Here is a 57671-nt window from a genome sequence, read left to right as displayed (position 1 = left end):
CCTTCTAAGACAACTGGCAAGAGAAAAAACCACTTCTGATTACAAGGCAGCGTTAAAAAATGAAGAAATTTATGAAGATTTCGGTTTGTGGCTTCATCAAATCAAAACGCCTCTAGCGGCGCTGGATCTTTTGGTCCAAAGCGATTCGTTGTCACCGACTGAGGTCAAAGCGGAATTATTTAAGGTGAATGATTATTTGCAAATGATGTTGAATTATTTGCGACAAAATTTAGCGAATGAAGATTTTGTCTTTGAGTCGATTGCTTTAGCGCCCCTTGTTCGTCAAACGATCAAAAAGTATGCCTTGTTTTTCTCGAAAAAGAATCTGCAACTGGACATGGCGGTGGATTTGACGGTGACATCTGATCGAAAGTGGCTCGTTTTTATTTTTGAACAGGTTCTTTTCAACAGCTTGAAGTATACCGAAACCGGTAGCATCAACGTTTTCACTAAAGACAATGCCTTGTTGATTCAAGACAGCGGCATTGGTATTCGCAAGGAAGACTTGCCAAGGGTTTTTGAGAAAGGATATACGGGACAAAATGGTCGCTTTCAGCAACGAGCGAGCGGGCTAGGCTTATATATGAGTCAACAAGCGGCTGAAAAAATCGGCTGCCGTTTATCAATTGATTCTGAAGTAGGACAGGGAACCATTGTCACGCTTCGTTTTCCCACCACAAATAACGGATAGCCGCAAACTTTCAACACTGTAAGTTTGCGGTTTTTATTGTAAGTCGCTTTTTTCTGCCAGTCAGCTTATTCTAAAAAGGAAGGAGGGAACAAGATGACACTTTTAAACATTCAACAAGTAAAAAAAATCTATCAAAGCCAGCTGAACGGACAACCCGTTGAAGCGTTGAAAAATATTACCTTTATGGTAGAAGAAGGGGAATATGTCGCTATCATGGGGGAATCAGGTTCGGGAAAGAGTACGTTGCTGAACTTGATGGCGACGTTAGACCAACCAACAGCGGGTGAAATGCAGCTGAATGGCATTGATTTGACCACGATCAAAGAAAAAGACGCAGCGAGTTTTCGACGGGATCACTTAGGCTTTGTTTTTCAAGACTTTAATTTGTTAGACACCTTTTCGGTGAAAGACAATATTTTATTGCCATTAGTTTTATCAAAAGTTTCCGTCAAACAAATGGAAAAGCAGCTTCAGCCCATCGTACAAACTTTAGGGATCGCCGATTTATTGCAGCACTATCCGTATGAATTGTCTGGCGGACAAAAACAACGAGTTGCTGTCGCACGAGCGATCATCACAAAACCAGAACTGTTATTAGCAGATGAGCCAACCGGAGCGCTGGATTCGAAAACCTCTGATCAACTGCTGACATTATTTCAACAGATCAACCAAAATGGACAGACGATCGTGATGGTCACTCACAGTACGATCGCAGCCAGTCGCGCACAACGCGTCTTGTTTATCAAAGACGGATATGTGTTTCACCAGCTGTACCGAGGGGATCGCAGCAATACCGCTTTTCTAGAAGCAATAGCCGAAACAATGACTGCTGTCTTTGCAAAGGAGGAGTAACGAATGTTCTTTCAAAAAATCGCCTTCTCCAATTTGCGTAAAAATGCCAAAGCTTACACACCCTTTTTATTATCTATGAGCTTCTTGGTGGCTGTTTTGATGATGACGCAAATCATCGTGAACAATCCGGGAATGAAAGAACTTCCTAGTAGTCAAAGCGCCATCTTCATGTTTCATTTAGGAAATATCATCCTCATGATTTTTGCGGCGATCTTTTCCTTTTACACCAATAACTTTTTGATCAAGCAGCGAAAAAAAGAATTTGGTCTCTACAATGTTTTGGGGCTAGGAAAACGCGAGATAGCCTTCGTGGTCTTTTGGGAACTCTTTTACAGTTTTCTCATTAGTCTTGCGGCCGGATTGATCAGTGGCTTATTGTTTGCACGATTAGGATTTTTGATACTGAAGAAAATCTTGGCTGTAGGCGAATTCTTTGTCTTTAAACTGTCATTTGAGAGTATTGGCTTGGTGATCCTGTATTTTATGTTCGTCTTTGGTTGTTTATTTTTATTTGACCTGTTGCAAGTACGCAAAACCAATCCACTTCAACTGTTACAGGGAAGCAAGCGTAATGAAAAAGAGCCCCGCGCGAAAGGCATTTTAGCACTTTGGGGTGTCCTTTGTTTAGTAGCCGGCTATACGATCTCTGTGACGATCAAGTCTCCCATCAGTGCCTTAGGCCTGTTCTTTGTTGCAGTTATCCTAGTGATCGTGGCTACCTACCTGTTGTTTATTGCTGGTAGTATCAAAGCATTGCAGTTTTTAAGAAAACGAACGACCTATTATTATCAAACGACCCATTTTATCAATGTCTCTACCATGTTGTATCGGATGAAGCAAAATGCGGCTGGTTTAGCAAGTATCTGTATCTTATCAACGATGGTGTTAGTGACAGTTGCTACGACCGCCAGTCTTTATTTTGGACAAAGGAATGTGATCGAAACCCGTTTTCCTTACGATTTTGAAATTGATTCAGCGGCTGATTCCCAGCAAATCAACACAGTGATTGATGGACTTGAAGAGAAGCTAACGATCAAAAAGCGTCAGCAAGTCACTACAACAAGACCGTTGCTTTTTACCTTTGAGGAACCAAACTTTGTTCCCTCAACTTCTTTTGAAGAAAATTTCGGTAGTTTTGATAAAGCTGTTTACCTTACTTTTCTTACCAGTTCTGAATACCATGAAATCACCGGGAAAACAGGACCCACACAAGATGAACTCTTCGTTTTTCCTGAAACGTGGACTCATCAAGTATTACCAGAAATGACGACGATCGATGAACGTCAATTTCGATTGCAGGAATTGAAAGAACTGCCAACATTCACGAAAACAGAAAACCCGGTTCAGCATCTTGTTCTCGTGGCAGATGATCAGTGGCTTACCGAAAAGCTAAGCTCTTGGTATCAAAACGAAGAGTTTCAACTTTACCAGCAACCTGTGACAACAACAGTCTTTAATTTTCAAACAGCAGAAGCAAGCGATCGTGAAACCATCGCAAAAGAGATTCGCAGTGAACTCCTATCAGCAGATGCCAATGCGAGCGTTGAGTCAAAAGATCTTTTTGAAGTTGAGACCAAAACATTTACCGGCGGCTTCTTCTTCTTAGGCTTGATTTTTGGTGTGATCTTTATTTTAGCTGCCGCATTGATCATTTATTATAAACAAGTTTCCGAAGGGATGGAGGACAAAGAACGTTTCGAGATCTTACAAAAAGTTGGGTTAAGCCATAAGGAAGTCAAACAAGTGATCCAGCAGCAAGTCTTGATGATCTTCTCATTTCCTTTGGTTGCAGCGATTATCCATCTAACGTTTGCTTTTCCGATGATTCAGAAGTTGTTGCTTCTTTTTGGTCTGTCAGATCGCAACTTATTGATTACGGTATCGATTATTTCTGTCCTATTGTTTACAATGATTTATCTGCTGGTGTATTCCATCACCGCAAGGGTCTACTATCGATTGGTGGAGCGCAAACAGTAGAGGATGGACAGACGCTATTTTGTCAGACGATAGCTGGATGGATTAGCCGTCACCGACAGGAGCTACAAATATAAAATGTAAGAACACCTCATTCATAAAGCGACGCTCAAAAGTTAGAATTTTTGGTCTAACAGTTTGGAATCACTACATGATTGAGGTGTTTTTTTGATAGGCACGCCCGTTAGCCCACTTTTTTAGAGTTGAAAAAAAGCCTTAGGTGACCTATAGTGAAAAGGAGTAAAGCACGGGTATAGAGTGAGAGTGCCGCACGATTGATAGTCATTTCAAAATAAAAGAGATCATATGATCCAAAAAGGAGAAAGCCTTATGAATGAGCAGCCGGTAACCATTGGTTTCCCCTTAAGAGGTGAGTGGCTTGCGCCGACTACACCAGCAAAGAAGATTCCTAGCCATGGTACCGATCGAATGGGGTTGCGTTATGCCTTTGATTTTTTACAAGTTAATTTTGAGGGGAAAACCAAAGCTTTTCATGATCGAAGCTTTTTGCGCTATTTCTTCTTAGGGGTCCCGCTGGAGAGCTGTTATTGTTGGGGCGAAAAAATCTATGCGCCTTGTGATGGCGAAGTAATTGTTGCAAGAGATGGCTATCGGGAACGGAGAATCGTTTACTGGATCAGGGATTTTTCGATCGCTGTAAAAAATGGTTTGTTTTTTAATGAACACAAAGATGATTATCAACAAATAGCTGGCAACTATATTGTGATAAAAGCTTCTGAGGGCGTTTATATGGCATTTGTCCATCTGCAAAAAGGATCTGTCACTGTTTCCGTAGGACAAAACATCACCAAAGGGATGGTGATCGGAAACGTCGGCCATTCAGGAAATTCGACTTCGCCTCATCTGCATTTTCAAGTGATGGACAGTAACGATATCGCCCATGCAAAAGGGCTTCCTTGCTGCTTTGAAGAATACGAGGTTTACCGAGCAGGTCGATGGATAAAGGTTCGAAATCAGATACCAGATAGTACAGAACGGATACGATTTTTATAAGAGCATTAGGGACAAGCTGTGAAACATTAATAGGGGGCATCGCCGAAATGATTAGAAGAAAGAACATTTAAACGTTTCTGAGCTTCTTTAAAAAATTTGCAACAATCTTAGGTATTCAGAAAATGTATCTCTGGGGGAAACAAATGAAGCAATTACCCAATATTCTTACCACTTCTCGACTAATTCTAGCACCATTTTTACTATTCCTTCAGCCAATGTCTGGCTGTTTTTGGCTGCTTTATTCTTATTATTTTTTAAGTGACCTCGTCGATGGGCTACTTGCAAGAAGGATGAATCTTACGAGTGAGGTGGGTGCCTTACTAGACAGTTTCGCAGATGTAAGCTTTTTTCTCGCAGTTTTTCTTTCTTTTCTACCACAGCTGTTGGCGGTACATACGCTTTGGGTCTGGATACTAGTGATTGCTATGATTCGTTTTGACAGTTATCTGATTGGCTATGTAAAATATCGGTCTTTTAGTAGTCTGCATACATGGCTCAACAAAGCAGTCGGTTTTCTTTTAGGTAGTTTCCCATTGCTGCTCATGGTGAGTCATGCAAAAATTGTTGTCTTGATTTTGGGGACCATCGCCACTGTTTCCGCATTAGAAGAATTGCTGATAACGATTCTCTCAAAAAATCTGGATAGAAATCAAAAATCGATATTCGAAAGTTTTAAGTAAGGCGCCTCTATCATTGAGGGCCTTTTTTTGCGTATTCATCGCTAATAGACTTTTAAAAGACCCTTCAAAAACAATTTTAAAAATAACATTGAAAACCATTTTTAATGGCCTTATGCTTATCTTTGAAGGAGGCTTACAAATGAATAGACAAGAACTGCATGAATGTATCAGTAAAAACCAGCCCAATATTTGCCAAATTTCTGCCTACCAAAATGGAAAGGAAGCTTACTCGGATGAATGGCATGAGTATAAGCCAGAGGATACTTGCCACCTTATGTCCGCTACGAAAAGTATCGTTTCTCTACTAGTCGGGATAGCGATCGATCAAGGTGTCATCAGGAGTGTCAATGACAAAGTACTTGATTATTTTCCAGACTATCAAGTAAAACGGGGCGAAAAAACGATTGAGGATATTACGATCAAACACCTATTAACGATGCGAGCCCCGTATAAATGCAAAGGTGATCCATGGACAAAGGTTTGTTCGAGTGACGACTGGACCAGCGCCTCGCTTGATTTATTGGGAGGAAGAAAAGGAGTGACAAATGAATTCAATTATCAAACCGTTTGTCTGCAGATCCTCACTGGTTTATTAGCGAAAGCTTCTGGAATGACGACCGTTGATTATGCGAACCATTATTTATTTCGACCTCTTGGTGTAGCCGAACTGACCAATTATTATGCGGAAACGGCACAAGAGCATAAGCACTTTACGATGAGCAAGGCACCAAAAAAACCGGTTTGGTTTTGCGATCCTTTAAATATTGGCACTGCAGGTTACGGGCTTTGTCTTTCAGCAAAAGATTTAGCCAAAATCGGTGAGCTATGCTTGAACCAAGGCATCCATCAAGGACAACAAGTGATTTCTTCACAATGGCTCACTGAAATGGTCAATCCGCTAGAGACAAACATAGAGAAATTTCAAAATATGAGTTATGGGTATTTATGGTGGATCTTGGATGCTGAGAAAAGCACCTATGCCGCCATCGGCAATAGTGGAAATGTCCTTTATATTGATCCCGAATCAGAGACTGTTATCGCCATTACGGCGTATTTTAAGCCAACTGTCTTTGATCGCATCGACTTTATCGAGACAGAGCTAAAACCGTTCCTTTTGCACTAATGAGCGTTAAGAAAAAGCAGTCTGCTGTCAAAAGTTGATTGCTTTTTTTGTAGGCGAAAGCTTAATGATCCCTTTTGTGACTATGGCAGGCAGGTGACCTACTGATAAAGCTCGGCTGCTAGCCTTTTTATGAAATTATAATTTATCAATTTGATCCCGCAGGTAGGAGGCTAAATCAATAATAAACGGAAGATAAATGAGAAATGAATAAAATGACCAAACTATCAACGACGTAAACTTGGTATACTATAATTGAGAAGAAAATCACAAGTGAAAGGAGCGGTCGGGGTGTTTTCAGAAATCAGTATCTATCAAGTGAAACCCAGTAGTGTTGAGACCTTTGAAGCAGTCATGCAGGAAGCAACAGAGGCAATGAAGGCCATGGAGGGGGCTTTGTTCTTTCGATTAATGAAACGAACCCATTACATCAAAGAAATGAGGACCATCAAGGAAGGTCGCCTGCCAGATCCATTGACGAGAGTCATAAAATGTGTGAAATATGCTCACTATTGGGAGTTTGATAGCGAAGAAAATTATGGCAAAGCTCAAAAAAAGTTGTATGAAAGTTACTGGAAAGCAATGGAGAAATGTTTGATCGTTCCCCACGACAAACTATTGGGGGAAGTTCTTGAGTGCTCGCTTTAGTACCAAATGCTCTCCTGCTGAACGGACTTTTTGTTGCAACTGTTAAGAAAGGACAGGGTAGAAATACAACGGACGTTAAAAAAGTCATTTGAACGGTTGAATGGAGAACTGTTAGTTTTTTTTAAAACGCTCTATTACTTGATGGAATCTAAAAGGAGGAAGCCCCGATGGCACAGGTTGCTTTTCATAATTCGTACAAATTAAAAAAAGGCGTTTCAACACCGGAATTTGTTCGTGTCGTTGAACAATTAAACCGAGAATACACTTCCAAACAAAGAGGATACCTTTCTTTTGAATTATTAGTAGATGGAGAAACTTGGGCGGACATCACCAAGTTCGAAACGAAAGAAGATGCGGAAACATTTGCCCGATGCGGCACGCCTAATGCCTTTGCACAAAAGTTTTATTCATTCATCAATCTAAACAGTTGCAGCTCTCACCTATACACCATTGAAAAAACATTCCAATAACTAGCCATCATGGAAAAAACAGCGCAAAAAACAATTCATATGAAAAGAGGAACTTCTTATGACAAAGACAGCAGAATGGTATCAAGGAAAAGCGGGTCGGGCAGAACATTTGGTCTATTTAAATAAGGAAGCCAAAGAGCTTGAGAAACTGATTCAAGGTGACAAAACAATGATCATTCGGGGGGCAGCCGGCAGAAAATCACCTTTAGGAGGAAGAGCCAAAATCAACGATCTTGTGTATTTTGTGGAGACCGGCGGCGATTTGACCATCACTCATCGGGGCATCATTGCCAACGTGATTGAATCTGAAAAGATGACGAAAGAAGAATCCATAGATTTTGTAAAACGCTATGAAAAAGAGTTGAATTTATCGAAAAAACAAGTCGATCGATGGGCAGGGAAAAAGTATCTAGCGGTCTATGAAATCGCTGAATTAGAAGAAATAACACCATTTCAGTACAATCGTGAAAAAAATATGGATGATTGGGTCATCACAGATGATATCAACAAAATCAAATTGTAACGTAGCGAAAACCTTAAAAAACGAAGCGCAAAGGAGTTGAGTGGAAGGATGGAAGGCAAAAAGCAATTGTTTCGAGACAAAAACGTGAAACCAACAGAGCAGCTGATTGCAGAATCTTTGGGTGAAGGATATGTCATTTATCAACGTTTTATCGAAACCCTTGAAAACGAGGGCATCTCTCTTATGGATTGGCGCTATTACCAAGATGGAAAAGCGTGGTTGTCCAAAGGCGAATACAAATGGACAACGACTCGTGGAACGAATAAAGTGAAACCAATTTTTTGGCTCTCGATGTGGGAGGACTTCTTCAAAGTCTCTTTTCACTTTAGCGAGAAAGTCCGAACACAGTTATTGTCTTTACCAATCAGTGAAGAGACAAAGGAAACCATTCATAAGGCGCCAACTAATGGCACGAAAATGAAGTTTTTTTCTGTGATTTTTGATGTCGCTAATCCATCACTCTTTGAAGATATCACCGAATTGATCGTGTTCAAAAAAAGTAAATAAAGTAAGAGTATGTTTATTTAACTTGGATAGTCTGATTTTATTACATCTATCAAAAAGGAATCTTTGTTATAGTTTACCCATTTTTTAGGTTAAGAAAAGTAAAAGTCAATCAGAAGACTCTAAGTTTATCGCCTTTCCTCTGATTGGGTTTTAATATAAGTAACTCTTGGGAAAACCAACGCTAATTTTGATTAGATTATCGGATAAAATTCACAATGAAATAAATTTTACTCGCTAAATATGCTATTATGGGTAAAATATGCTTTAATTACTTTTGAATTGATGGAAGACACATTGGAAAAGGAGAAAAGACAAATGACTATTCAACGAATCACAGCTTGCGTTCAAGTCAAAGGAGACTATCAGAAGTGTTATCATTTTTATACGGAAAAAGTTGGTTTGGTACCAACTTATGGCGATGAGTCAGGTCCTTATACAAGCTTTGCATCGAAGAAAGAGGAGGCGCCTTTTTTTGGTATGTTCCAAGTGGATGCCGTGATCGATCAAATGGAGGGCTATCCGATTTCGGATAATCGGATTTCATCTGATACGCTTTCGGCAACGTTTCACACCACGGATTTTGAAGAAGATTATACGAGAATGAACAATGCTGGTGTAGTGTTTGAAGTGAGTAAAACCGTTTTGGGGGAAGGGGACCAAGCTTTTCATATTGCCTATTTCCGCGATCCAGAAGGAAATTTGCTAAGCTTGGAGGATGGCGGTGTCTAAAGAGTTCACATTCAAAAAGAATCAGAAAAAAACGTAAAGAAAGATTTATCTCATAATTGTTTTGAGATAAATCTTTTTTTATTTGAAATCATTCCTCTATAAAGCGTTCCTTCATCCGCTCCAAGAAAAGTCCAGAGGCTTTTGAAAAAACTTGGGTGTTCTTCCAAATGACTGCAAGATCTGATTCAAGAGTGGGACTCAATTTTCTAAAGCATAAAGGACTGTCAGGGGTGAAGTTGATTAATTTGTCGAGGGTCAATGCATAGCCGACGCCTTCTTCAACCAACTTTGACGCATTGTACACGAGATTATACGTGGCAACGACAGTCAATTTGTTCATGTCTTTTTTCAACCATTTAGAAAGCTCACTGCTGACCAGACTTTGTCGTGAAGCAATCAAGGGAACCTCCCAGAGATCCTTTGGTGTGATAACTTCTTTACCAGCAAGGGGACTGTCTTTTCGCATCAAGACGCCCCAGGTGTCTCTGGCAGGTAAGCGCAAGGAATGGTATTTTTTGACGTCGACGGGGCTAATCACGACGCCAAAATCCAACAATCCTTTGTCCAACCGTTCTTTGACCTCGTCAGCATTGCCGCTAAATAAATGAAATTTGACGTTAGGGTACTCAACTTGAATCTCCTTGATGATTTTTCCCAACAGCTGGATCACGTAGGTTTCTCCAGCACCGATCGACACGTTACCGGTAATCGTATCTCGAGGCGACAAAAATTCAGAACGGGTCTTTTCTAACAATTCTACAATTTCTTCCGCCCGCTTACGAAACAAGAGGCCATCTTCCGTCAGCGTAATTTTGCGATTGCCTCTGGTGAACAGCGTGACACCTAATTCTTTTTCTAACTCCATTAACTGTCGTGACAGGGATGGTTGCGAGAGATGCAGATGTTTTGCGGCAGCTGAAATCGTTTCTTTTTCTGCAACTGTTAGAAAGGTGGTTAAACTTTTTAATTCCATAGGTCTATACTCCTTTTTCTATGCTATATATGAATAGTTGGGTATTTGATATTAGTATTTTACATAGAAAGATGCGGCAAGTACAATAGGTTTATCCAAAAATAGCTCAAGCGATCAAGAAAAAACGATCATCCAGACCTTGATCATTTGAGAAAAATTGGAGAATCGCCCTAAGGTACAGGATAGTTGACCGAGAAAGAAGGCGAATGAAATGAAAAAATGGCAAAAGAAGGCCCTTGTGTCTTTAGTTGTGCTGGCACCGTTGGTTTTAGGTGCTTGTAGCAGCAATAATGAGGAGACGAATGAAGAGCCGCAAGCCAGCTCAGGAGGAGAAACGATGACAGAAAATGTTTCATTGACAGATGAATGGGATAAAGTCTTCCCAGAAAGTGACACGGTGAATCACCGAAAAGTGACTTTTCAGAATCGTTACGGGATCACTTTAGTTGCTGATCTTTATGAATCAATTGATGCGCAAGGACCACTTCCAGCAATCGCCGTTAGCGGACCTTTTGGAGCAGTCAAAGAGCAGACATCTGGTCTATATGCTCAAACGATGGCAGAGCGTGGTTTTGTTACGATCGCTTTTGATCCGTCCTATACAGGTGAAAGCGGTGGCGAACCACGCTATGTGGCTTCACCAGACATTAATACAGAAGATTTTCAAGCAGCCGTCGATTTTCTATCTGTCCAAGAAAACGTAGATGAAGAAAGAATCGGTTTGATCGGGATTTGTGGCTGGGGTGGTCTAGCTTTGAATGCCGCAGCCATCGATACCCGTGTGAAAGCGACTGTTTCTGCCACCATGTATGACATGTCGCGAGTCAATGCTCAAGGGTATTTTGATGAAATGGGGGCTGAAGGACGCCATGAATTGCGCCAGCAGCTGAACGCCCAACGTACAGTTGATTTTGCCAATGGCAGCTACGAACGAGCAGGTGGGGTACCAGATACACTGCCAGAAGATGCCCCTGTCTTTATGCAGGATTATTTTGATTATTACAAAACAGAACGAGGCTACCACGAACGTTCCTTGAACTCTAATGATGGTTGGAATGTCACGTCTTCGCTGTCATTCTTAAATATGCCACTTTTGTCTTACATTGATGAGATCCAAAGCGCCGTTTTATTGCTTCATGGAGAAGAAGCCCACTCACTTTACTTCAGTCAAGACGCCTTTGAGCAATTGCAAGGCGATAACAAAGAGCTGACAGTCATTCCTAATGCTTCGCATGTTGATCTATACGACCAAACAGAGGTGATTCCTTTTGACCAAATGACCGAATTCTTCCAAGAGCATTTGAATTAAACAGCAACAACCAGCTGCACGACTGTTCAGTCCCATATCTTCTGCTGAGCAGTCGTGTTTTAGAAAATAAGCATTCCGTTGCCCGCCGCTACATCGAATCATCAGCAGAAAGGAGCGAAGCCATGTTGATAAAACTCATCCCTGCTGTCTTGCTGTTCCTACTAAGTGCCTGTGGGACAAGTGGAACAGAGGAGAGGCATGCGCTGTCTGCCAGCGAAACTTCCTCTGAAGCAAGTCAGGATCATGATCAACCGACGATTGAATCAGCAACAGATGTGGTCATTACGGTTGGTCAACAGGATTTTATAGCAAAGTTTTATGAAAATGAGGCGTCTGAATACCTAATGAATCAAATGCCCTTCACGTTGACAATGAGTGACTTGAACAACAACGAGAAATATTATCGTTTTTCTGAGAATTTGCCAGAAATGACTACAGAACGGCCGGAGATCATTCACGAAGGAGAAATCATGAGCTGGAATAGTCATACGTTGGTGCTGTTTTATCAGACCTTTACCAATTCTTATGGTGGCTATAGTCGTATCGGCGTTATTGAAGATCCGGCAGGATTAAGAGAAGCAATGGGGGAAGAGGACGTGGAGGTTGTCTTTTCGCTAGAAAATACTCGTGAGTAACGAATGATTAGGAGAAAAACAAATGACGATCGATCAATTAAACAAACTTATGGCAAGTGGTGAACCCTTACTTGCCGGTTCGCAAGCTTCAAAACAAATGATGGCTTTGAGTGCTGAGGCGAGAAAATTGACCATGAAAATCAATACGGTTTATCATGAACCTCATGAATTACAAGAACTTTTTGCTCAATTGACTGGGAAAGCAGTTGAACCGACATTTTCGCTTTTTCCGCCTTTTTATACAGATTACGGCAAAAACATCCAAATTGGCAAAGGGGTGTTTCTTAACGCCGGTTGTCATTTTCAAGACCAAGGAGGGATCACGATCGGTGATGGTACCCTAATAGGGCACAACGTAGTTCTAGCTACCTTGAATCATGGCCTTCACCCTGAAGATCGTAGTACGCTTTATCCAGCACCCATTACGATTGGGAAGAATGTCTTGATTGGCTCAAATGCAACGATCGTTGCTGGTGTGACCGTCGGTGACCATGCAATCATTGCTGCTGGGGCAGTGGTGACCAAAGATGTCGCTGAGCGCACGATCGTGGCTGGTGTACCTGCAAACTATGTCAAAGAGGTCACTGAGTAAGCACAATAGCAATGAGTAAGAAAAAAACTGCTGTTCGCCTTGTCGCTTTTGAAGCGATGAAGACGAACAGCGGTTTTCTTATTCTTGAGGCGGCTCGCTCGTATTGGAACCGGCGAAGTTTTCGATCAACGATTTCACATCCAGACCGAGGGTTTCTTTCAAAGTTTCTTGTGTGGTCGATAAGAGATTGGTGGCGTAATTGGTGACACGATTGGCACCGCCGCCTTCACCTGATCCTGTATCAACGACCGAAATTTTATCGATATTGCCTAATGGGGCGGCAGCCTCTTTGACTAATTGCGGCATGATCTCAACGATCATGCTAAGGATCGCTGCTTCATCATATTTCTTGAAGGCTTCGGCGATTTTTTCCTTCGTTTCAGCTTCCGCCGTTCCTTTCGCCAAGGTCGTCTCGGCTTCTGCCAAACCAATCAGACGAATTTTATCGGCTTCAGCTTTTGCCAACGACTCTGTTCGAAACTGCTCAGCTTCAGTGGTTGCTAACGCAGACGCTTTTTTCGCTAATGCTTCTTGTTCAAGCGCATAACGATCGGCATCGGCTTTTTTCTTGATCTCAGAATCAAATTGGCGTTCACGACGCAAGATTTCTTTTTCTTCCAATTCGATTTGTTTTTGTCGTTCAACGACTTCAACTTCAATCTCTTGTTCTCGAACTTTTTGTTTCATGATGGCACTTTGCAGATGATAGGCTTGATCGGCATCGGCTTTGGCGATGTCTTGTTCTTTCTTATAAAGCGCCAACTTCAATTCTTTTTCCTTTAATGCTTCAGCGATTTCGGTCATGCGTTTTGATTCCGCTGTTTGCGATTCTTGTTCCGATTGGGCTTTTTTGATGCGGGTTTCTTTCAGCGCTTCGGCTTCTGCAATTTCAGCATCCCGTTTGACTTGGGCGATTCTAGGTTTTCCAAGAGAATCTAAATAGCCATTTTTGTCTCGTACTTCTTTGATCGTAAAGGAGACAATGATCAAGCCCATTTTCGCTAGATCGACAGAGGCCACTTCTTGCACGCTTTGGCTGAATTTGTCGCGATTTTGATAGATTTCTTCGACGGTCATCGAACCAAGGATCGAACGCAGGTGACCTTCCAAGACTTCTCGTGCCTCATTTTCTAATTCTTCACGGGTTTTTCCTAGAAACTGTTCCGCTGCCGTTGCGATTTCTTCTACGGATGAGCCAATCTTGATAATGGAAGTTCCATCACACATAACGGGAACTCCTTGTTCCGTATATACTTCTGGTGTTGAAACATCCAGCTTGCTGGAAAGTAAGCTGATTCGGTTTGATCGTTGGAACACTGGCAAAACAAAGGCTCCGCCACCACGCACGATTTTGATTTTGTTATTGCTCTCATCCGCATGAACATTTTTGTTGCCAAGGTAACTTCCGCTGATAATCAACGCTTCATCGGGCTTGGCTGTTTGATATTTCGTGACAAAGATGATCAAAAGCATCAGTAAAATGAACGCCACGATTGCGATCGGAAAGACAATTGGTGATAAGAAAATATCCATAGATGCACCTCTTTAGTGATTTATTTTAGTTGTCCAAAAAATTTTTCTGTATAGGGAACGACGTAGCAAATACGCTCTTTGACTTCAATAATCAACACTTTTGATCCTGCTGCTAATGGTTCATCGATAGGTTGAAAAGCCGAGGCTGGACGATTACTTGAACCAGTGACACTTGTGAGTTGAATTTCACCCATTCCTTCACAAGGAATCGGCGTCAGCACCGTTGCGATTCGACCTTCAAAGTCTTTCTCGGAACTCGAAAGCGTCGCTTCAGCATTCCTCATGGGAATCAGCACGTAAAAATTCAAGAGAAAAACGAGCCCTGTAGAAAGACAACCGCTACCAATGAAAAGCATCATCGAATAGCCTGGGAAAATAGTTTCCCCTAAGTAACCGAAAAGACTCGTAAAGGCAAACCAGGGGATGATCAACATCGGATCAATTGGACCATCAAAATCGAAGATATCGCCAAACAGAAGCAGCAAAAAGGCTAAAATGGCACAGCCAATCAATACATACAAATAAATCTGATCAGGTGCGTAAGTGTGCAGCACGTATCCACCTCCTTGTATATTAGAGTTAGGGTTTTAACCTTCCGGTTTTGATTGGATAACCCTATGAACCATCGTTATTTTAATTTGGTATTAACTCATTCATTTTGAGATAATATATTTATTGGATTGAGAGGCTATGCCGTTGCCACCTTGAGTTTTGAAGCTCGTAATCGAAAGACTGGCACCTCTCTCTGATAAGTGGATTACGTATGAGTTAGATGTTGAAAGTTTTTGCTTTACTCCGTATCTCGTACAAGGTAGTGACGCTTTTCAGTTGAGCGGGTTTCAATCCAAAATATTTTTTTAGAAAGGTCAAATGTATGTACTTCTTAGGAATTGATATCGGCAAGCGAACTCACGTGGCTTCTTTAATGAGTGAAGAAGGTAAAGTGATCCTAAAAGGTTTTTCTTTCCCTAACACTACTGAAGGAGCTGATTCCCTGATTGAGCGGCTTTCAAAATATTCAGAGACTCCCGCTGACTTTATTGTCGGAATGGAAGCTACGGGTCATTATTGGCTCTCCATCTTTTCATACCTCCACGAATCAGACTTTTTGATTCACGTTGTGAATCCTCTTCAAACCGATGGCTGGCGCAAAGGAACAGAAATCAGAAAACGAAAAAATGATATTATTGATTCTGTTTTGATTGCTGACTTGATGCGTTATGGTTCCTTTGTAGAAACAGTATTGTCTGATGAAAATGTTTTTTCGTTAAAACAACTTTCACGTTACCGAACCTATTTAGTAGGTACCGCAAGCGACTTCAAACGAAAAATCATAGCTGTACTAGATCAAGTGTTTCCTGAATATGCATCAATTTTTTCTAAACAAGGTATTTTCGGAAAAGCGTCTAAAGAGTTATTGCTTGAGTTTAGTTCTCCTATAGAGCTAGAAGAAATTTCGGCAGAAACGTTGGCTCAATACTTAGCTGAGTTAAGCAGGAACCGAATAAAGCCAGAGAAAGCAGATCAATTGAAGCAAGCAGCTTCTAACTCCTTTGGAGTGAAATTTGCTCAAGAAGCTTTTACATTTCAATTACGCTCCATGATTGAACAATTGAAATTCATCGAAAGCCAAGTAAAAGAAACTGAAAAAGAAATTAAGCGCATAATGAGTAATTTAGACTCTGTTATTCTCACAATCCCTGGAATCGGCCCTATAAATGGCGCGACAATTCTTGGTGAAATTGGAGACATTCGCAAATTTTCTAATCCGAAAAAACTGGTTGCTTATGCTGGCATAGACGCGTCTGTGTCCCAATCTGGGCAATACGAAGCAACACATAATGTTATGAGCAAGCGTGGATCTCCATACTTACGAAAAGCCTTGTTTTCAGCTGCTCTAGTTGCTTCTCGATGTGATCCTGTTTTTCGCGCGTTTTATCAGAAAAAAATTTCTGAGGGAAAGCATCATCTGACGGCCTTAGGTGCTGTTTCTCGTAAGCTTTGTTATGTGATTCATGCTATTTTAACTAAAAATGAACCTTATAAGATTGTTTCCGATTAGCTATTGAACAATCAAAAAAATCTAATAGTGAAAGGTCTATTTGTTGTACTCATTTTTTGGACTTAACTGTTATAAAATATTTTTTTGATTTAGCTAATTTTCACTTGACTCTATATAGTTAGTCTTTCAAATAGAGTGATTTGTAAGAACAATGAAAGCTAAGAAACAATCGAAAGAAGAACGAGGGAAGGAAAAGAACGGAATAGGTGTTCTGTTATAATTATACCAATAAATAATAAAAAAATTTAAATAAAATAGTAAAATTGAACAAATAGTACAACAAAGGGAGGTTTGTTTTTCTTGAAAGAGCCGATCAAAAATCAGCTTTTTTTCATCAGCCATTGACAAACCAGGAAAATCCAAGTAGATTAAATCAGGGTACTAGAAAAAGACAAAATCAGCTGCAGATGATTTGAATCGTAAGAGGCAGCTTTTATTTTCTATTACCATAGATCGAAGGTAGTTGTTCGCAAACATAAAAGAAGTCAGGAACACTTCTTTTCAACCGACAGTATTGCTAAGAAATAGAGGTGGAATCGATGGATCAAAAAGAAAAAATGTTAGAGCTAATCAAGAAAAAACAAGGCGGCGGCCGTTCAAAAAAAATGGAATCCCCAAAAAATGATCGAAAAAACATGCGTAAAGGCCCGAAAATTTATAATAAGTAAGGCGATACATTAGAAACACGAAATGGTTAATGAAAAAAAAGAGAGAAGGACAGGATTTCTGTCTTTCTCTCTTTTTTATTTACTCTTGAGAATCCACGTACAACTCACTCAAAGCTGGCAGATCATGAACTTGGTATTTTGCTTTAAAAGATGCGATTTCTTCAGCGCTGAAGCGGTTCGGATCAAGTTTCAGTTCTTCGACAGGAAGAGGTCGTTCGTTAGCGATCTTGACATCGATCACCACAGGTCCGTTGATTTCTTTAGCTTGTGTAAAGACGGATGCTAATTCTTCTTCCTTCGTTACCGTGAAGCCTTTTGCACCTAATGCTTCCCCAACTTTACCAAAATCAGCACCGGCTAGTTGGACACCGAACTTGGTTTGCTCGGTATCTTCTTGCTCCGCTTCGATGAAGCCGAATGAGTCATTGGAAAAGACCACGTTGATGATTGGCAAATCATATTTCACTTGGGTGATGATGTCTTGCATTTGCATCGCAAAACCGCCATCCCCACTAAAGGTAAATACTTGGCGATTCGGATAGCTCAATTGAGCTGCGATCCCACCAGGTACACCATTGCCCATTGTCGCAAACCAGCCAGACGTTGTGAAACGCTGTTCACCCGTCATTTCTAAATGACGGATACTGTGAATCGTCACATTACCGACATCCGTGACAAACAGGGCATCAGGAGCTGCAATTCGGTTGATTTCTCGATAGACAGGTTCGGGACGCAAAGGCTCTTGCGAATCATGGTCAAAACGATGGCGCCATTCATGCCAATTGCGACAGTTTTCTTGATTGGCTTTTAACCAAGCATCTGCAGGACGAGGGGCTGCCATCTCTGTCCATTTTCTAAGAGCGGTCGCACCATCTCCTAAAACGGAGACATCCGTCTGATGACGACGACCAAATTTCGAGGCGTCAATATCAACTTGGACAAAGTTGGCACCAGGATTGAAAAAGCGGCGGCCAAAAGGGAAGTCACTGCCGACAAAAACGATGAGATCGGCTTCTGCCAAAGCTTCATTGGCAGGTTTTGTCGCAACCCGTCCAGCAAATCCAAGAAAGTTTTCATAAAGATCAGGCACGATGCCTTTGGCTAAGACAGAAGCTGCGATAGGCATCGAGAAATGCTTAGAAAAAGCATCGATGGCATCAAAATGACCAAAGAGACCTTGTCCGATATAAAGGACGGGTTTTTTTGCTTGTTCAAAATAAGGAAGGGCAGCCTGTAAATCCTCTTCATCAGGCTGGAGAACACCTGTCTTATGATTTTTTGCGGTTGCAATCTCCTGTTCGTCGATTTCTGCAAACCCGTAATCGACTGGGATCGTTACCACAGCGACTCCTTTAAATTTGTAGGCTGCTTTAATGGCTTCGTCCACCACGTGGGGCAAACTTTCAGGGGACATGACCGTGCGATTGTAGATACTGACATCAGCGAACATCGGATTTTCATTCATTTCTTGAAAATCATTGTAGTTCATCGAGCTCGAAGCTACTTGTCCTAACAAGGCAACGACGGGCACATTATCCATTTGAGCATCGTATAAGCCAATTGATCAAATGGGTGGCACCCGGACCAGCAGAACCAAAAACCGCACCGACTTTTCCCGTTAGCTTGGCATCAGCCGCTGCTGCCAGCGCACCTGCTTCTTCATGACGTACTTGAATATACTTGACCGATTGCCGTTCATGGTACAAAGCATCCATCGTTGAGTTGAAAGATCCACCGGGGATTCCATAGATATGGTCGATGCCCCAAGCTTCAAAAACCTTGATCATTGCTGTACCAGCATTGATTTTTGTCATTTTCTTCACTCGCTTTCTCTGTTGTCATTCGTTCTCTTTTAAGTATAAACGTTTCTCAAAAAGACAACAAAGAATGCGCCTTCTGTCACAAGGCGCAGTGAAAGACTTATTTTAGGAAATGAACGACTCAGTTGCGCAGCTCTTGCACGAATCGGCTGGCGATCTCTTTTGGTCGGGTGATGGCACCACCAACCACGATACCCGTCACACCAATATCTTGGATTTTCTTTGCTTGTTTCGGGGTGTGGATCTTGCCTTCGGCTATCACTGGAACCTTTGCTGCAACCAATTGCTGGATCAATTGATAATCTGGTTCGTCATTGGTGGGACTATTCGCCGTATAGCCGGACAAAGTTGTACCAACAAAATCGACGCCCGCTTCAAAGGCATTGATGCCTTCCTCATAGGTGGCGATATCTGCCATGAGTAGTTGATGGGGATAAAGAGTTTTGATTTGTTTGATAAAGGCATTGACCGTCAAGCCATCGTGACGTTTGCGCAAGGTGCAGTCCAAAGCGATCACCGCAATCTGTAAAGCTGCTAATTCGTGCACCTCTTTGATGGTCGCTGTGATAAATGGTTCTTCAGGTGGATAGTCTTTTTTGATGATTCCGATGATCGGCAGATCAACAGCGGCTTGGATTTCGCGAATATCGCGAACGGAATTGGCACGGATGCCAACAGCTCCAGCTTCTTGAGCTGCTTTTGCCAATAGGGGCATGACACCGCCTTTTTCGGTATACAAGGGTTCTCCAGGCAATGCTTGACAAGAAACAATCAACCCGCCCTTGATTTGTTGGGTAAAGACTTCTTTTTCCATTTATATGACACTTCCCATTCTGATAAAGGTTCGTTTCTCCCTTCGACTATATCATGAGGTTTTTTGCTTGTAAATGAATCAACACCTCTTTGAATCAAAGGCAAGACATTCAAAAAACGTGCAGCAAGCATCACTGTCATGGATACTTGCTGCACGTAACGAATAGGCTAGGCAGATTTTTTATTCTGCTTGTTTTGACGTGCATTGCTTGAACTTTTCAAAATCGATCGTTTGATTAGCAGGCAGCACTTCGTATTGCAATCGTTCTGTTTCTTCATCGTGAATGATATGGAGGATTTTTCCTTCGTCATCTACTGGTCCCAGACTGATGATCGTAAAGCGTTCATTGATGACTTCTAAATTTTGTAAAACCCCAGAAAACACTTTGCGAATATGATGGGCGGTTTTGATTTTTTTGTCCGCTTTTTCAACAGCCTTGGCCAACGTAAAGCCTTCATCTAAAAACGTTTTGATCATTTCCACTTTGACGACCGTGGGCAGTCGGTATTTTCGTGGGGCATTTTCTTCTTGTGGGACCGATTGAATAAATCCTTTTTGTTCCCAATAACGCAATTGGCGAGGGGAGATATCACACATTTGGCTAAGTTCGCTGATGCCGACCAACAAGTTTTCATTATCAACGAGTTTTCGAAAAAGATGAGACATACGGACTCCATTCTTGTAAAGGTATTTGTTAATATTGTAACTTGTTTTACTTTTATGTCAAGTAGGTTGACAAATTTCAGGGAAAGATTTAAAGTAAAGAAGGTTTTATGAAAAATATACTGAAAAGAGTGTGAAATATGTCAACGAGTCGTCCTTTAGATATCTACGGCAAACCTTACAACCGTTCCTTACTGGTCATGGTTTTGCTGATCGGTACGTTTTGTACTGTTTTGAACCAAACATTGTTAACAACGGCTTTTCCAACTTTGATGGATGCCTTTGACATCTCAGCATCTGATGTTCAATGGCTGACCACTGGTTTCTTGCTGGTCAATGGGATCATGATCCCGATCACCGCATGGCTGATCAACAAGTTCAGCTCGAGAAGTCTTTACTTAACGGCAATGAGCATCTTCCTTGCAGGAACGATCGCTTGTTTTGCTGCACCGAACTTTTCTACATTATTGATTGGCCGCTTAGTGCAAGCTGCCGGTGTAGGGATCTCGATGCCGCTTTTGCAAAATATCATGTTGTCGATCTTCCCACCAGAAAAACGCGGTTCAGCCATGGGCATGTCAGGAATCGTTATTGGGTTAGCACCAGCCTTAGGCCCAACGTTATCTGGTTGGATCATTGATCATTATGACTGGCGCTATTTGTTCGGAATGGTCATTCCGATCGTCGTTTTAGTCTTAGTCTTAGCGCTCTTTCTAATGAAGAGTGTGATTGAATTGTCGCATCCGAAAATTGATCTGTTCTCAGCGATTTTATCAACCCTTGGTTTTGGTACATTGCTCTATGGCTTTTCAAGCGTCGGCGACAAAGGGTGGGGCAGTATTGAAGTAATCGGTTTTCTAGCAGCCGGTGTCTTTTTCATTGCTTTCTTTGCATGGCGTCAATTGCACATTGGGCATCCGTTCTTAGAGTTGCGCGTGTTCAAATCAACGACCTTTACCTTGGCGTCGATCCTTTCAGGGGTCACGAATATGGCGATGATCGGTGCTGAAATGGTTCTCCCGTTGTATATCCAAAACATTCGTGGTGAGTCAGCGTTTCATTCAGGATTGATGTTATTGCCAGGTGCGTTGATCATGGGGATCATGATGCCGATCACTGGTGCGATCTTTGATAAGTATGGTGCAAAACGTTTAGCTATCACCGGGATGTTTATCTTGACTGCCGCAACTTTACCATTTGCTTTCTTAACAAAAGATACACCGATTTTGCATATCATCATTCTTTATGGGATTCGGATGTTCGGGATCTCAATGGTGATGATGCCAGTAACGACTTCAGGAATGAATGCCTTACCTGGTCATTTGATCAGTCACGGTACCGCAGTAAACAATACGTTCCGTCAAGTAGCCAGCTCAATTGGTACGGCTATCTTGATCAGTGTCTTGACAAACGTCACCAAGGGCAACTTGCCAAGTGATTCTTTGCTGGATGCAACGCCTTTGGCATACAAAGAAAAAGCAATCGAAGCGACTTTATCTGGCTACCATGCCGCCTTTTATGTGGCAGCGGTCTTTAGCTTCTTAGGATTCTTGATCGCCTTCTCCTTAAAGAAAAAAGAACCACGATTGACGGTTCTTGAAGGAGGTGCGGACAAATGATCTTGCTTTTGATCGTTCTTAGCGTGTTAGGGTTTGCAGTACTGAATGTCTTTGCCAAAAACAAGCTGCAAACAGGTTTATCATTGGTCTTAGGTCTAGTCTTCGTGGCAAGTGTCGTCGCATTGATGGCCAATTTGACCTATCATTTTGGAATGGAAAAAGAAACGACTGCTAAAACAACCCCACTGATTTCTAGTGCCGATAACGAGAATTTTGATTTGCTATTGTATCAGCCATTAGGAGATGGTACGGAAAAAATCTACCTGTATAAAACGGATGCTGATCAAGAGGAACCCAAACAAACCGGTACTGATAAAGTGACCAATGTCGTGGAAACAGGGGCTGATTCAGCTCAATTAGAAACAAAAACGACGCGCTGGGTTTATAAAAGTGACCTGTCACGCTTCTTGTTCGGGATCGCTGATAACGATGGCCAATATGTCAGCCGTACCAATACGTTCTCATTGCCAGATTCATGGGAAGTCTTGAGTGTGGATCAAGCAAAAAAACTGGCTTCTTTAGCGAAAGAACAAGCGGACACCATGAAAACACAAGGACAAGCGTATGTCCAAGAAAAAATGCAAGCTGCATTAATGGCTGATCCAACTATGGATGAGGCAGCCCAAAAAGCAAAAATCGCTGAATTGACAGAAGCTTATCAAAAAGAAGCGATGGCAAAATTGCTAGAAGAAGCAAAAAAGTAAAAACGAGCAGATAGTCAGGGGATGGAAGAATCAAATCGGATTCTTCTGTCCCTTTTTATATGGAACGTGATACTTTTGAAAAACGGCTACCACAAAAAAAAATCCCACACACTAGAAGTGAGTGGGATTTTCTTTAGTCAAATGAGCACGCGGCAATGCGGTCGAAAGCTTCTTTTAACAAGTCCAACGATTGGGTGGCAGCTAAGCGAACATAGCCATCGCCGGTCGTTTCTCCAAAGGCTTTCCCAGGGATCATCAGCACACTGGTTTCCTTTAATAATTTCTCGACAAAGCTGACAGAGTCCAACCCCGTTTGTTTAATGTTGATGAAGGCATACATGCTTCCTTTGACTGGGGATAAGGAAAGGAAGGGGATCTCAGCAACCCGTTGTTCAATGTAGGTCAGTCGTTCCTTAAAGACAGCAACCACTTGCGGCACGAGGGTATCATAGTGATTCAATGCGTAAATACCTGCCCGTTGTGAAGGAGTTGGTGCCGAATAGGCGATCGCCTCATTGATCAGTTTTGCCGTAAGATTGATCGATTCAGGTGCGATCATGTAACCGATCCGCCAGCCTGTCATGGCAAAGGCTTTTGAGAAACTGCTGAATGTGATGGTGTTCTCAGGTGCGAAGGCTGCCATCGGTACAAAGGTGTCATCAAAGCAAAAGGCTTCATAGACTTCATCTGAGAGGATTAGTAAGTCATGGTCAATGGCAACTGCTGCGATTTTTTCAAAAGTTTCTGGAGAAAAAACAGCACCAGTAGGATTGTTGGGTGAATTGATAATGATTGCACGGGTTTTCTCAGTGATAGCGGCCTTTAAAACCTCGACGTCGATTTGAAAGCCATCTTTTTCAAAGGTCGGAATAAAGACTGGCACACCACCGACTAGTTCGACTTGTTGTTTGTAAGGCGAAAAGTACGGTTCGTGAATAATCACTTCATCACCGAGATCAATGATGGCAGCCAAAGCTAAGTACATGCCATGCAATGCACCGACAGTTCCTCGTACTTGGCTAGGAGAAAAAGTAAGCTGGTATTGCTTTTGATAAAAATCAACGACGGTTTGGATAAAATCAGCACTGCCGTCTGAAGCGGTGTATTTTGTATGACCCGCTTTGACGTCAGCAAAAGCTGCATCAATGATTGTCGCATCTGTAATCAAATCAGGATCACCAATCGACAAATCAATCAAATTTGGGGTTTTCTTCGCAAGAGTGGCGATCTCCATTAAAAGATTTTCTTCTGGTTGTAAAAAACGTTCTGCAATCAACGGACGGTTCATTTTGTCATCTCCAATTTCTATAAAACTTTGCTTAAAAAATCCTGTGTCCGCGCATTTTGCGGATGCTCAAAGATTTGTTCTGGTGTTCCTTGTTCTTGAATGATACCGTCAGCCATAAAGATGACACGATCGGCAACTTCTTTAGCGAAGCCCATTTCGTGGGTAACGACGACCATCGTCATGCCTTTTTCTGCCAAAGCTTGCATGACCGTCAACACTTCTCCAACCATTTCTGGGTCCAATGCTGAGGTTGGTTCGTCAAAGAGCATTACATCAGGATCCATTGCCAATGCTCTAGCAATAGCGACCCGTTGCTGCTGCCCGCCAGAAAGGCTAGAGGGGTAACTATCCGCTTTTTCAGCTAAGCCAACTTGCTCCAGCAATCCTTTCGCTGTCTCTTCGGCAGCAGCTTGCTCTTGCTGTTTGACTTTGATCGGGCTGATAGTCAGATTTTCTAACACCGTTTTATGAGGGAATAAATTGAAGCTTTGAAAGACCATTCCCATTTTTTGACGAATCTGATCGATTTTCACCCCTTTTGCCAATAAATCATTGCCTTCGAAGGTGATTTTCCCACCAGTCGGCTGTTCAAGTAGATTCAAGCAGCGTAAGAAAGTACTTTTCCCACTTCCTGAGGGTCCGATGATCACAACGACTTCACCAGGTGTCACTTCAAGATCGATTTCTTTTAAGACGGTATTCTCGCCAAATGTTTTCACTAATTTTTCAACTTTAATCACTAGTTTTCATTCTCCTTTCAGCAACACCCAATAGACGTGAGAGGGCGAAGGTCAATACAAAGTAGATCAATGATACGATAACGTATGGTAAAAATGGTTTGAAGCTGGCCCCTTGAACGACGCCTGTTTGGAAAATCAGTTCAGACACACCGATTACCGATACGACCGAAGACTCTTTGATGACCGTGACAAATTCATTTCCTAAAGCAGGCAAGATGTTTTTGATGGCTTGCGGGAAAATGATGAAGCGCATCGCTTGGATCTGATTCATGCCTAATGAACGAGCGGCTTCCAGCTGTCCTTTATTGACGGCATTGATCCCAGCACGAATGATTTCTGCCACATAGGCGGCACTGTTTAGTGCTAAGGCAATACAGCCAGCAGCTAACTTCGAAAGCTCTAAGCCTAACACGCCTGTTCCAAAGTATACAATAAATATTTGTACTAACAAAGGTGTTCCCCGTACATATTCAATATAGACAGCGGCAATGACTTTCAATGCTTTTGACTTAGAAAGCTTCATAAAGGCTAACAAGCTGCCACCGATAGAGCCGAATAATACCCCAACCAAGGCTAGGAAGATCGTATAGCCAGTTCCAGTGATGTAAAAAGGCAGATATTTTTCCCAAAAGCTTTGCTCTTCATCGATCGTGCCTTCTTCGGTAAACATCAATCGATAGGCATCTTCTTTGTATTGGCTTAAAAGATCATTACTAATGATAGTTTCAATGGAGGAATTGAGTGTTTCCAGTAAAACTGGCGCTTCTTTCGAGATGGCGATCGCGGTCTCCTTCACGCCGTTTTCAAACGTGACATTTTCGGCTAATGCCAAGGTATCATTCGCCGTCACATAAGCTTCAGCGACGGGACCTTCCATCACGATCGCATCGATCTTGCGTGATTTTAGATTGGTGATCAAATCAGGCACCCTTTGCAAAGAGGTGACGGTCGAGCCAGTCAATTCTGTATTTGCCAGCTCTTCTTGTGTGGTTTGTCGTTGTGCACCGACAGCTACACCATCAAAATCAGCCGTCGATTGGAAACGATCCGCATCTTCTGCTCGAACCAGGACGGTCTGTTGGACTTCCATATAGGTGTCAGTGAAATTGACTTCTTTACGGCGCTCATCCGTAGCAGCCATCCCAGAGATGACGACATCGATTTTACCCGTTTTTAGAGCCCCTAACAGCGCGTCGAATCCAAGCTCCTCAATTTTCAGATCGACCCCTAAGTCATCTGCAATTTTTTGGGCAATCGAGATATCGATCCCCACGATTTCATTTTTTCCATCAACATTGGCACGGAATTCATATGGTGCATAATCGGCAGATAAACCCACGACCAATACACCATTTTCTTTGACTTTTTCATAGATTGGATCGGTTTCTTCTGCATGTGCTTGTCCGACAAAGAAAAACGGCAGCAACGCTGTGATGATCCCTAATAAAACAGTACCCTTACTAAACCTTTTCATGTAAACGCCCCTTTAACTTTTTCTGTGCATCTATTAAAAATGCAAATAACAACTAATAAATGTATAAAAATACATATAAGTGATAGAAACTATCATAGCATAACATCAGTTGAAGTCAATAAGTCAGAGAAAAAAAGTCAAAAATTGTTGTAGAGCGTAAAACCATTTATTCAAATTATTTGCAATCCAAGGAAGAACAAAGTGGAGAAGGAACAGCAGCCATTTTCTATACCCATCTATTTGAAAGGATGCTTAGAAAATAACGGATAGTGAAGAAAGAAAGCAGCTTCGCTTAAACGAGAAACAGGATCTGCAATGACAAAATAAAAAGTTGTCTGAAACAAAGCGGCAAAAACGAAACATAAGACATTTTTTGGATTTCTTGCGATAATAAAAGAGAAGAGGAGGCGATAGAATGAAGGTCGTATTGATTCGACATGGTGAAAGCGAAGCAAATTTTGAAAATTACTGGACAGGGTGGCTAGATGTTTCTCTGACCGAAAAAGGCCGACAACAAGCTTGGGCTGCGGGGGAACAGATCAAAGCATTGGGGATTTCCTTTGATTTTGCCTTTACATCTGTGCTGCAGCGAACGATCATCACTTGCGATGCCGTTCTGGAAGCCAGCGATCAGCTTTGGGTCCCTGTGAAAAAAACATGGCGCCTAAATGAACGTCATTATGGCCAATTAGTAGGGGTCAATAAAGATGAGATGGTGGCAAAGTATGGAAAAGAACAGGTGCAAAAATGGCGACGTGGATATGATGAACCGCCTTTATATGTGGAGAAAAATGATTTAGACCGACGCTATGATTCTTTAGACCCTCGCTTGATACCTAAGGGAGAAAATCTGGGGATGGTGGTGGCGCGAGTAGTCCCATTTTGGCAAGACCAGGTGGTTCCGTTACTTAAAGATCATAAGAATATTCTCATTACTGGTCATGGGAACAGCTTGCGGGCGTTAGTCAAATACTTGGAAGACGTGCCAAAAGATGCCATGGATACGATCGATATTCCTAACGCACAGCCGATCATTTATGAGTTTGATAGCCAAGCAAATAGGATTGAACGGGCGTAATAACGAACATTTAAAGTATAAACCACAATTTCGTTTGATGTTACATCGAAAATGTGGTTTTGTTGTGCTATAATAAGAAAAATTTTATGAAAGGCGGGAGGATATGAAAGCCGTATTAACCGTTATTGGAAAAGACAAGGTTGGGATCATTGCTGGTGTTAGCCAGAAATTAGCAGAATTAGAAATCAATATTTTAGATGTGTCCCAAACGATCATGGAAGATTACTTCACGATGATGATGCTTTTAAACATGGATGCCAATCAGGATTTTGATGGTGTTCGTGAGGAGCTTCACCAAATTGGTCGTACATTAGGTGTAAAAATCAGCATTCAAAATCAAGAGATTTTTGATACCATGCACAAATTATAGGAGGCACTATGGAGACAAATCAAATACTTGAAACCATTCGCATGGTGGAAGAAGAAAACTTAGATATTCGTACCATCACAATGGGGATCTCATTATTGGATTGTATTGACGCCGACATTGATCGTACCTGTGAGAAAATTTTCCAAAAAATTACAACAAAAGCGAAAGATCTTGTCAAAGTCGGCGAAGAGATCGAAAGTGAATATGGCATTCCGATTATTAACAAGCGGATTTCGGTTACCCCTGTAGCGATCGTAGTGGCAGCTTGCCAGCCGACACCCGCAGACTGTATCAAAGTTGCGAAGACCTTGGATCGAGCGGCGCAAGAAGTCGGAGTCAATTTCATCGGCGGCTATAGCGCACTAGTAGAAAAAGGCTATCAAGGCGGCGACCTTGCATTGATCGAATCGATTCCAGAAGCCTTGGCTCAAACCAATTTTGTCTGTTCGTCGGTCAATATTGGATCAACGAAAGCTGGGATCAACATGGATGCAGTACGTCTGATGGGAGAAACAGTCAAGAAGACGGCTGAGGCATCAGATATGGGCTGTGCGAAGCTCGTCGTCTTTGCGAATGCAGTGGAAGACAATCCCTTTATGGCGGGTGCTTTTCATGGGGTCGGTGAAGCTGATGTGGAAATCAACGTTGGTGTCAGCGGACCTGGTGTCGTCAAACGTGCCTTGGAAAAAGTCAAAGGCGAGTCCTTTGATGTCGTGGCGGAAACAGTCAAAAAAACAGCTTTCAAGATCACGCGGATGGGGCAATTGGTCGGGCGCGTGGCTTCAGAGCGCTTGGGCGTTCCATTCGGGATCGTCGATCTTTCGCTGGCGCCAACTCCTGCAGTCGGCGATAGTGTGGCATTGATTTTAGAAGAAATGGGTCTAGAATCTGTCGGTACCCACGGAACGACGGCGGCTTTGGCCTTGTTAAATGATGCAGTAAAAAAAGGCGGCGTAATGGCATGTAACCATGTTGGAGGTCTGTCGGGTGCCTTTATCCCCGTTTCTGAAGACGCAGGGATGATCAAGGCTGTAGAAGCTGGTTTATTGAATTTAGAAAAACTTGAAGCCATGACGGCGATCTGTTCTGTCGGTTTGGATATGATTGCGATTCCAGGAGATACTTCTGCTGAGACGATCGCCGCAATGATTGCGGATGAAGCAGCGATCGGCGTCATCAACCACAAGACGACAGCTGTCCGAATCATTCCAGCGAAAGACAAAAAAATCGGCGACCGCATTGAATTTGGTGGATTATTAGGGACGGCACCAGTGATGAAAACCAATCCTGCACAGTCTACTGATTTCATTTTACGTGGGGGACGTATTCCCGCTCCGATCCATTCATTCAAAAATTAATTTGTACTCCTTTAATAGGAAAATATGATAAAATGACCTTTAAAAGACCGACCAAAATGCTGTCTTTTAAAGGTTTTTTAGTCATGTAACTATTTTTTTCATGCTTAAGGCGGATGTTTTATCATTTGAAATCGAATACAATGAAAGATAACACGATGAAAAGGGGTGGTAAAATGAAGAAAATCTTCCAACTTGGGATGTTGGTTTTTGTTGGTTTGATGGGATTTTTTGTCCTTCAACCATCAATTGCCTTTGGACAGACATTTGTTCGTGATGATGCCGGGGTCCTTTCACAAGAGACGATCAAACAAATCGATACTTTGAATAAAGAGGGCTTTCAATCATTGACTGGAGCACCAGAATATGCTGTGATCACGATCCCTTCTTTAGATGGGCAATCGATTGAAGAGCGTAATTTGGAACTGTTCAATGAGTATGGTTTAGGAAATCCAGAGGACAATAATGGACTATTGTTTCTCTTTGCCATTGACGATCGTGAATTTCGTCTGGGTTATGGCGATGGACTATCCTATGTCTTCAGTGAGCTATCGGAAGATGATTTAGTGGATGAAGATGCCAAAGACGCATTACGAGATGAAGATTATGATACAGCGATATTGGCAGCTTCTAATGAAGTCTATCAGCGAATGAAAGAAGCGGATGAAACGATTGGTTTAGGGACGATCTATCAAGATGGCAAGCAAATGTTAGCAGAAAAACAGGCACAAGAAGCAGAAGCCACTAAGCAGATGTGGTTCACTATTGGTAAAATCGTCAGTGGTGTCGTAGCGGCAGCAGCTGCAGGCCTTGTCGGGTTCATCAGTTTTCGCCATCTTAAAACCAAACGGCGTTTTGAAGAGCACCTGCCATTGCCGAAACATCTGTTAGAAGATAGTCACTTCCAACAGAAAGATTTCTTGAAATGGGCTAGCAATAGAAAGAACTATCAGCGTTACCATCAGTATCAGACAGCAAAAGATTGTCAACAAGCATTTACGCAGTATGTGACGAGGACTTATGTGCCAGCGAAATTGACTTCGGTCACTGGATTGTCGACAGCGGATAAACGAGTCATCCAACACGGCTTGACGAATCCAGCAATTGGCGCCTATTTTTCAAACTTGCTGATGAAGAAACAAACCACGGTCAAACATTTCGGTCAGGTGATCCTTACACAACATGACACCTTAAAAACCTATGAAGCCCAATTAGGCAGGGAAGTGACTGAACGGATGGCAGACTACGATTTGACTGATGCGGTGTTACCCGAAAATCTGTCTTTAGCAGATGCTTATCGAGCAGAAATAGCCAAGCAAGCCAAAGAAGAGATCAGAAGACGCAATGAGCAAGGGCGATACTTAGCTCAACTTGTGACGAAAAAAGCGACCTATCCTGAGATGGTACAAGCCATTCCAAAAGAAGTTTCTGATGTTCTAGCGGAAGTGAAAACAGATGCCTTGTTCCAAGTTGACTTGAAACAGGTTTATCAAAATCACCCAGATTTAGCGAACAAATTATCCTCATTTGATGCTTCTGATCGAGCAGCCGTTTTGAATAATGCTCGCCAAGAGTATGACCCCCATGGTATGAATATGGCGTTGTTCTTTGTAATGATGAATAATCATGTGACCCATCAAGAACAAGTCATTGCAGATACGCAAAGTTCTTCGAATGATTTTGGCGGTTTTAGCGGAGGAAGCAGTAGCGGTGGCGGTGTTTCTGGTAGCTGGTAATTTTTCGTAGTGAGGAACGTTCATTGTTCTGCAATACATTCGCTTGCATGTAGGTTTGTGCAAGCGGAAGGATTGTATGGTCAATGGCGTTTTTTCTTGTAGAGGAAATCCCTTGATAAATAAGACAAACCAAACAAAGTGTGGTAAACTTTTTAGAGTTACTGAAAATGAATGGAACTTTCATTCATTTGAAAAAGGGAGAAAACGAGGGATATCATGTACCAATCTTACATATGGGATTTTGACGGAACACTTTACGACAGCTACCCAATCATGTTAAAAGCTTTTATCAAGACATTGAAGGAGTATGGCTTCGATCCAGATCCAGCGGAGATTTATTATATATTGAAAGATTCATCTTCCAAAAAAGTTGCTGAAAAATACAACTTAGATTTTCAAGAGTTCACTAAAGCATTCAAAGCAAATGAAGCGCTGGATGATCGTTTGCCGCTTTCCTTTGCAGGAACCAAAGAAACATTAGAAGCCGTGGTTGCTGCTGGGGGCAAGAACTACATTTTGACCCACCGCGATGTCGTCTCAACGAAAGAGTTGTTAGAAAAAGAACAGATGGCAGACCTGATCGTTGAGATCGTTGGCCCAGAAAACAACTTCCCCCGCAAACCGGATCCAACTTCCCTGATTTATCTTGTTGAAAAGTATCAACTAGACAAAGATCAGACTGTCATGATCGGCGATCGCACGATGGATGTTTTTGCAGGACAAGGAGCAGGTGTCAAGACGATATTTTATGATATAGAAGGTCTCTTAAAAGATGTATCTGCCGACCATACCGTCCAATCAATGGCTGAAATACAAGAAATCATTAAGTCTTGAGAAATCAAGGCTTTTTTTGTGCATAGAAAGTAAGTCATTCAGTACTCATGATGAACGGTATAAACGTAGTTCTCATTGATCTTCTAGTCTCGGCACAACAAACCAAAAACAAGTCACGCCATTTTTCGACTCAGCGCCATATTCGAAGGCATGAGAAGTCAAAATGGTTTTTACGATCGCTAAGCCGATGCCAGTTCCTTCTTTATGTCCTGCTTGATGTTGGACGCGTTGGTATCTTTCCCAAATAAGTTCGAGTTGTTCTGGAGGGATATCTTTTCCAGGGTTGATGACAGCAACTTTTGTTCCTGCAGATGTATTCGTTAATTTGATTAAGAGTCGTTCATTTTTAGGTGTATGGTTGATGCCATTGTTTATTAAATTACGCAAAACCTGTTCCATTTTGATGCGATCAAAAAGAGCATTTCCATTCGTACGATCTGCTTTAAAATCGACAGTGATGTCATATTGATTGGCGATCCCTCTTGCGTAAGCAACGACGGAGGAAACCACCTCGTATGTATTCCAGATTTCATTTTTAAGTTGTGTGTAGCCTGCTTGCATGATAGAGAAATCCATGATGTCATCGACCATTGCACTCATGCGGTGGGCTTCGCTGATAATTAGGTCCATATGTTCTTTTCGAAGGCGTTCGTCGCTTCCAGATACATCACGTACCATCTCCCCATAGCCAGTGATCAACGCGAGGGGGGAGCGTAGTTCATGAGAAACATTGGCAATCACTTCTTTTCGCAAGACGTCTACTCGCTGAAGTTCTGTGCTTAAGTCCGCAACTGATTCAGAAAGTGTACCTAATTCATCACTACGCTTAAGTTTGGGTACGGAATAAAGCTCGCCGTTGGTTAAGCGGATGATGGCTTCTTTGATGGTTTTGATCGGGCGAATAAAATGCTGTGCTAAAAAAAAGGAGATCGTTGACGCAAAAATAGTTAATATGATGGTGAATAGAAAGAGTTGCTGTCGATTCAAGCTTTGAAGCGCTTCGATTTGAGTGATCGTATTGGAGAGCAAAAGGGAAGCTGGGCGTTGGAAAAGAGTGGTAGGAACGCCAATAAGAATGGCAGAAGACTTTTCAAAGTCTTCTACAGCACTCAGGCTCTCACCATCAAGGACAGTTGGTGCGTGAGATAACAACCAGTTGTATTCGTTGCTCAACCCATCTATGTTTAATTGTTGGCCATTGTTAAATGCCGCCAGAATTTCGCCATCCTCGTCGACTAAGAAAAGAGTCCCAACGATCGTTTTACTAAGAAAAAGTAATGGCTCTTCTGGTAAATCATCTGGATCTACTGCCATTTCTTCAATAGCGGCAGCTGTTTCCTGAACTGTTTCTAAAAGTGATTCTTTCGTTACATTGATATAATTTGGTTCAAAGAGCAAAATTTGAACAGTCCACAAAAAAGCGATGCCAATGATGACCAGCAGCATATTGGCGGACCAAAGCCGCACGAGTAATTTACTTTTGATGTAAGTAAAACCTAACCGATTAGTCTTCATAATCAAATTTATACCCAACTCCCCAAACCGTTTGGATCAACTCTCGGTAATCCCCTAGACGCTCTCGCAAGGACTTGATGTGTGTATCCACTGTTCTGGTATCTCCGAAATAATCAAAGCCCCAGACACCTTCTAAAATTGATTCTCGGCTCAAAGCGATATGATTATTTTTCGTCAAATAGACCAGCAGATCGAATTCTTTTGGTGTAAGCGGCAGAGGTTTCCCTTTGATCGTTACAGTATGAGAAAAAACATTGACTTCGAGATCACCAAAAACGATCTTTTCGAACTGAAACTGACCGCTTCGTTTCAACACAGCTTTGATGCGAGCCATCAGCTCTTTAGGGCTAAATGGCTTGGCAATATAATCATCGGCACCAAGATTGAAGCCAAAGAGTTTGTCATACACTTCCTTTCGAGCGGTAATCATAATGACTGGCGTGTTACAGCTGCCTCTGATTTCCGAAAGCGTCTGAAAGCCATCTTTTCCCGGCATCATGACATCTAGGAGGATCAAATCGAATGAATGATTGGTTAATTTTTCCAAAGTTTCTTTTCCATCCGCTGCCTCAAAACATAGATACCCTTCGATCTCCGCATAAGTTTTCACTAAGGCACGCATATGAGTATCATCATCAACGATCAATATTTTTTTTGCAAATTTATTCACATACTTAAAAATAATTTATATTTTTTAAAGTATATCACAGCATAATCGCTGATTTAATAGGAAAATGACTCTTTGAAAAATAATTGTTCTTTCCCTCACAAGATCATCACAAATACCCAATACTATAGAGGTATATTCAATCGAAAGGAGCGCTTTGGCGATGTATGACTATCATATGGTCAGAAAGAAAAAAGCAAAGAAAAATCGTAAGCTAGTCGGTCATTGGTTATACATAATCAGTCTTGCGCTTTTTATGGGGTTTTCTGCACGTTTGATTTACATTGTTCAAGTCGGCGTGATTGCAGGCGTCTCTTTGTCTGAAAGAATAGAAAATTTGTATTATAGTTCAAGATCGATCGAAACAAGTCGAGGGGCGATTTTTGATCGGCAGGGGACAGTGATCGCACAGGATATTCTTTCCTATACTGTTCGAGCGGTTCTTTCTGAAGATTACATTGATAATGGCCGACCCATGTATCTAGACAGAGCGCGCTTTGAGGAGACCGCAACGATTCTTTCGGAGTATTTACCTATTTCTAACGAGCAAGTTTTGTCAATCTTGTCAGATGGTGCGAATCAAACAGATCCGCCTGTCTTTCAAGTGGAATTTGGCAATGTTGGCAGTGGTCTAAGTGTGACTACTCGAAATCAAATCGAAGCGGCGTTTGATGCAGCTGGAATCAACGGTATCTATTTCGATGCTCGTTCAAGTCGCAGTTATCCGAATGGTATCTTTTCTTCACATTTGATAGGGACAACGTCAGATGATGAAGAGATTCGAGTCGGTGTTTCTGGATTAGAATATGTACTGAACGACTTTTTGAAGAATCAAAATGGGCGAGAGTCCTTTCAAGTCAATGCTTCAGGGAATCCTGTTCCCGCAACCAATCAAACCGTAGAAGAAGGAGTAGATGGGAATGATGTTTGGACGACATTAGATGCTCATCTGCAGTTATTCACTGAATCAGTGATGGATGAAGTTATGGAACAAACACGACCAGAAAATCTAACGGCTTTATTGATGGATGCGAAAACTGGGGAGATTTTAACGATGGCTCAAAGACCTAGTTTTCATCCAGAGACCCAAGAAGGAATTACGGATGAACACTTTATTTGGCGTAATCTTTTTACGGAAGAGATGTATGAACCTGGTTCGACCTTGAAGCTGGCAACCGTTGCGGCAGCTATTGATGAAGGTGTTTTTGATCCGACGGAACGCTACAATCCTGTGAGTATGCAGATTGAAGATCGAGTCATCAATGACCACGACTCAGGAGCAAATGGTGAGTTGACGATGCGGCAAGCGTTAGCTTGGTCAAGCAACACTGGGATGGTTCGACTTCAGCAACGGATCGGTTTTGATAATTGGGCACAGTATTTAACTGATTTTGGATTAGGGAAAGTTACAGGAAGTGAGCTTCCTGGGGAAGTGCCTGGGATCTTACCTTCAAGAAATCGGGTGGATTATGCCATGAGTTCCTATGGCCATGCGATCGGCGTCAATCAGATGCAGATGATGCAGCTATTTAGTGCATTTGCCAATGGTGGCGAGATGATACGTCCGCAATTGATTCGGCGAGTAGGGGAAGAGACCCAAGTTTTTCCAGAAGTCGTTTCCCAGCCTATTTCACAAGCAGCAGCTGATGCTGTATTGGAATACATGACCGATGTAGTGACGGATGAACGTTATGGCACCGCTTATGATGTATACCAACTGACGAACCATGAGATTTCTGTCAAAACTGGGACTGCTCAGATCGCCAATGAGAATGGTCAAGGCTACATGACGGGAGAGTTTGATTATATTTATTCGGCGGTCTCCATCTACCCAACGGATGATCCACAGTTTATTCTTTACCTCACCATCAAGCGACCAGAAGAATACGATCGACATACATTAGCTAAAATCGCCAATCCCTTGATGGAGCGTTCGATGGCGCTGCAAAGTTTTCGTGAGTAAAAAAAGTTTCTTAACAGGAGCTTAAAAAGACCTAGATCATCTAAGAAATTTCATGATGCAGCTGGTCAACTTCCCACAGGAATGATAGTCTTTAGAAAAGACAGGAAGGGTGCATCAGCGATCCAATCTAGGGATGAATGGATAAACGATCGCGCTAAAGCTAACACATAAAGATTCATTGACGGAGGTGTCATATGAAAAAAATAAAATTCTTGATCAAAAGCATTTTTCTCATCGGGCTTCTTTATTTTGCAAGCCAGATGATCACATGGCAAGACGGGCGCTTGGCATTTCGTGATGCCCGACTCAACGAGATCACTCAATCTCTCTCGTCCCAATTTTCTCTTTCACAAGACACTTCAGCAAGGCCAGCGGCAGAAACGCCTGCCCAGACATATTTATATAATGAATCACGACAAGTGATCGAAGAAACCTTTGGGGAAGCGATCAATGAATCAGCGAATCGGTATGGACTGAACTGGACTTCCTATCACGATGATTTTCGTAACTTCATGATGGTGATGTACGATGAACATGATATTGCGCAAGGGATCTATACGAATCAAGACACGATTCTTATCGATGACACACTAGGTATTGGGTCTTCAAAAGCAAGCGTTCGTAATCAGATGGGGACGCGTCAAGAAAGTATACAACGAGGATCACGACGGTATCGGATCGATTCGGATGCTGACTATGATCTGTTCTTGCAAGACGATCAATTGATTACTTTTTTCTATGATATTCATGCTGAAGATACAGTGACTGCGATCCAAATCATCAATCGCTCCCTAGAAACACGCCATGCGAATGATTTTCGCCAAAATCAAGCCGCCATTTTAAGCGGTTTACGAACACAGTTATTTGAATTAACGAATGCCACCCGAGTGAAATTTGGTTTGTCACCCCTTGGTTTCAGCGAAGCAACCAGTGAGACTGCCGTGAAGCATAGCCAAGATATGGCAGAACATCGATACTTTGACCATATCGGGTTAGATGGATCAACTCCATTTGATCGGATGCAAGAAGACGGGATCAGCTTCACTGCTGCAGGGGAAAATTTGGCATTTGGCCAAGCCAGTAGTATTTACGCCCATCAAGGTTTAATGAATTCAGAGGGACATCGGGCAACGATTCTAAACGATGAGTATCAATTTCTCGGGATCGGTATTGCGATCGATACCAGCGAACAGCCATATTATACAACGTTGTATCACCGAGGATCGGCGTCGTAAATTCCTGAATTGCTTGAAACTGATACTTGTTAGCCAGTAAAAAAAGTCGACACGTGGAAAGTGTTGACTATTTTTCTGTCCTTGATTACTTTTTGCGTATTTCATCTATGAGGTGGTGAAAATGGATCAATGGAAGCTGCTCAAAGACTATTGGCGATTTGCAGTTGGTGGCGCTGTTTTGATGGTTTTGCTGATCATCTGGTTCGTATCGTTCTCGCAAAACAAAGAAACAAACTGGCAATCAATGGCAGATGCAGCAGGTCAATCGTCTGAAATGGGGGAAGGTGGAACCCTTCAAGAAGATGGTCTTCACGATGAAGAGTATGAGATCGTTATCGATGTCAAAGGAGAAGTGCACCAACCGGGCATTTATCGTTTAAAATCAGGTGCGCGGATGTATGAATTGATCGAACAAGCAGGTGGTCTGACAGAAGAGGCGTTAGAAACAGCCATAAACTTAGCACAGGTGCTGCAAGATCAACAGATGGTGATCGTCCCGCATAAAGAGGATCAAGCGTTTACGGAGATGAATTCTTCAGGAGTAGGTGGCAGCCAGACAGCAGTGACACAAATCAATCTGAATCAAGCCAATGCGCAGCAACTGCAAGAACTGCCAGGCGTGGGTGCCAAAAAAGCAGAAGCAATCATCGCTTACCGCGAAGAATATGGCTTTTTTAAACAGATTGATGACCTAAAAAAGATCACAGGCATCGGAGAGAAGACCTTTGAGTCCTTGAAAGAGATGATTACAGTGACGGACTGAACCAAATAAAAGTAAGAAATACTAAGAAATGACGGTTGAAAATTCAAGAAATTCGATTAGAATAGAACTAATCAATCGCAAAGGAGCAAATGAATGAGCAATACGAGAATCCCTTGGGACCAGTATTTTATGGCGCAAGCTGTTTTACTTTCTTTACGCAGTACGTGTTCCCGACTTGAAGTCGGCGCTACATTAGTCAAAGATCGCCGAATCATCGCTGGAGGCTACAATGGGTCAGTCAGTGGCGATGTACACTGCATCGACGAGGGCTGTTATGTTGTCGATGACCATTGTATTCGAACGATTCATGCAGAAATGAATGCCTTATTGCAATGTGCAAAATTAGGGGTGTCAACAGACAATGCGGAAATCTATGTGACGCATTTTCCTTGCCTTCCCTGTACAAAAGCAATTTTGCAAGCAGGGGTCAAAACGATCCATTATTTGAATGACTATCGTAACAATCAGTATGCAATGGAATTGATTCAACAAGTAGGTGCTTCCGTCCACCAAGTTGAACTTGATCCGGTGTATTTTGAAAAACTTTCATTTGGTGTGCTGAATGATGCACAACCAACAAAAGAGAACTGATTCATTTTTATTTCTTAGTATTGTTCTTGCTTGTTCGGTGACTGCTTACTATGTGCAGTCCATCTTACTGGGACTCATTGCACTTTATTATTTCGTGATGCTTGTCTTAAGACGACAAGCATTTTTGTGCATGATTTGTTTTGTCGGACTGTTGCTGTTAAGTGTCCGCGTCTGTCTTTCTCGGACTGGAAACATACAAGAAGGTGAGTATCAAGGGGTAGTCAATGTGTTGCCAGACACGATCAAAATCAATGGCGATCTGCTTACGTTTGAAGCAAAATCTTCCGCAGGTAAAGTGATTGGCCGTTACACGATTTCTTCAGAGACTGAAAAACAGCAATGGCAGGATCGATCCGATTGGGGAAGAAAGCTGCTGGTGAAAGGATTTTTTTCTCTTCCTGAAAAACCACGAAACCGCCACGGGTTTGACTATTCTGCCTATCTAGCCAGTCGATCAATTATTGGCACAGTCCATATCGAGCAAATGGTAGGAATGGAAGCAGCAGACTCAGGCTTTTCGCTTGCAAAAGTTCGAGCAGAGGTTATTTCTTCTGTGCAACGAATCTTTCCTGAACGCTCAGCAGCCTATATCAATGCGTTGCTCTTTGGTTTTAAAGACCATGACTTTCAAGAAGTACGTCAAATGTATCGTGCTAGTGGCTTATTGCATTTCTTTACGATCTCAGGAATGCATGTCGTCTTATTTTTCAAGTGGTTTCGCGGATGCTTCTGCCGATTGGGGTTTACGCAAAAAGAAATGCTGTTGCCAATGGGGGTCTTTTTCTTGGTCGTAATTGGGATTTGTGGCGGCGGCATTAGTGTCTGGCGTGCTGTCTTGGCATTGTCGGTTACTCAAGTGACCACTCTTTATCAACAACGGCTATCGGCAAGTGATCATTATGGGATCGTCTTAACGGCTCTTTTATTCGTTGATCCCAAAGTATTGCTTCAAACATCGGGGCAACTAAGTCTTTTGATGACCTTCCTGATAATGATGCAGCGACCAATCAAATTGACGTGGTTTTGGCGCAGTCAGTTCCTCACGGTGCTGGCTGCGCCTGTCATTGTCTCGCTCTTTTATGAATTTCCATTATTTGGGGGCTTTTTGACGTTTGTCTTTTTACCGTTTTTTCAATTGGTTTTGCTGCCAGCCTGTTTCTTAATGTTCATTGCTGGGACGCTTTTCCCAACCATCAGTGGGCTGATTGCCCTTTTTGAAGAGCTTTTATTACTTATGGAAGTTGTCGTGGGCGCTGTAGGAGGCGTATCGATAACGGTGGGTGCCCTTCCTGCAGGATTGGCAGCTAGTTGTTGTTTGCTTGGCCTGCTCTGTTACCAAAAGAAACGGTGGCTGTTGGTGATCTGTTTTTCGCTTGTTGTACCAATCGTCTTTCAACAGAATCGCGTTTTACCCACCATTAGTTATGTCGACGTTGGTCAAGGCGATAGTATCGTTTTACAGGCAGAAAAAAATCGCGAAGTTTATGTGATCGATACTGGAGGTTCTCTATCTTTTCCGAAAGAAAACTGGCAAGAGCGCAAACGACAAGCTGCCGCGGAATCTACATTGATTCCTTTTTTGAAAGGGGAGGGAGTCAGGAAGATTACTGGTTTGTTTCTAACTCACGGGGACACGGACCATATGGGAGATGCGCTAGCATTGATGAAGGCGATTCCTGTTGAAACGTTATATCTTGTACCAGGAAGTGAACAAGATCACCGCATCGCCAAGCTTTTAAACGAACTGCCTAATCAGACAAACGTTGTTTGGACGACGGTTGGCCAAGTGGTGGGTGATTTCCTTCAGTTGCAAGTATTGGCATCAGAATCAGGTGCAGGACAAAACGAAGATTCGATGGTGATTAAAACCAAGGTAGGGGATAAAACATTTTTGTTTACTGGCGATCTCGAACAAGCAGGGGAAAAAAAGTTGATTCATGATTATCCGAATTTAAAAGTTGATGTATTGAAGCTAGGGCATCATGGCAGTCGAACCTCGACGGCACCTGAGTTTGTTGCGGCAATCGATCCCCAATTCGGGATCGTTTCAAGTGGACGGAACAATCGGTACGGGCATCCTCATGAAGAGGTGCTTGAAACATTGGCAAATCAGACCGTTTTGCGAACCGATCAGCAGGGCATGATCCAATTTATTTGGTCTGAAAAACAACAATCATTTTTGATAAAAACGCTGCTAGACTATCCGATTGACTAATGGTAGGATAAGAATGAAAGCGGGGGGAACGATGGAATTACAAAAAGCGTTGCAAGCAATTCGAACCAAGGAGTTGCAATCGATTTATCTGGTCATCGGCAGTGAAATGTTTTTACAAGAGCAAGTTCGCACGGCCTTTTTGGAGCGTTTTTCCGTTGGGAAAGATGATCTGAATTTTGCTTCCTTTGACATGGAGAAAGATCCCCTTGATATGGTGATCCAAGAAGCCCAATCGTTGCCTTTTTTTGGCGATCAGCGATTACTGTTCGTTGAGCGGCCATTTTTCTTAACGGCTGAAAAAAAGAGCAATGCACCTGAGCATGACCTAGATGATTTTTTGAATTATATCAAAGACCCATTGGAATCATCGGTAATGGTGATTTTTGCAGATGTCGATAAATTAGATGAACGGAAAAAAATTACTAAGCAGTTGAAGAAAGCCGCAGTTGTGATTGATGTCGCACCTATGAAAGAAGCCGACGTGCGTCAGTATCTCCAACAGTCGTTGGCCAATGATGGCATCGAAATGAGCCGAGAGGCGTTTGATTTGTTTTTACGGTTAACGGATCTGCACCTATCAAAAGCGATGCAGGAGTTACAGAAACTACGGCTGTATGCAGGAAATGGCAATAAAATTACGAAAGAGATCGTCTTGCAGTTGATCCCTAAGACGTTGGAACACAATGTCTTTGAATTAACCAGCGATGTCTTAAAGGGGAACGTATCGGATGCATTGCGCTTATATGACGATCTATTATTGCAAGGGGAAGAGACGATCAAGATCAATGCTATCTTGATCAGCCAAGTCCGTCTGCTGTTACAGGCGGCGATTTTGATGAAAATTGGCTACCAGCAAGCCAATATCGCAGAAACGTTGGGGATTCATCCGTACCGAGTGAAGTTAGCGATGCAGCAAGCTCGGGGGTTTGGAGAAAAGCAATTAGCGGCACTATATAGTGAATTGATCGAAAATGATTACTTAGTGAAAAGTGGTCAGATGGACAAAGAGTATTTGTTCCAGCTATTTGTTTTAAAACATGGCAAACAGTAAGTCAAAAAGAAAGGCGCAGCAATCGATGATTGCTGCGCCTTTCTTAATTTGCTTATTTTGCAATTTTTTTACTTAAACGAGATTTGTCGCGACTAGCTTTGTTCTTGTGGATCAATCCTTTAGTCTCAGCCATATCGATTGCTTTAACAGCATCTTTATATAACGCATCTACGTTATCAGCACCAGCTTCAACAGCTTGATCAAATTTTTTGATTGCTGTACGCATTGTGCTTACTTGAGATGAATTCTTAGCATTAGCCGCTTCGCTTGTGCGAACACGTTTGATTGCAGATTCAATGTTTGGCATGTATTTCACCTCCGAAAAAAAAGTTCAATTACGTTTAGAAAACGTATAAATCAACACTAGTCATTATACCTAATGCCAAGAGTGATTGCAATAAAAGTTGTAAAGAAATTTTACTTAACACAAAAATTTGTTTTTTGGCCGTGCTATTTTTTGCTTTATGGATTTTAAAAATGCTTCTTTACACATTTTTTACTGAATAGTTATAAAAAGTTTACACAGAAACAGCTTTCTATGCTATGATTACTTCGGAATTTTTAAATGGGGGAATCTATGTGAATATCGCTTTGTTTCTAACGATTGTGTTGTCATTAGGGGTGATTTTCGTCAACGGCTGGACGGATGCGCCGAATGCTATTGCAACCGCTGTCTCCACGAGAGTCTTACGCCCGAATATCGCCATTGGCATGGCAGTCGTCATGAATTTCTTAGGTGTGCTAGTGATGACGTATTTTAATGCGCAAGTTGCAGAAACCATCAGCAACATTGTGACTTTTGATTCAGGCGGGAGTTTTCGGGTCTCACAGATCGCATTAGCCGCTGCCTTGTTTTCAATTGTTGTTTGGACGGTCGCAGCTTGGTATTTTGGGATCCCAACTAGTGAATCTCACGCGTTGATCGCAGGACTGACTGGTGCAGCCATGGCCCTTGGTGGGTTACATGCAGTCAATGGCGAGGAGTGGCTGAAAGTTTTGATCGGTCTTGTCGTTTCTACGTTGATGGGCTTCATTGGCGGCTTTCTGATCACGAAACTGATCGTATGGCTCTTTCGCGATACCCAACGGCGAAAAGCCAACAAAATTTTTACAGTTGGTCAAGCCATTGCGGCTGGTGCCAATGCGTTCTTACATGGTGCACAAGATGGCCAAAAATTTATGGGTGTCTTCATGTTAGGGCTTTTCTACAACAATCTTGCTGAAAAGACCGGCAATGGCTTTTCGATCCCACTCTGGGTGATGGTTCTTTGTTCCTTGACCATGGGGATCGGTACTTCTGTCGGTGGGATGAAAATCATCAAATCAGTAGGGATGGATATGGTAAAACTGGAAAAATACCAGGGCTTTTCTGCAGATGTTACCGCTGCGATCTGTTTGTTCTTGTCTTCCGTATTTGGTATCCCAGTTTCAACGACCCATACAAAAACGACTGCCATCATGGGGGTAGGGGCTTCTCGACGTTTTTCTAGCGTTGATTGGCGCATCGTTAAAGAAATGATCTATGCTTGGATTTTAACGTTCCCTGGTTGCGGGTTGATTGCGTTTCTAATGGTGAAAATTTTATTGCTAATTTTGTGAGGAGAGAAAGTAATGGCACGAAAAAAAGGATTTGATTATTTTGCGGCAATGGAGCAGTTGGCAACAAATGGGCATCTAGCTGCGAAACGTTTTTCGCTGTTGATCAATGATTACTCTGAAACAGCGTTAAGTGAAGCGGCAGCTGAGATTCATGGATTAGAAAAGGAAGGCGATCAGGTGATCGCTGAGTTAACGAATGAGTTGTACGACTCATTTATCACACCGATCGATCGCGAAGACATCCTGGTCATCTCTGAGCGCTTAGATGATATTTTGGATGGCATTATGGGACTGACTTATTTATTTGAGAATTTGGTCATTACGAAGATCCGCCCTGAAACGAACTTATTTGCTGAAATGATCGTTCAAGCGACACAGGGGGTCGAAACAGCATTAAAAGAGTTTCCGAAGTTCAAAAATTCAAAAACATTGCGTCAAATGATCAACGATGTAAATACGATTGAATCAGAAGCAGATCTTTTGTATTCAAAAATGAAAAAAGCGTTGTTTACGGATGAAAAAGAAGTGCTGGAAATCATTAAATGGAAAGATATTTATGATCGCTTTGAATCGATTATCAACGACACCGAAAGTGCGGTTGATATTATCGATGGTATGGTGATCAAAAACACGTGAGGAACTAGAGAGCATTCAAACGAAAAAAAAGAGCAACTATTGCGGCAGTTACCTGCCCAAGAGTTGCTCTTTTTGCTTATAATTGGATCATCCAATAGCCGATCAAAATGATTCCTAAAACGATGCGATACCATCCAAATACGGTAAAATCATTCCGTTTGATGTAGTTCATCAAGAAACGGATCGCGATGATCGAAACGATGAATGACACGATGGTTCCTGTCAATAAGATGACGGTTCCTTGGAAATCAAAGGCATTGCCATCTTTCAAAAACTTGAAGATTTTCAAGGCACTGGCACCAAACATGGTGGGAATACCTAAGAAAAATGAAAATTCAGCAGCAACATAACGAGAAGCGCCGATCATGATAGCACCTAAGATAGTAGCACCAGAACGAGAAGTTCCTGGGATCAATGCCAATACTTGGAACATTCCTACGATCAATGCCGCTTTATAGGTGAACTTGTTCAAATCGGTACATTTTGGTGCTTTATTTTTGTTGCGTTTTTCTACCACGATAAAGCCGATCCCATAAACGATCAAGACGATCGAAACGGAGAAAAAGTTGTAGAAGTGCGCATCTAACCAATCATCTAACGGTAATCCGATAATAACCGATGGCAAGACCGCCACGACGACTTTAAACCATAACGTCCATGTATCTTTTTTCTCTAACTCATTTTTCTGCGGTGAAAAAGGGTTTAGTTTATGGAAATATAAGTAGACGACTGCTAAAATCGCACCCAGTTGTATGACAACATTGAACATCGTCATAAACTCGGGAGTTACATTCAATCCGATAAATTCGTTGGCTAGAATCAAGTGACCCGTGCTGCTGATTGGCAGCCATTCCGTGATCCCTTCAATGATCCCAAATAAAATCGCTTTTATGAAATTTGTAAAAAACATTGGTTCAGTCCTTTCTATGACAAAATACAACTCTTAGTATACCGTTTCCTGATTCGAATACCAATCTTTTTCCTAAAAAAAGGGGGCAGTTTTTAAAACAAAAACTGCTCCTTTCTTAAAGAAATTGATCAACTGCCAAAGGTTTCTCTTAGGATAAAAGTTCTTGAGAGAGTGCTAAGCCTTTTTTGATGTAATCGGTATTGCCCACTTCAGCAATCGTAAAGCTGCCATCTTCGTAGATCAGTCGAGTGACCGAGCCATTTTCAATATCCATGCGAACATTGTTCTCATCATTGATCAGATGCAAAAGAAAAGCGATCGTTAAGCCGTGAGACACAACTAGCGCATTGCCGCCGCCTTTTTTCTCAACGCGGTAGGCGATATCTTCAAACCCTGTTTTGACACGTTCGGTCAACACATCAAAGGTTTCCGCCCAATTGGCTGTATCTGCGTGATAGATCGCATTGGCGATCGCCTCAAACGAGACATGATTGGCAATCATATCATCGTAATCAGGAAAGTCAAGAATCCGTGGCAGAACGCCCCACATTTCTGCATCATAGGCACCTTCAAGTGAGCCAAAGCACCATTCACGAATCCGTTTGTCGATATGATAAGGGATCTCTGGTCCTCTGACATGTTCACCCAGTATCAGACGCATCGTTTCGATCGCGCGGCCGCTGTCACTGGATACTGCTTCCACAAAATCCACATCTCGTAACCCGAGTCCTAAATAATGGATGCCTTGTTCACCAGTACGAGTCAATGGGGTGTCGCACCAGCCTTGCACACGCTGCAATGTGTTGAACATGGTTTTCCCGTGACGCACGACATACAATTCCGTTTTTGCCATAAGTAGTAATTCCTCCTTTGGTTCGTAATTCGTTTATGCGTTAAAAAACGGATTGGTCCGTTTCTCAATCTCGATCGTTGTTGGTTCTCCGTGGCCAGGATAAACGGCCATCTGATTCGGTAAAACAAAAAGTTGCGTTTGGATGCTGGTCAGCAATTGCTCAAGGTTGCCAGTTGGTAGATCGGTCCGACCGATGCTGCCTTTAAATAAGGCGTCTCCAGAAACGACAAACTTGTCAAAAATAAAACTGACGCTGCCGATGGAATGACCTGGGGTTGCAACAACCTTAAAGGACATGCCAGCTATCTCGTACTCTTTCAATTCTAGCTCGAATTCTGCTGGACGTGCGGTGATGGTTCCTAATTCAGGATGACGACCAGAAAGGTTTTTCATAGGATCACTTAGCCATTCTTGCTCAAGTGGACTAACGTAAACGGGGATCTGATAATAATCCCGCAAATGGTCAACTGCGCCGATATGGTCATAATGAGTGTGGGTCAATAAAATCGCTGCTGGTTTTGCGCCTGTTTTTTCGATCTCAGCGATCAATCTCGCTGCTTCTGCTCCAGGATCAATAATCAACAAAAAATCTTCTTTCCAAATAAGGTAACAATTTTCTTGAACGGGTCCTGTCACTAAACCAATGATTTTCATGCTAAAACCTCCTAGGATCACAAATACTTGTGTCTGACTATAAGTATAGCTTAAAGTATAAGAGGAAACAAAGAAAGGTTTTTAGGAGTGAAAAATTAATGATAGAAACGATGAACACAGAAGACAATCGTCAGGCGATCTGTCAATGGCTCAATTATTCAACGAAAAAAACAGAGGCAGTGAGTGCCTTTTCCGATCAAGAGCAGCTTTCATTTGCATTTTTTGACAATCACGATCAACTTGGTGGGTTGATTGGGAAACGGACAGGTAATACGATTCATATTCAATTGTTTGCAGTTGATCCAAACCATCAGAATCAAGGGGTGGGGAAACAATTGATGGCAGCACTTTTCGATCACGGTAAAAAAGCGGGGTGTCGTTCCGTGACAGTTACCACCCAAGACTACCAAGCGCCACAGTTCTATCAAGCAGTCGGCTTCGAACAATTTGCTGTGCTTTCTGACACGCCTGTACTTGGCACGGATAGGCTTTATTTCGTGAAGATGCTGTGACCACCCTATGGCAGGCAGGTGATAAGGCTAACCAATAGTTTGATGAGAGAAAAGCTCAGAATTATTGTGGGAATTCGAAAATTTTTCTAAGAAACCGCATTAGCAAAAAACTGCTGTTATACTAATTAAAATAAGAAAGCGCGTGTTTCGTTTGAAACTGGTCTAATTTTTTCCTGCAGCAGAAACATTCGTCGTGACTAAGTTCGGGGAAAGTAAGTGTTCAGGACCTTGTGTTCGTTTTGATTGGTATACATCAACTTTTTGTAAGAAGGTGTTTTTTATGAAAAAATCGCTCCAATTCTTTTTCACTGTATGCTTTGCTGTGCTTCTTTTAGCGAGCTGTGGTGAGGAAGAGCTATCCATCGATGATTCGAAAGAAGTTTCTGAAACCGTTACTTCCGCCTCAAAAGCGGTTGAAAATGGCGACCTTGATTTGATGTTGATCCAAGATGAGAGTGTCATCTTTCCGCAAAGCCAAGGGGTTTATGATTTCCATGAGAATGAGTTGACGATCGTTAAGCAGTATTTGCCGATGGCAGACTTAGAAGATAGTTCAGCCAGCTCTAGTGATGTTGCCTTGTATAAAGGACAAATCGAAAGTGATTTTCAGCGTCATTTTTCCCATTCAGAGGTACAGTTGTCCAACGATCCTTATCAAATTTATGAGATCACCTATCAAGATGCCTCGTACATCGTCGAAGGAAAACGTTTGACGATCATGGCAGATGGGCGAACCTTTGAGTTCACCTTAGATCCCAATAATCAGAAGGCCTATGATCAAAATGGCGTTAGCTATGACATTCAGGTCGATCAATAAATTTTCTTAAAAACATATTCCTGCTTTACTTGCTTAGGTGAGTAGAGTAGGTTTTTTTGGTAACCTTTCGTCAAACCCATTCTCTGGAAGTGGAAATGGCGTTGATTACCTGATGAGAAGGCATTTTGCCGCAAGTGATTTTTTTAGAGATCAAACCTGTTTGGATAGGATACTCTCCGCAGAGGATGAAAAGCTGTTTCTGTTCGCTTTTCCAAAAGTGATCTATCCGCTATAATGGCAAACGAGAAGGTGAACACGTGTATAAAGGAAAAGTTGCGGTTAGAAAAATCGTAGAATTTATTTTGCGCAGAGGCGATATTGATAGCCGCAAAGTCAGTAATCATACCGCACAAGAAGGCGCCCGTATCCATCGCCAACTACAAAAAGAGGCTGGGGATGCGTATCAAAAAGAAGTCTTTTTCAAACGAGAAAGCCAAATTGAGAAAGATTCGATCACTGTCGAAGGACGTGCCGATGGTCTCTTTTTTGATGCAGCTGTTAATTCTTGGGTGATCGATGAGATCAAAACTTCAGAACCAGCTTTCGAAGATATCCCTGAAGATCAAATCGATTTGTTTTTTGCCCAGGGAATGGTTTATGCTTATTTGTTTTTACTACAAGAAAATGAACAAGCAGCGCTTAATGACAGTGAAAAACAAGAGAAACCAGAAGCAGAAGCTACTGCTGATGGAGAAAATGATCCGAGGAGACCCATCGATCGGATCGCCGTACAATTGACTTATTATCAAACCACTGAAAAGCTGACCACCCGTACGAGAAGAACATTTCAGTTCTCAGAATTAGCTGTTTTTTATGAAGAATTACTTCAGGAATATCATAAATGGTTAGTTTTTCAAGAGAATTGGCGCCGTGTCCGCAATACGTCTTTGCAGCTGCTGTCTTTTCCCTTTGAAACCTTTCGCAAAGGGCAGCGAGAGTTAGCAGCAGCGGCGTATAAAACACTAAAAAATGGCAAGCGACTTTTTGCGGAAGCGCCAACGGGAACTGGAAAAACCATGTCAACGCTGTTTCCCGCATTAAAAGTTCTCGGGGAAGAAGGGGCAGATCGGGTCTTTTATCTGACGGCGAAGACGATCACCAGACAAGTGGCTGAAGATGCGTTGAGCAAGTTAGCAGACAACGGTAGTGAAACCAAGAGTGTCACGATCACTGCCAAAGATAAAATTTGCTTTCTGGATGAACGAAATTGTACGCCAGAGCATTGTCCTTATGCACAAGGTTATTACAATCGAATCAACGAAGCTTTGTGGGATCTGTTGCATCACGAAAACCAAATAACCCGAGAAGTGATCGAGACTTATGGAATGAAGCATACGGTTTGTCCCTTTGAGCTTTCACTGGATGTCAGTGTCTTTTGCGATGTCATTATTGGTGATTATAATTATTTGTTTGATCCAACCGTTTATTTACGGAGATTTTTTGAAGAGCCAGACGAAGAGTATTTCTTTTTAGTGGATGAAGCCCATAACTTAGTTAATCGTTCGAAAGAAATGTATTCCGCAACGATCTTACGACAGCCATTTAAGGAATTAAAGAAGAAGCTGCCGAAGGATCAACAGAAATTAAAACGCGCACTAAACAGAGTTGATAAAGAATTTGCGGCTTTAGCCCAATTAGCAAAAGAGGAAGGATGGTCATACCACCATCAAGCAGCTCCCCATGAAACAATGGTCAATCAGCTATACAAATTAGCTGAATTGATGAAGGAATGGTTGCCGGCAAATCCTGAGCATGAATTGCAAGAAGAAGTGCTGCAAGTGTATTTTGAAGCTAACCATTATTTGAAGATCAGTGAATTTTATGATGATCACTACGAAACGACGGTGGAGATCGACCGCTATGATATCAAACTACGGCAATTTTGCATCGAACCAGCGCCGTTTTTGGAATCCGTGTTAGATAAGGGCAAGGCCAGCCTGTTGTTTTCTGCGAGCTTTACCCCTTTGTCGTATTATCAAGAAGTATTAGGTGGCGGCGATGAAGCTTTGCGCTATCGCTTGCCAAGTCCTTTTGATCCGGAAAATCAGGGGATTTTTATTGCGGACTATATCCAAACGACATATCGCCAACGTGAAGCCAGCATTCCTGCGATCGTTGATGCGATCCAGCAAATGACGGCAGCGAAAGCGGGAAACTATATGGTCTTTTTCCCATCTTATCGTTATTTGGATGAGGTGGCGGCAGCATTTTCTCAACAGGCGCCAGAGGTGGAGGTCTTGATTCAGGGGACTGCTATGAACGAAGCAGAGCGCGAGGCGTTTCTTGCGCAGTTTCAATCTTTTGACTCGCAACAATCATCCTTGCTGGATAAAAGTCAAGACGAACCAAAGAGTCAACCAAAAACTTTGGTGGCATTTTGTGTCCTTGGAGGAATTTTTTCTGAAGGGATCGACCTAAAAGGCGATCGCTTGATCGGTGCAGCGGTGGTAGGAGTCGGACTGCCGCAAATCAATCACGAGCAAGAATTGATTCGGGAATATTACGATGAGAAAAAGGCAGCTGGCTTTGCGTATGCCTATCAGCTGCCAGGGATGAATAAAGTCCTGCAAGCAGCCGGTCGAGTGATTCGGGATGTCAGCGATCGTGGCGTGGTGTTATTGCTGGATCAGCGCTTTCGGACACCGCGTTACCAAGAACTTTTCCCACTGCATTGGCAGCATGCCTTGCAGATTCGTCGGCCGCAAGAGTTATCAAAGGCATTGACTCATTTTTGGCAAGAAAAAAACTAGAAGCAGAGCTTTCAAGAGCGGTTGCGCAAAATCAGTAGATAAAGCTGATTTTGCCTAACCATCACGTTAGACTCTGTTCTAGTTTTTTTGATTAGCGATAATTTGTAAATTGTAAATCGATCGTCAGGGGCAGTTTACGCAACAATTGGATCACCTCTTGCAGATCGTCACGACTTTTGCCTGTTACCCGAATTTGATTGTCTTGAATTTGGGTTTTAACTTTTAGCTTGGCGTTTTTGATCGCTGTCGTTATTTTTTTGGCGTTTTCTTTATCGATGCCATTGATCAATTCTGCCGTTTGACGAGCTTTTGCCCCCAAGGCATGCTCCGTTTCGCCAAATTGAATATTTTTCGTTGGTACATTCCGTTTGATCAGCTTCGCAAAGAGCACATCTTTGATTTGCTCCAACTTAAATTCGTCATCTCCAACGATCGTCAGTTTGCCCTCAGTCATCTTGATTTCTACCGTGGAGCCTTTAAAATCAAATCGGTTTTTCAATTCTTTTTCCGCCTGTTGAATGGCGTTTTTCACTTCTTCTGTGTTGATCTCAGATACGACATCAAAACTTGCTTCTTTTGCCAAAATCAATCACTCCTCTCATCTCTTACCTATGATTTTAACATGGAGGCGAACGATGCGGGAATGAAAAGTAAATTTTTGCAAATAATTGTTTCATTTTTTCACACAAACTGCTATTCTTTGGAAGGAGATTTTTAGTGAAGGAGCTAGATCATTGTGAGTAAGTTATTAACGAAGCACGAACAATCAGAACGATTGAAAAAAATAGGGGTTATTTTGCTGTCAGGTATTACTGCAGCCATTGCTTTAAATTTCTTTTTGATTCCCGCAAACGTTCTTTCTGCTGGGATGAACGGGGTCGCCCAATTGATCGTGGCACTTGCCTTGGAACATTTTGGCGTTCACCTTAGTACAGGGCTGTTTATTTTCCTCTTAAACTTGCCTATCTTTGTTCTTGGGTTCATCAAACTCGGGAAATCATCGACACTATTGAGCTTTATCAATGTCGTTGTCGTTTCCGTCTTAACGATGATCCTTCCGCAAGGAGCGATCACTGACAATATTTTGGTTAACGCTTTGCTAGGTGGCGTACTGTTAGGCGTCGGCGTTGCGTTTTCACTGAAAATGGGTTTTACCACCGGCGGAATGGATATTCTTTCGTTGATATTATCAAAAACGACTGGAAAAACAGTTGGTAAATATATGTTTATTTTAAACGGCATCATTGTCATGGTCTCAGGTTTCGTCTTTTCTTGGGAAAGTGCCTTGTACACGATCATTTCGATTTTCGCAATGAGCTACGTTGTGGACATGCTGCACACAAGTCATCAAAAGGTAACGGCAATGATTATTACGACCAATGCGGAAGCTGTTGGGAAAAATATTTCTAAGCATGTGTTTCGCGGCATGACTTTGTTCCCCTCAGTCGGAGGGTATTCAGGCGTACCTGGCAATATGATTATGATGGTCGTGACGCGCTACGAGATCTACGATTTAGAACAAGCCGTTTTAGAAGCTGACGGCAATGCGTTTATTAATTTTGTGCCGACCCAATCAATTACAGGCCGTTTTGCGACAGATGATGAACAACGGACCTTTAAAACGACAGGGGTCTTCCCAGAACTGAAAATACACAAGAAAAGCCGTCCATAATCAAGGATCGTCCATTTACAAATCTTGCAAAAGAAGGTATTATTTGAAACAAGAATTAAAGGAGGTCTTCAACCGTGGCATATACTGAAGTAGAAGCAGAAGCAATCAAAGAGCGTGTCTTGGCTGCCTTGGAAACCGTGATTGACCCTGAGTTGGGGATTGATATAGTGAATCTAGGCTTAGTTTATGAAGTCGAATTTGATGCAGAAACAGGCAATACCGTAATCAAAATGACCTTAACAACAATGGGCTGTCCCTTAGCCGACGTATTGACTGAATCGATACACGAAGCACTAAGCGATATTACAGAAGTCAAAAATCCAGAGGTGAAATTAGTCTGGTATCCCGCTTGGACGACCGATAAAATGAGTCGTTATGCACGGATTGCTTTGGGGATTCGTTAAGGATTTTCAATCATAGAAAGTTGTTTCATATTTGTTAACTAGATGGAACAAGCTGTTTTCTTAGGTGTCGGACAGTTGGCAAAATGAGGATATAAACACAGAACTCTTTTATTAACTTTGAAAAAGTTGGTAGAAGAGTTTTTTTATAGAATACTTTCTTAAATAAACAGTTACTTGGTGAAAAAGTTATGCTTTTTTACTAAAAGCATTAAAGAAAATCATATATTTTTAAACCTGAAAGCTCAACGTATTTTCCATTCATATGACAACTCAAAGTGAGTTAGTATTTAACTTTGCCGAAATAGTAATACTTTCTATAAACCTTCGATCATTTTGACAAAAAAAGAGCACAGAATAAATTCTTATTCATCCACATTGATAACCTTAAGGTGCATCCCAGAAAACATGTCTAAAGAAAAGTTACTGAATTTAGTCAGAGACTTTGGGATACGATGAATTTTCCTTAAGGAGTCAATGTAGAATGAAGAAGGATGATTCTAGGAATGTTTTTTCAAAGGTCATGTGATTTCATCCTAGCAACTGACTCTTGGTTAACAAATATACAAATGTGTTCTATGCAACCATACATATAGGAAAACGATAGCCAAACTACAGTTTCGGTCAATCATTTAGCGAGTTACATATTTTTATTAGAGATTCGAGATTAATTAATTGAATTAATGTATAATTATAGTTAAGTTGTAAAAATGATTTGGTTGATTCCCTTGATCATAAAAACAAAAAAGGAGTGTGTTTTGTGGATTTTCTATTTACTTTATTTGCTTTTATTTTCGTCGCAGTTATCTTATATCATATTGTCGAATTCTTAAAGGATCAATCTACGCCAGAAGTGGCAGTACTTGCCACGCTAGTAGACAAACGAATGACTAGTAGCACGAATATTGCTGCAAACGGCTTTACGAATCAATCCATTACCTATTATCTTTTATTTGAAATCGCAAGTGGCGAAAGATTAGAATTTAAAGTAGGGTATGGAAAATACAAATTATACGTCATCGGAGATACTGGAGTGTTGAGGTATCAAAGAAAAAGGTTTAATTCACTTGATAGGTAAAAAATTTGTATGTATATAGTATGTGTTTATTCGTTTTCAATTTCAAAAAAAGTTGAACAGTCAATTAAAAAACTCCTATTCAAGTGTCTTATCATTTGAAATGATTTGAATTGTACGCTTTCGATGGAAAACGCAAGTATCATCGAGTAACACTTGAGAATTTCTACTTATGAGGTCGCATAAATAAAACCAAAACCGAAGGAAATTTCCTGCGAGGAATGGCTTAATTTAGTTCACCCATTCGATTTATTGGCGGAAGTGATGAGCTACGGATAGTTTTTAAATACTCATAAATAGAATAGATTGCTTCACCAAAATCTCGTGACTCATTGTTACGAGGTTTTTTGTTTTTTACGTGACTTCAGAAATAATTGCAAAAAGGAAAAATCGTTCTTGGTTTTTCACAAACATTTTCTCTTTCAAGTGACAAAGTCGTTGCCGTTTTGGGTTAGGAAAGATTGGGTTGCTGACGATCCAATGGTTAAAAATTGCGGGTGTGAAAACGATTATTGGCATTGATATTCAATCAGAGAAACTGAAACAAGCATTAGATTTAGGTGTCACCGATACGATCGATCCTAGTGTTCAAGACCTTGAAAAAGAGATTTCTCGGATAACGGATGGTTTAGGCGTAGATATTGCAATGGAATGTGCAGGTACTAAAATAACCGAAGAACAATGTCTCTTAGTGACAAAAAAAGACGGGAAAATTGGATTTCAAGGGATCACTTATTCTGATGTTTTGATTAAGCAACGGGCATTTGAAAAATCTTTCGCAGTGAATTAACCATTAAGGGTTTTTGGAATAGCTATTCTGCGCCTTTCCCAGGCAAAGAATGGTTTGATTCACTCACCTTTTTAGAAAGCGGACGCTTAAGTGCCAGTCATATGATTTCCCATCGCTTTCCGTTAGAATATCTTCAAAGAGCATTTGATTTAGCGGTAAATAGAAGTGAAAGCTTTAATAAAATCATGATCATGCTCTAAAAACTAAACATTTGATTACAGCACAAACAGATTTTTTTCAAAAACCATTTTTATTCAGCAAGCTTTAACAAGCTGCTATGGATATGGTTTTTTGATTTGCTACAGTGATTAAATAGGTTGCTCCTTCTAAAACCTGTCCCAATCAAAGACCCGTTGCATTTTCAGAAATGAAACGGTAAACTAGTTGAAAAGATTGGAGGAATGAATCAATGTTAGCTACGAATTTTGGGAAATTTACATACGAAAATCCGTTTATGAACGCCTCAGGAGTCCATTGTATGACGATCGAGGAATTAGATGAATTAGCGGTATCAGCAGCTGGATCATTTGTCACAAAGAGTGCAACGCTAGAAGCACGTGCCGGAAATCCAGAACCACGTTATACCGATTTACCCTTAGGAAGCATCAATTCGATGGGATTACCAAATCTAGGGGTGGACTACTACTTAGATTATGCCATCAAAAAACAGCAGGAAATGACTCAGCAAGCGCCTTTCTTTTTCTCTGTCGCTGGTATGAGTGTGGCTGAAAACATTGAGTTATTGAAGAAGATCCAAGAAAGTGATTTTGAAGGAATCACTGAGTTGAATCTTTCTTGTCCAAACGTGCCAGGAAAACCACAAGTTGCCTATGATTTTCCTTTGACCGATCAAATTCTTGAAACAGTCTTTGGTTTTTTCACAAAACCTTTAGGTGTCAAATTGCCGCCATACTTTGATTTGGCTCACTTTGATGAGATGGCTAAGATATTAAACAAGTATCCGTTAACCTACATCAATTCAATCAATAGTATTGGGAATGCTTTATTCATCGATCCTGCTACTGACTCGGTAGTCATCAAACCAAAAGGTGGTTTTGGTGGTCTCGGAGGCGAATATGTGAAACCAACGGCATTAGCCAATGTGCGGGCTTTCTATACACGTCTCAAGCCAGAAATCAAAATTATTGGTACAGGTGGGATTCGTAATGGTCAAGATGCGTATGAGCATTTGTTGTGTGGTGCCTCTATGTTGCAGACCGGCACAGAGTTGCAAAAAGAAGGGCCGGCGATCTTTGAACGATTGACGAAAGAATTAGAAACGATCATGAAAGAAAAAGGATATCAATCAATCAGTGAATTTCAAGGCAAACTAAAAACGATTGATTAAAACGACTTTCTATCATCGTCTGTTTCTTTTTATAGAAGAAAGTCATAGAAGAAAGGTGGGGTTAAATGGAGAAATTTCGTAAAACAACTGAGGGCGATTTAACGGAGTTAATGGCGCTGATTGAGGAAGGAATTGCTTTTTTAAAAGCTCAAGGATCACCACAATGGCAAAATGGCTATGGCCCAAAAGAAACTCAAATCAAAGCAGATATTGCAAAAGGTGAAAGCTATGTGTTAGTGAAAGATGGGAAAATCGCAGCGTCTGCGGCACTGGTTTCTGGTGATGATCCTGTCTACAACGCAATTACCGGCGCAGGGTGGGATGGAAACGGTCCGTATCTATCCATTCATCGCGTCGTTGTCAGTTCTCATTTTAAAGGGCAAAAGTTAAGTGCCAAATTGCTGCAAGCTCTTGAAGTGGTTGCATTAGAGCAAGGAATCGTTGATTTGCGTATCGATACGTATAAAGCCAATATTGGGATGCAAAAGAATATCCAAGCAGCTGGCTATCAATATAAAGGAGAGGTAACATTTCCTTTTCCGAATGGAGAGCGATTGGCGTTTCAAAAACGTTTGATCACAAACTAAACATTCTTTTTCCATTCTTGTCACTTGGCTGAAAGAATGGAAAAGGTGTGTCAAAGTGAATTTTTGGTATGAAAATGTGGATAATGGTTGTCAGAATCCTTTCGGCTTGCTAAGATAAGCACGTAAAGGACGGTGCCAAATGAAGAAAAGAATCAAAAAGAAAAAAGCTTATAAAAAATACATCCATGATATTTTTGCAGGTTATGAAGAAATGCTTGAAAATCCAGCGATCGATGAGAAGAAGTTCTCTTATTTGAAAGAAGAAACAACCTTAAAACGAGACGATCAAAATCAAATCCGTTTCCGTACGATCGATATTGATTAAACTACCTTTTGGGTAGTTTTTTTCTTTGTTTTTGTTAATTGGAAAAATTTCAGAAAAAAAGCTTGCTCTTTCATTCATAGAGTGATAAAGTATTCAACGTTGGCAATTGAGCCAGCGGGTCAAAACAACAGTTGAAAAATCTTCAAAAAAGACTTGACCAAAAATAAAACAGATGATATTATAACGAAGTCGCAATAATAAAACAGTTAATCAATGTTGATACATCAACAAAATTAATTGAAAAAAGTTGTTGACAAATAACAAATCATTTGTTATTCTAATTAAGTCGCTGAGGCAGCCGCTACGAAGTTGAAAAACAACGAGCGAAAAAAACTTTTAAAAAAAGAGTTGACAATCAAATGTCGCTCTGATATGATATAAAAGTTGCTAACACAGCACGGTAGACCTTTGAAAACTGAACAAAGCAAGCAAACGAACCAATGTGTAGGACGTTTCAATTTATTGAAACAAATACATGCAAGCAATAGCTAGCAAAGTTAATTTTTATGAGCTTAATGACCGTATGGTCATTCAAACAAATCATTATGAGAGTTTGATCCTGGCTCAGGACGAACGCTGGCGGCGTGCCTAATACATGCAAGTCGAACGCTTTTTCTTTCACCGGAGCTTGCTCCACCGAAAGAAAAAGAGTGGCGAACGGGTGAGTAACACGTGGGTAACCTGCCCATCAGAAGGGGATAACACTTGGAAACAGGTGCTAATACCGTATAACACTATTTTCCGCATGGAAGAAAGTTGAAAGGCGCTTTTGCGTCACTGATGGATGGACCCGCGGTGCATTAGCTAGTTGGTGAGGTAACGGCTCACCAAGGCAACGATGCATAGCCGACCTGAGAGGGTGATCGGCCACACTGGGACTGAGACACGGCCCAGACTCCTACGGGAGGCAGCAGTAGGGAATCTTCGGCAATGGACGAAAGTCTGACCGAGCAACGCCGCGTGAGTGAAGAAGGTTTTCGGATCGTAAAACTCTGTTGTTAGAGAAGAACAAGGATGAGAGTAAAATGTTCATCCCTTGACGGTATCTAACCAGAAAGCCACGGCTAACTACGTGCCAGCAGCCGCGGTAATACGTAGGTGGCAAGCGTTGTCCGGATTTATTGGGCGTAAAGCGAGCGCAGGCGGTTTCTTAAGTCTGATGTGAAAGCCCCCGGCTCAACCGGGGAGGGTCATTGGAAACTGGGAGACTTGAGTGCAGAAGAGGAGAGTGGAATTCCATGTGTAGCGGTGAAATGCGTAGATATAT

The 57671-nt window shown here is 41.8% G+C and carries 55 protein-coding genes, 1 rRNA gene and 2 pseudogenes (2 of these 58 only partly in view); 42 read left to right on the top strand and 16 right to left on the bottom strand.

What is annotated here, in order from left to right:
* From IGJ25_RS10190 to IGJ25_RS10140, 11 genes are all read left to right on the top strand, one after another.
* Positions 1 to 691: the 3' portion of a sensor histidine kinase gene (locus IGJ25_RS10190; protein WP_225001112.1), read on the top strand. The gene continues 293 nt to the left of window position 1, outside the view; 691 of the gene's 984 nt are visible here — the last part of the coding sequence; the start codon falls outside the window, past its left edge; its stop codon occupies positions 689 to 691.
* A gap of 93 nt (positions 692 to 784) precedes the next feature.
* Entirely contained in the window at positions 785 to 1543 is a 759-nt protein-coding gene (locus IGJ25_RS10185) for an ABC transporter ATP-binding protein (RefSeq protein ID WP_225001113.1), read from the top strand.
* Positions 1544 to 1546: 3 nt separating this feature from the next.
* Positions 1547 to 3520: an ABC transporter permease gene (locus IGJ25_RS10180; protein WP_225001114.1), complete on the top strand. Its 1974-nt coding sequence runs from the start codon at positions 1547 to 1549 to the stop codon at positions 3518 to 3520.
* A 327-nt stretch (positions 3521 to 3847) separates the two neighbouring features.
* A complete protein-coding gene (locus IGJ25_RS10175; protein ID WP_231473193.1) occupies positions 3848 to 4531 on the top strand; it encodes a M23 family metallopeptidase in 684 nt (227 codons plus the stop codon).
* Between the two features lie 143 nt (positions 4532 to 4674).
* Positions 4675 to 5211, top strand: a complete 537-nt coding sequence (locus IGJ25_RS10170) for a CDP-alcohol phosphatidyltransferase family protein (RefSeq protein WP_225001116.1) — start codon at positions 4675 to 4677, stop codon at positions 5209 to 5211.
* A 139-nt stretch (positions 5212 to 5350) separates the two neighbouring features.
* Positions 5351 to 6334: a serine hydrolase domain-containing protein gene (locus tag IGJ25_RS10165; protein WP_225001117.1), complete on the top strand. Its 984-nt coding sequence runs from the start codon at positions 5351 to 5353 to the stop codon at positions 6332 to 6334.
* 270 nt (positions 6335 to 6604) lie between these two features.
* Complete coding sequence (locus IGJ25_RS10160) at positions 6605 to 6979, top strand: hypothetical protein (protein WP_005230091.1); 375 nt, start codon at positions 6605 to 6607, stop codon at positions 6977 to 6979.
* 167 nt (positions 6980 to 7146) lie between these two features.
* Positions 7147 to 7449 carry a hypothetical protein gene (locus IGJ25_RS10155; protein WP_225001118.1) on the top strand — a complete coding sequence of 101 codons (303 nt, stop codon included), beginning with the start codon at positions 7147 to 7149 and terminating at the stop codon, positions 7447 to 7449.
* Positions 7450 to 7507: 58 nt separating this feature from the next.
* Entirely contained in the window at positions 7508 to 7972 is a 465-nt protein-coding gene (locus IGJ25_RS10150) for a hypothetical protein (RefSeq protein WP_015509866.1), read from the top strand.
* Positions 7973 to 8020: 48 nt separating this feature from the next.
* The gene (locus tag IGJ25_RS10145) at positions 8021 to 8479 is read left to right on the top strand and encodes a DUF3788 domain-containing protein (RefSeq protein ID WP_167821933.1); all 459 of its coding nucleotides are present in this window, start codon (positions 8021 to 8023) and stop codon (positions 8477 to 8479) included.
* Between the two features lie 315 nt (positions 8480 to 8794).
* The gene (locus tag IGJ25_RS10140) at positions 8795 to 9208 is read left to right on the top strand and encodes a VOC family protein (RefSeq protein ID WP_034858575.1); all 414 of its coding nucleotides are present in this window, start codon (positions 8795 to 8797) and stop codon (positions 9206 to 9208) included.
* 88 nt (positions 9209 to 9296) lie between these two features.
* Here the strand turns inward: IGJ25_RS10140 and IGJ25_RS10135 are convergent, their stop codons facing one another.
* Positions 9297 to 10181, bottom strand: coding sequence for a LysR family transcriptional regulator (locus IGJ25_RS10135; protein WP_438779273.1), 885 nt, complete (start codon positions 10179 to 10181; stop codon positions 9297 to 9299).
* Positions 10182 to 10392: 211 nt separating this feature from the next.
* On the opposite strand from IGJ25_RS10135, the gene IGJ25_RS10130 reads away from it, so the two are divergent.
* The 3 genes from IGJ25_RS10130 to IGJ25_RS10120 all read left to right on the top strand — a co-directional run bounded on the left by IGJ25_RS10130 (position 10393) and on the right by IGJ25_RS10120 (position 12717).
* Entirely contained in the window at positions 10393 to 11490 is a 1098-nt protein-coding gene (locus IGJ25_RS10130) for an alpha/beta hydrolase (protein ID WP_375359967.1), read from the top strand.
* Positions 11491 to 11612: 122 nt separating this feature from the next.
* Entirely contained in the window at positions 11613 to 12125 is a 513-nt protein-coding gene (locus tag IGJ25_RS10125; protein WP_151195090.1) for a cyclophilin-like fold protein, read from the top strand.
* A gap of 22 nt (positions 12126 to 12147) precedes the next feature.
* The gene (locus IGJ25_RS10120) at positions 12148 to 12717 is read left to right on the top strand and encodes a DapH/DapD/GlmU-related protein (RefSeq protein WP_225001120.1); all 570 of its coding nucleotides are present in this window, start codon (positions 12148 to 12150) and stop codon (positions 12715 to 12717) included.
* Positions 12718 to 12795: 78 nt separating this feature from the next.
* On the opposite strand, the gene IGJ25_RS10115 is transcribed toward IGJ25_RS10120, so the two are convergent.
* Complete coding sequence (locus IGJ25_RS10115; protein WP_005230116.1) at positions 12796 to 14250, bottom strand: flotillin family protein; 1455 nt, start codon at positions 14248 to 14250, stop codon at positions 12796 to 12798.
* A gap of 20 nt (positions 14251 to 14270) precedes the next feature.
* Positions 14271 to 14822 carry an NfeD family protein gene (locus tag IGJ25_RS10110; protein ID WP_225001124.1) on the bottom strand — a complete coding sequence of 184 codons (552 nt, stop codon included), beginning with the start codon at positions 14820 to 14822 and terminating at the stop codon, positions 14271 to 14273.
* A 302-nt stretch (positions 14823 to 15124) separates the two neighbouring features.
* On the opposite strand from IGJ25_RS10110, the gene IGJ25_RS10105 reads away from it, so the two are divergent.
* Positions 15125 to 16312 carry an IS110 family transposase gene (locus IGJ25_RS10105; protein ID WP_069001973.1) on the top strand — a complete coding sequence of 396 codons (1188 nt, stop codon included), beginning with the start codon at positions 15125 to 15127 and terminating at the stop codon, positions 16310 to 16312.
* Positions 16313 to 16851: 539 nt separating this feature from the next.
* On the top strand, positions 16852 to 16980 hold the full coding sequence (locus IGJ25_RS10100; RefSeq protein ID WP_005236316.1) for a hypothetical protein: 129 nt from the start codon (positions 16852 to 16854) through the stop codon (positions 16978 to 16980).
* 79 nt (positions 16981 to 17059) lie between these two features.
* On the opposite strand, the pseudogene spxB reads toward IGJ25_RS10100, so the two are convergent.
* From spxB to IGJ25_RS10085, 3 genes and pseudogenes are all read right to left on the bottom strand, one after another.
* Positions 17060 to 18794: pseudogene (spxB, locus tag IGJ25_RS10095) on the bottom strand (pyruvate oxidase).
* A gap of 127 nt (positions 18795 to 18921) precedes the next feature.
* On the bottom strand, positions 18922 to 19614 hold the full coding sequence (locus IGJ25_RS10090) for an N-acetylmannosamine-6-phosphate 2-epimerase (protein ID WP_225001357.1): 693 nt from the start codon (positions 19612 to 19614) through the stop codon (positions 18922 to 18924).
* 180 nt (positions 19615 to 19794) lie between these two features.
* Positions 19795 to 20280 (bottom strand): MerR family transcriptional regulator, encoded by a 486-nt coding sequence (locus IGJ25_RS10085; protein ID WP_005230125.1) that lies wholly within the window; start codon positions 20278 to 20280, stop codon positions 19795 to 19797.
* A 137-nt stretch (positions 20281 to 20417) separates the two neighbouring features.
* Here IGJ25_RS10085 and IGJ25_RS10080 point away from each other — a divergent pair, with 137 nt between their 5' ends.
* Both IGJ25_RS10080 and IGJ25_RS10075 read left to right on the top strand, forming a co-directional pair.
* Positions 20418 to 21896, top strand: coding sequence for an MDR family MFS transporter (locus IGJ25_RS10080; RefSeq protein WP_225001358.1), 1479 nt, complete (start codon positions 20418 to 20420; stop codon positions 21894 to 21896).
* Positions 21893 to 22600 carry a DUF4811 domain-containing protein gene (locus IGJ25_RS10075; protein WP_221693439.1) on the top strand — a complete coding sequence of 236 codons (708 nt, stop codon included), beginning with the start codon at positions 21893 to 21895 and terminating at the stop codon, positions 22598 to 22600. The genes IGJ25_RS10080 and IGJ25_RS10075 overlap by 4 nt, the downstream gene beginning before the upstream one ends.
* A 133-nt stretch (positions 22601 to 22733) precedes the next feature.
* Here the strand turns inward: IGJ25_RS10075 and IGJ25_RS10070 are convergent, their stop codons facing one another.
* The 3 genes from IGJ25_RS10070 to IGJ25_RS10060 are packed head-to-tail and all read right to left on the bottom strand — an operon-like array spanning position 22734 to position 26102.
* A complete protein-coding gene (locus IGJ25_RS10070; RefSeq protein ID WP_231473183.1) occupies positions 22734 to 23888 on the bottom strand; it encodes a pyridoxal phosphate-dependent aminotransferase in 1155 nt (384 codons plus the stop codon).
* Between the two features lie 17 nt (positions 23889 to 23905).
* On the bottom strand, positions 23906 to 24628 hold the full coding sequence (locus tag IGJ25_RS10065; RefSeq protein WP_005230134.1) for an amino acid ABC transporter ATP-binding protein: 723 nt from the start codon (positions 24626 to 24628) through the stop codon (positions 23906 to 23908).
* Entirely contained in the window at positions 24621 to 26102 is a 1482-nt protein-coding gene (locus IGJ25_RS10060; RefSeq protein ID WP_225001361.1) for an ABC transporter substrate-binding protein/permease, read from the bottom strand. Before IGJ25_RS10060 ends, IGJ25_RS10065 begins: the two co-directional genes overlap by 8 nt.
* Positions 26103 to 26517: 415 nt before the next feature.
* Here IGJ25_RS10060 and IGJ25_RS10055 point away from each other — a divergent pair, with 415 nt between their 5' ends.
* From IGJ25_RS10055 to IGJ25_RS10035, 5 genes are all read left to right on the top strand, one after another.
* Positions 26518 to 27180, top strand: coding sequence for a 2,3-bisphosphoglycerate-dependent phosphoglycerate mutase (locus IGJ25_RS10055; RefSeq protein ID WP_225001362.1), 663 nt, complete (start codon positions 26518 to 26520; stop codon positions 27178 to 27180).
* A 103-nt stretch (positions 27181 to 27283) separates the two neighbouring features.
* Positions 27284 to 27550 carry an ACT domain-containing protein gene (locus tag IGJ25_RS10050; RefSeq protein WP_005230142.1) on the top strand — a complete coding sequence of 89 codons (267 nt, stop codon included), beginning with the start codon at positions 27284 to 27286 and terminating at the stop codon, positions 27548 to 27550.
* A gap of 8 nt (positions 27551 to 27558) precedes the next feature.
* On the top strand, positions 27559 to 28908 hold the full coding sequence (locus tag IGJ25_RS10045; protein ID WP_005230144.1) for a PFL family protein: 1350 nt from the start codon (positions 27559 to 27561) through the stop codon (positions 28906 to 28908).
* A 140-nt stretch (positions 28909 to 29048) separates the two neighbouring features.
* Positions 29049 to 30641 (top strand): TPM domain-containing protein, encoded by a 1593-nt coding sequence (locus IGJ25_RS10040; RefSeq protein ID WP_438779445.1) that lies wholly within the window; start codon positions 29049 to 29051, stop codon positions 30639 to 30641.
* A 216-nt stretch (positions 30642 to 30857) separates the two neighbouring features.
* Positions 30858 to 31475 (top strand): HAD-IA family hydrolase, encoded by a 618-nt coding sequence (locus IGJ25_RS10035; protein WP_005230151.1) that lies wholly within the window; start codon positions 30858 to 30860, stop codon positions 31473 to 31475.
* Positions 31476 to 31547: 72 nt separating this feature from the next.
* Here IGJ25_RS10035 and IGJ25_RS10030 read toward each other — a convergent pair whose 3' ends face one another.
* Both IGJ25_RS10030 and IGJ25_RS10025 read right to left on the bottom strand, forming a co-directional pair.
* Entirely contained in the window at positions 31548 to 32990 is a 1443-nt protein-coding gene (locus IGJ25_RS10030; protein WP_249850226.1) for a sensor histidine kinase, read from the bottom strand.
* Entirely contained in the window at positions 32980 to 33660 is a 681-nt protein-coding gene (locus tag IGJ25_RS10025; protein ID WP_311955955.1) for a response regulator transcription factor, read from the bottom strand. The genes IGJ25_RS10030 and IGJ25_RS10025 overlap by 11 nt, the downstream gene beginning before the upstream one ends.
* 160 nt (positions 33661 to 33820) lie before the next feature.
* On the opposite strand from IGJ25_RS10025, the gene IGJ25_RS10020 reads away from it, so the two are divergent.
* The 6 genes from IGJ25_RS10020 (at position 33821) to holA (ending at position 41475) form a co-directional block, all read left to right on the top strand.
* Positions 33821 to 35620 carry a penicillin-binding transpeptidase domain-containing protein gene (locus tag IGJ25_RS10020; protein ID WP_016611115.1) on the top strand — a complete coding sequence of 600 codons (1800 nt, stop codon included), beginning with the start codon at positions 33821 to 33823 and terminating at the stop codon, positions 35618 to 35620.
* Between the two features lie 194 nt (positions 35621 to 35814).
* Positions 35815 to 36855 (top strand): CAP domain-containing protein, encoded by a 1041-nt coding sequence (locus IGJ25_RS10015; protein ID WP_225001365.1) that lies wholly within the window; start codon positions 35815 to 35817, stop codon positions 36853 to 36855.
* Between the two features lie 121 nt (positions 36856 to 36976).
* Positions 36977 to 37618, top strand: coding sequence for a helix-hairpin-helix domain-containing protein (locus IGJ25_RS10010; protein ID WP_225001366.1), 642 nt, complete (start codon positions 36977 to 36979; stop codon positions 37616 to 37618).
* 93 nt (positions 37619 to 37711) lie between these two features.
* On the top strand, positions 37712 to 38209 hold the full coding sequence (locus IGJ25_RS10005; RefSeq protein ID WP_225001367.1) for a ComE operon protein 2: 498 nt from the start codon (positions 37712 to 37714) through the stop codon (positions 38207 to 38209).
* A complete protein-coding gene (locus IGJ25_RS10000; RefSeq protein WP_231473176.1) occupies positions 38181 to 40424 on the top strand; it encodes a DNA internalization-related competence protein ComEC/Rec2 in 2244 nt (747 codons plus the stop codon). The genes IGJ25_RS10005 and IGJ25_RS10000 overlap by 29 nt, the downstream gene beginning before the upstream one ends.
* Positions 40425 to 40455: 31 nt before the next feature.
* On the top strand, positions 40456 to 41475 hold the full coding sequence (gene holA / locus IGJ25_RS09995) for a DNA polymerase III subunit delta (protein WP_034869424.1): 1020 nt from the start codon (positions 40456 to 40458) through the stop codon (positions 41473 to 41475).
* 52 nt (positions 41476 to 41527) lie between these two features.
* Here holA and rpsT read toward each other — a convergent pair whose 3' ends face one another.
* Complete coding sequence (gene rpsT / locus IGJ25_RS09990) at positions 41528 to 41782, bottom strand: 30S ribosomal protein S20 (protein ID WP_005230162.1); 255 nt, start codon at positions 41780 to 41782, stop codon at positions 41528 to 41530.
* A 236-nt stretch (positions 41783 to 42018) separates the two neighbouring features.
* Here rpsT and IGJ25_RS09985 point away from each other — a divergent pair, with 236 nt between their 5' ends.
* Both IGJ25_RS09985 and IGJ25_RS09980 read left to right on the top strand, forming a co-directional pair.
* Entirely contained in the window at positions 42019 to 43074 is a 1056-nt protein-coding gene (locus IGJ25_RS09985; protein WP_005230169.1) for an inorganic phosphate transporter, read from the top strand.
* A gap of 12 nt (positions 43075 to 43086) precedes the next feature.
* Positions 43087 to 43710, top strand: coding sequence for a DUF47 domain-containing protein (locus IGJ25_RS09980; protein ID WP_005230171.1), 624 nt, complete (start codon positions 43087 to 43089; stop codon positions 43708 to 43710).
* Positions 43711 to 43786: 76 nt separating this feature from the next.
* On the opposite strand, the gene IGJ25_RS09975 is transcribed toward IGJ25_RS09980, so the two are convergent.
* The 3 genes from IGJ25_RS09975 to IGJ25_RS09965 all read right to left on the bottom strand — a co-directional run bounded on the left by IGJ25_RS09975 (position 43787) and on the right by IGJ25_RS09965 (position 46127).
* Entirely contained in the window at positions 43787 to 44620 is an 834-nt protein-coding gene (locus tag IGJ25_RS09975; protein WP_225001370.1) for an undecaprenyl-diphosphate phosphatase, read from the bottom strand.
* Positions 44621 to 44768: 148 nt separating this feature from the next.
* Positions 44769 to 45473: a histidine phosphatase family protein gene (locus tag IGJ25_RS09970; protein WP_005230175.1), complete on the bottom strand. Its 705-nt coding sequence runs from the start codon at positions 45471 to 45473 to the stop codon at positions 44769 to 44771.
* 33 nt (positions 45474 to 45506) lie between these two features.
* On the bottom strand, positions 45507 to 46127 hold the full coding sequence (locus IGJ25_RS09965; protein WP_005230178.1) for an MBL fold metallo-hydrolase: 621 nt from the start codon (positions 46125 to 46127) through the stop codon (positions 45507 to 45509).
* 98 nt (positions 46128 to 46225) lie between these two features.
* Between IGJ25_RS09965 and IGJ25_RS09960 the strand changes: the two genes are divergently transcribed.
* The 3 genes from IGJ25_RS09960 (at position 46226) to IGJ25_RS09950 (ending at position 50206) form a co-directional block, all read left to right on the top strand.
* Positions 46226 to 46639, top strand: a complete 414-nt coding sequence (locus IGJ25_RS09960) for a GNAT family N-acetyltransferase (protein WP_225001371.1) — start codon at positions 46226 to 46228, stop codon at positions 46637 to 46639.
* A gap of 280 nt (positions 46640 to 46919) precedes the next feature.
* Complete coding sequence (locus tag IGJ25_RS09955) at positions 46920 to 47456, top strand: hypothetical protein (RefSeq protein WP_016611127.1); 537 nt, start codon at positions 46920 to 46922, stop codon at positions 47454 to 47456.
* 257 nt (positions 47457 to 47713) lie between these two features.
* A complete protein-coding gene (locus IGJ25_RS09950) occupies positions 47714 to 50206 on the top strand; it encodes an ATP-dependent DNA helicase (protein ID WP_438779272.1) in 2493 nt (830 codons plus the stop codon).
* A 91-nt stretch (positions 50207 to 50297) separates the two neighbouring features.
* Here IGJ25_RS09950 and IGJ25_RS09945 read toward each other — a convergent pair whose 3' ends face one another.
* Positions 50298 to 50789 (bottom strand): YajQ family cyclic di-GMP-binding protein, encoded by a 492-nt coding sequence (locus IGJ25_RS09945; RefSeq protein WP_005230187.1) that lies wholly within the window; start codon positions 50787 to 50789, stop codon positions 50298 to 50300.
* Positions 50790 to 50942: 153 nt separating this feature from the next.
* On the opposite strand from IGJ25_RS09945, the gene IGJ25_RS09940 reads away from it, so the two are divergent.
* From IGJ25_RS09940 to IGJ25_RS09905, 8 genes and pseudogenes are all read left to right on the top strand, one after another.
* Positions 50943 to 51878 carry a YitT family protein gene (locus IGJ25_RS09940; RefSeq protein WP_005230189.1) on the top strand — a complete coding sequence of 312 codons (936 nt, stop codon included), beginning with the start codon at positions 50943 to 50945 and terminating at the stop codon, positions 51876 to 51878.
* A gap of 74 nt (positions 51879 to 51952) precedes the next feature.
* Complete coding sequence (locus tag IGJ25_RS09935) at positions 51953 to 52282, top strand: metal-sulfur cluster assembly factor (protein ID WP_225001373.1); 330 nt, start codon at positions 51953 to 51955, stop codon at positions 52280 to 52282.
* Between the two features lie 757 nt (positions 52283 to 53039).
* Positions 53040 to 53357 carry a DUF2500 domain-containing protein gene (locus IGJ25_RS09930; protein ID WP_015509816.1) on the top strand — a complete coding sequence of 106 codons (318 nt, stop codon included), beginning with the start codon at positions 53040 to 53042 and terminating at the stop codon, positions 53355 to 53357.
* 442 nt (positions 53358 to 53799) lie between these two features.
* Positions 53800 to 54344 (top strand): annotated as a pseudogene (locus IGJ25_RS09925) (zinc-binding dehydrogenase); the annotation flags it as partial.
* Positions 54345 to 54553: 209 nt separating this feature from the next.
* Positions 54554 to 55492: a dihydroorotate oxidase gene (locus IGJ25_RS09920; protein ID WP_225001374.1), complete on the top strand. Its 939-nt coding sequence runs from the start codon at positions 54554 to 54556 to the stop codon at positions 55490 to 55492.
* Between the two features lie 65 nt (positions 55493 to 55557).
* Positions 55558 to 56079, top strand: coding sequence for a GNAT family N-acetyltransferase (locus tag IGJ25_RS09915; protein WP_225001375.1), 522 nt, complete (start codon positions 55558 to 55560; stop codon positions 56077 to 56079).
* 139 nt (positions 56080 to 56218) lie between these two features.
* A complete protein-coding gene (locus IGJ25_RS09910; protein WP_005230211.1) occupies positions 56219 to 56404 on the top strand; it encodes a hypothetical protein in 186 nt (61 codons plus the stop codon).
* A 541-nt stretch (positions 56405 to 56945) separates the two neighbouring features.
* Positions 56946 to 57671: ribosomal RNA gene (locus IGJ25_RS09905) — 16S ribosomal RNA — on the top strand (it continues 833 nt past the right edge of the window).

Source organism: Enterococcus sp. DIV0240d (assembly GCF_051711245.1).
Classification (GTDB): Bacteria; Bacillota; Bacilli; order Lactobacillales; family Enterococcaceae; genus Enterococcus_D; species Enterococcus_D casseliflavus.
This window is presented reverse-complemented; position numbering and strand designations above follow the sequence as displayed.

Coding starts and splice junctions, on each gene's coding strand:
- IGJ25_RS10185 (WP_225001113.1), top strand. CDS start 785: ATGACACTTTTAAACATTCAACAAGTAAAAAAAATCTATCAAAGCCAG.
- IGJ25_RS10180 (WP_225001114.1), top strand. CDS start 1,547: ATGTTCTTTCAAAAAATCGCCTTCTCCAATTTGCGTAAAAATGCCAAA.
- IGJ25_RS10175 (WP_231473193.1), top strand. CDS start 3,848: ATGAATGAGCAGCCGGTAACCATTGGTTTCCCCTTAAGAGGTGAGTGG.
- IGJ25_RS10170 (WP_225001116.1), top strand. CDS start 4,675: ATGAAGCAATTACCCAATATTCTTACCACTTCTCGACTAATTCTAGCA.
- IGJ25_RS10165 (WP_225001117.1), top strand. CDS start 5,351: ATGAATAGACAAGAACTGCATGAATGTATCAGTAAAAACCAGCCCAAT.
- IGJ25_RS10155 (WP_225001118.1), top strand. CDS start 7,147: ATGGCACAGGTTGCTTTTCATAATTCGTACAAATTAAAAAAAGGCGTT.
- IGJ25_RS10150 (WP_015509866.1), top strand. CDS start 7,508: ATGACAAAGACAGCAGAATGGTATCAAGGAAAAGCGGGTCGGGCAGAA.
- IGJ25_RS10145 (WP_167821933.1), top strand. CDS start 8,021: ATGGAAGGCAAAAAGCAATTGTTTCGAGACAAAAACGTGAAACCAACA.
- IGJ25_RS10140 (WP_034858575.1), top strand. CDS start 8,795: ATGACTATTCAACGAATCACAGCTTGCGTTCAAGTCAAAGGAGACTAT.
- IGJ25_RS10135 (WP_438779273.1), bottom strand. CDS start 10,181: ATGGAATTAAAAAGTTTAACCACCTTTCTAACAGTTGCAGAAAAAGAA.
- IGJ25_RS10130 (WP_375359967.1), top strand. CDS start 10,393: ATGAAAAAATGGCAAAAGAAGGCCCTTGTGTCTTTAGTTGTGCTGGCA.
- IGJ25_RS10125 (WP_151195090.1), top strand. CDS start 11,613: ATGTTGATAAAACTCATCCCTGCTGTCTTGCTGTTCCTACTAAGTGCC.
- IGJ25_RS10120 (WP_225001120.1), top strand. CDS start 12,148: ATGACGATCGATCAATTAAACAAACTTATGGCAAGTGGTGAACCCTTA.
- IGJ25_RS10115 (WP_005230116.1), bottom strand. CDS start 14,250: ATGGATATTTTCTTATCACCAATTGTCTTTCCGATCGCAATCGTGGCG.
- IGJ25_RS10105 (WP_069001973.1), top strand. CDS start 15,125: ATGTACTTCTTAGGAATTGATATCGGCAAGCGAACTCACGTGGCTTCT.
- IGJ25_RS10100 (WP_005236316.1), top strand. CDS start 16,852: ATGGATCAAAAAGAAAAAATGTTAGAGCTAATCAAGAAAAAACAAGGC.
- IGJ25_RS10090 (WP_225001357.1), bottom strand. CDS start 19,614: ATGGAAAAAGAAGTCTTTACCCAACAAATCAAGGGCGGGTTGATTGTT.
- IGJ25_RS10085 (WP_005230125.1), bottom strand. CDS start 20,280: ATGTCTCATCTTTTTCGAAAACTCGTTGATAATGAAAACTTGTTGGTC.
- IGJ25_RS10080 (WP_225001358.1), top strand. CDS start 20,418: ATGTCAACGAGTCGTCCTTTAGATATCTACGGCAAACCTTACAACCGT.
- IGJ25_RS10075 (WP_221693439.1), top strand. CDS start 21,893: ATGATCTTGCTTTTGATCGTTCTTAGCGTGTTAGGGTTTGCAGTACTG.
- IGJ25_RS10070 (WP_231473183.1), bottom strand. CDS start 23,888: ATGAACCGTCCGTTGATTGCAGAACGTTTTTTACAACCAGAAGAAAAT.
- IGJ25_RS10060 (WP_225001361.1), bottom strand. CDS start 26,102: ATGAAAAGGTTTAGTAAGGGTACTGTTTTATTAGGGATCATCACAGCG.
- IGJ25_RS10055 (WP_225001362.1), top strand. CDS start 26,518: ATGAAGGTCGTATTGATTCGACATGGTGAAAGCGAAGCAAATTTTGAA.
- IGJ25_RS10050 (WP_005230142.1), top strand. CDS start 27,284: ATGAAAGCCGTATTAACCGTTATTGGAAAAGACAAGGTTGGGATCATT.
- IGJ25_RS10045 (WP_005230144.1), top strand. CDS start 27,559: ATGGAGACAAATCAAATACTTGAAACCATTCGCATGGTGGAAGAAGAA.
- IGJ25_RS10040 (WP_438779445.1), top strand. CDS start 29,049: ATGAAAGATAACACGATGAAAAGGGGTGGTAAAATGAAGAAAATCTTC.
- IGJ25_RS10035 (WP_005230151.1), top strand. CDS start 30,858: ATGTACCAATCTTACATATGGGATTTTGACGGAACACTTTACGACAGC.
- IGJ25_RS10030 (WP_249850226.1), bottom strand. CDS start 32,990: ATGAAGACTAATCGGTTAGGTTTTACTTACATCAAAAGTAAATTACTC.
- IGJ25_RS10020 (WP_016611115.1), top strand. CDS start 33,821: ATGTATGACTATCATATGGTCAGAAAGAAAAAAGCAAAGAAAAATCGT.
- IGJ25_RS10015 (WP_225001365.1), top strand. CDS start 35,815: ATGAAAAAAATAAAATTCTTGATCAAAAGCATTTTTCTCATCGGGCTT.
- IGJ25_RS10010 (WP_225001366.1), top strand. CDS start 36,977: ATGGATCAATGGAAGCTGCTCAAAGACTATTGGCGATTTGCAGTTGGT.
- IGJ25_RS10005 (WP_225001367.1), top strand. CDS start 37,712: ATGAGCAATACGAGAATCCCTTGGGACCAGTATTTTATGGCGCAAGCT.
- IGJ25_RS10000 (WP_231473176.1), top strand. CDS start 38,181: ATGATGCACAACCAACAAAAGAGAACTGATTCATTTTTATTTCTTAGT.
- holA (WP_034869424.1), top strand. CDS start 40,456: ATGGAATTACAAAAAGCGTTGCAAGCAATTCGAACCAAGGAGTTGCAA.
- rpsT (WP_005230162.1), bottom strand. CDS start 41,782: ATGCCAAACATTGAATCTGCAATCAAACGTGTTCGCACAAGCGAAGCG.
- IGJ25_RS09985 (WP_005230169.1), top strand. CDS start 42,019: ATGATTACTTCGGAATTTTTAAATGGGGGAATCTATGTGAATATCGCT.
- IGJ25_RS09980 (WP_005230171.1), top strand. CDS start 43,087: ATGGCACGAAAAAAAGGATTTGATTATTTTGCGGCAATGGAGCAGTTG.
- IGJ25_RS09975 (WP_225001370.1), bottom strand. CDS start 44,620: ATGTTTTTTACAAATTTCATAAAAGCGATTTTATTTGGGATCATTGAA.
- IGJ25_RS09970 (WP_005230175.1), bottom strand. CDS start 45,473: ATGGCAAAAACGGAATTGTATGTCGTGCGTCACGGGAAAACCATGTTC.
- IGJ25_RS09965 (WP_005230178.1), bottom strand. CDS start 46,127: ATGAAAATCATTGGTTTAGTGACAGGACCCGTTCAAGAAAATTGTTAC.
- IGJ25_RS09960 (WP_225001371.1), top strand. CDS start 46,226: ATGATAGAAACGATGAACACAGAAGACAATCGTCAGGCGATCTGTCAA.
- IGJ25_RS09955 (WP_016611127.1), top strand. CDS start 46,920: ATGAAAAAATCGCTCCAATTCTTTTTCACTGTATGCTTTGCTGTGCTT.
- IGJ25_RS09920 (WP_225001374.1), top strand. CDS start 54,554: ATGTTAGCTACGAATTTTGGGAAATTTACATACGAAAATCCGTTTATG.
- IGJ25_RS09915 (WP_225001375.1), top strand. CDS start 55,558: ATGGAGAAATTTCGTAAAACAACTGAGGGCGATTTAACGGAGTTAATG.
- IGJ25_RS09910 (WP_005230211.1), top strand. CDS start 56,219: ATGAAGAAAAGAATCAAAAAGAAAAAAGCTTATAAAAAATACATCCAT.